47 protein-coding genes and 1 tRNA gene (1 of these 48 running past the window's edge) are annotated in these 57,519 nt (G+C 73.8%); 18 read left to right on the forward strand and 30 right to left on the reverse strand.

Annotated elements, in window-relative coordinates:
* Positions 1-9: 9 nt before the first annotated feature.
* A complete protein-coding gene (locus tag ACIPWA_RS03360) occupies positions 10-1,056 on the reverse strand; it encodes a WxL protein peptidoglycan domain-containing protein (RefSeq protein ID WP_400288102.1) in 1,047 nt (348 codons plus the stop codon).
* Positions 1,057-1,061: 5 nt separating this feature from the next.
* The gene (locus ACIPWA_RS03365; protein ID WP_400288104.1) at positions 1,062-3,359 is read right to left on the reverse strand and encodes a choice-of-anchor I family protein; all 2,298 of its coding nucleotides are present in this window, start codon (positions 3,357-3,359) and stop codon (positions 1,062-1,064) included.
* 360 nt (positions 3,360-3,719) lie between these two features.
* On the opposite strand from ACIPWA_RS03365, the gene ACIPWA_RS03370 reads away from it, so the two are divergent.
* A complete protein-coding gene (locus ACIPWA_RS03370; protein WP_068707070.1) occupies positions 3,720-4,655 on the forward strand; it encodes a phosphotransferase in 936 nt (311 codons plus the stop codon).
* Positions 4,656-4,678: 23 nt separating this feature from the next.
* Here the strand turns inward: ACIPWA_RS03370 and ACIPWA_RS03375 are convergent, their stop codons facing one another.
* The gene (locus ACIPWA_RS03375) at positions 4,679-5,101 is read right to left on the reverse strand and encodes a VOC family protein (RefSeq protein ID WP_400288106.1); all 423 of its coding nucleotides are present in this window, start codon (positions 5,099-5,101) and stop codon (positions 4,679-4,681) included.
* Between the two features lie 104 nt (positions 5,102-5,205).
* Between ACIPWA_RS03375 and ACIPWA_RS03380 the strand changes: the two genes are divergently transcribed.
* The gene (locus tag ACIPWA_RS03380; RefSeq protein ID WP_400288108.1) at positions 5,206-6,204 is read left to right on the forward strand and encodes a helix-turn-helix transcriptional regulator; all 999 of its coding nucleotides are present in this window, start codon (positions 5,206-5,208) and stop codon (positions 6,202-6,204) included.
* Between the two features lie 16 nt (positions 6,205-6,220).
* Here ACIPWA_RS03380 and ACIPWA_RS03385 read toward each other — a convergent pair whose 3' ends face one another.
* The 18 genes from ACIPWA_RS03385 to ACIPWA_RS03470 all read right to left on the reverse strand — a co-directional run bounded on the left by ACIPWA_RS03385 (position 6,221) and on the right by ACIPWA_RS03470 (position 27,881).
* Entirely contained in the window at positions 6,221-6,910 is a 690-nt protein-coding gene (locus ACIPWA_RS03385; RefSeq protein ID WP_400288110.1) for an energy-coupling factor transporter transmembrane component T family protein, read from the reverse strand.
* Complete coding sequence (locus ACIPWA_RS03390) at positions 6,907-7,599, reverse strand: energy-coupling factor ABC transporter ATP-binding protein (RefSeq protein WP_400288472.1); 693 nt, start codon at positions 7,597-7,599, stop codon at positions 6,907-6,909. The genes ACIPWA_RS03385 and ACIPWA_RS03390 overlap by 4 nt, the downstream gene beginning before the upstream one ends.
* Before the next feature lie 65 nt (positions 7,600-7,664).
* On the reverse strand, positions 7,665-8,852 hold the full coding sequence (locus ACIPWA_RS03395; RefSeq protein WP_400288112.1) for a thiolase family protein: 1,188 nt from the start codon (positions 8,850-8,852) through the stop codon (positions 7,665-7,667).
* On the reverse strand, positions 8,849-10,282 hold the full coding sequence (locus ACIPWA_RS03400) for an AMP-binding protein (protein WP_400288114.1): 1,434 nt from the start codon (positions 10,280-10,282) through the stop codon (positions 8,849-8,851). The genes ACIPWA_RS03395 and ACIPWA_RS03400 overlap by 4 nt, the downstream gene beginning before the upstream one ends.
* Before the next feature lie 18 nt (positions 10,283-10,300).
* The gene (locus tag ACIPWA_RS03405) at positions 10,301-11,026 is read right to left on the reverse strand and encodes a biotin transporter BioY (protein WP_400288115.1); all 726 of its coding nucleotides are present in this window, start codon (positions 11,024-11,026) and stop codon (positions 10,301-10,303) included.
* 207 nt (positions 11,027-11,233) lie between these two features.
* Positions 11,234-11,755: a hypothetical protein gene (locus tag ACIPWA_RS03410; RefSeq protein WP_400288117.1), complete on the reverse strand. Its 522-nt coding sequence runs from the start codon at positions 11,753-11,755 to the stop codon at positions 11,234-11,236.
* A gap of 226 nt (positions 11,756-11,981) precedes the next feature.
* Positions 11,982-13,751, reverse strand: coding sequence for an oleate hydratase (locus ACIPWA_RS03415; RefSeq protein ID WP_400288119.1), 1,770 nt, complete (start codon positions 13,749-13,751; stop codon positions 11,982-11,984).
* Positions 13,752-13,831: 80 nt separating this feature from the next.
* The gene (locus ACIPWA_RS03420) at positions 13,832-14,545 is read right to left on the reverse strand and encodes a TetR/AcrR family transcriptional regulator (protein ID WP_400288120.1); all 714 of its coding nucleotides are present in this window, start codon (positions 14,543-14,545) and stop codon (positions 13,832-13,834) included.
* A 306-nt stretch (positions 14,546-14,851) separates the two neighbouring features.
* Positions 14,852-15,895, reverse strand: a complete 1,044-nt coding sequence (locus ACIPWA_RS03425; protein ID WP_400288122.1) for an FHA domain-containing protein — start codon at positions 15,893-15,895, stop codon at positions 14,852-14,854.
* Entirely contained in the window at positions 15,892-17,175 is a 1,284-nt protein-coding gene (locus ACIPWA_RS03430; protein WP_056648528.1) for a VWA domain-containing protein, read from the reverse strand. The genes ACIPWA_RS03425 and ACIPWA_RS03430 overlap by 4 nt, the downstream gene beginning before the upstream one ends.
* 22 nt (positions 17,176-17,197) lie before the next feature.
* Entirely contained in the window at positions 17,198-18,436 is a 1,239-nt protein-coding gene (locus ACIPWA_RS03435; RefSeq protein WP_400288124.1) for a protein phosphatase 2C domain-containing protein, read from the reverse strand.
* Positions 18,433-20,787 carry a serine/threonine-protein kinase gene (locus ACIPWA_RS03440; protein WP_354511249.1) on the reverse strand — a complete coding sequence of 785 codons (2,355 nt, stop codon included), beginning with the start codon at positions 20,785-20,787 and terminating at the stop codon, positions 18,433-18,435. Before ACIPWA_RS03440 ends, ACIPWA_RS03435 begins: the two co-directional genes overlap by 4 nt.
* Positions 20,787-21,980 carry a hypothetical protein gene (locus tag ACIPWA_RS03445; RefSeq protein ID WP_248948756.1) on the reverse strand — a complete coding sequence of 398 codons (1,194 nt, stop codon included), beginning with the start codon at positions 21,978-21,980 and terminating at the stop codon, positions 20,787-20,789. Before ACIPWA_RS03445 ends, ACIPWA_RS03440 begins: the two co-directional genes overlap by 1 nt.
* Positions 21,977-22,987 (reverse strand): glutamate ABC transporter substrate-binding protein, encoded by a 1,011-nt coding sequence (locus tag ACIPWA_RS03450; RefSeq protein ID WP_139107945.1) that lies wholly within the window; start codon positions 22,985-22,987, stop codon positions 21,977-21,979. Before ACIPWA_RS03450 ends, ACIPWA_RS03445 begins: the two co-directional genes overlap by 4 nt.
* A complete protein-coding gene (locus tag ACIPWA_RS03455; RefSeq protein ID WP_400288127.1) occupies positions 22,984-24,351 on the reverse strand; it encodes a hypothetical protein in 1,368 nt (455 codons plus the stop codon). Before ACIPWA_RS03455 ends, ACIPWA_RS03450 begins: the two co-directional genes overlap by 4 nt.
* On the reverse strand, positions 24,348-26,099 hold the full coding sequence (locus ACIPWA_RS03460; protein WP_400288129.1) for an AAA family ATPase: 1,752 nt from the start codon (positions 26,097-26,099) through the stop codon (positions 24,348-24,350). The genes ACIPWA_RS03455 and ACIPWA_RS03460 overlap by 4 nt, the downstream gene beginning before the upstream one ends.
* On the reverse strand, positions 26,096-26,653 hold the full coding sequence (locus tag ACIPWA_RS03465; protein WP_400288131.1) for a hypothetical protein: 558 nt from the start codon (positions 26,651-26,653) through the stop codon (positions 26,096-26,098). The genes ACIPWA_RS03460 and ACIPWA_RS03465 overlap by 4 nt, the downstream gene beginning before the upstream one ends.
* 10 nt (positions 26,654-26,663) lie before the next feature.
* Positions 26,664-27,881, reverse strand: coding sequence for a toxic anion resistance protein (locus ACIPWA_RS03470; protein WP_400288133.1), 1,218 nt, complete (start codon positions 27,879-27,881; stop codon positions 26,664-26,666).
* 217 nt (positions 27,882-28,098) lie between these two features.
* Here ACIPWA_RS03470 and ACIPWA_RS03475 point away from each other — a divergent pair, with 217 nt between their 5' ends.
* Together ACIPWA_RS03475 and ACIPWA_RS03480 are read left to right on the forward strand one after the other, a co-directional pair.
* Positions 28,099-28,737, forward strand: a complete 639-nt coding sequence (locus ACIPWA_RS03475) for an alpha/beta hydrolase (RefSeq protein ID WP_400288135.1) — start codon at positions 28,099-28,101, stop codon at positions 28,735-28,737.
* A 293-nt stretch (positions 28,738-29,030) separates the two neighbouring features.
* Complete coding sequence (locus tag ACIPWA_RS03480; protein ID WP_400288137.1) at positions 29,031-29,231, forward strand: hypothetical protein; 201 nt, start codon at positions 29,031-29,033, stop codon at positions 29,229-29,231.
* 3 nt (positions 29,232-29,234) lie between these two features.
* Here the strand turns inward: ACIPWA_RS03480 and ACIPWA_RS03485 are convergent.
* Positions 29,235-29,307, reverse strand: a tRNA-Arg gene (locus ACIPWA_RS03485).
* 178 nt (positions 29,308-29,485) lie between these two features.
* On the opposite strand from ACIPWA_RS03485, the gene ACIPWA_RS03490 reads away from it, so the two are divergent.
* The 8 genes from ACIPWA_RS03490 (at position 29,486) to ACIPWA_RS03525 (ending at position 40,734) form a co-directional block, all read left to right on the forward strand.
* Positions 29,486-31,192, forward strand: coding sequence for a GTPase (locus ACIPWA_RS03490; RefSeq protein ID WP_354511242.1), 1,707 nt, complete (start codon positions 29,486-29,488; stop codon positions 31,190-31,192).
* A complete protein-coding gene (locus ACIPWA_RS03495) occupies positions 31,189-32,775 on the forward strand; it encodes a GTPase (RefSeq protein ID WP_068706649.1) in 1,587 nt (528 codons plus the stop codon). The genes ACIPWA_RS03490 and ACIPWA_RS03495 overlap by 4 nt, the downstream gene beginning before the upstream one ends.
* Positions 32,776-32,818: 43 nt before the next feature.
* The gene (locus tag ACIPWA_RS03500) at positions 32,819-33,463 is read left to right on the forward strand and encodes a single-stranded DNA-binding protein (RefSeq protein ID WP_068625769.1); all 645 of its coding nucleotides are present in this window, start codon (positions 32,819-32,821) and stop codon (positions 33,461-33,463) included.
* A 111-nt stretch (positions 33,464-33,574) separates the two neighbouring features.
* Complete coding sequence (gene ettA, locus ACIPWA_RS03505) at positions 33,575-35,257, forward strand: energy-dependent translational throttle protein EttA (protein ID WP_056648551.1); 1,683 nt, start codon at positions 33,575-33,577, stop codon at positions 35,255-35,257.
* Positions 35,258-35,495: 238 nt separating this feature from the next.
* Positions 35,496-37,658 carry a dynamin family protein gene (locus ACIPWA_RS03510; RefSeq protein ID WP_400288141.1) on the forward strand — a complete coding sequence of 721 codons (2,163 nt, stop codon included), beginning with the start codon at positions 35,496-35,498 and terminating at the stop codon, positions 37,656-37,658.
* On the forward strand, positions 37,658-39,244 hold the full coding sequence (locus ACIPWA_RS03515; RefSeq protein WP_400288142.1) for a GTPase family protein: 1,587 nt from the start codon (positions 37,658-37,660) through the stop codon (positions 39,242-39,244). The genes ACIPWA_RS03510 and ACIPWA_RS03515 overlap by 1 nt, the downstream gene beginning before the upstream one ends.
* A gap of 91 nt (positions 39,245-39,335) precedes the next feature.
* Positions 39,336-39,842, forward strand: coding sequence for an acyl-CoA thioesterase (locus ACIPWA_RS03520; protein ID WP_400288144.1), 507 nt, complete (start codon positions 39,336-39,338; stop codon positions 39,840-39,842).
* A 70-nt stretch (positions 39,843-39,912) separates the two neighbouring features.
* Complete coding sequence (locus ACIPWA_RS03525; protein ID WP_400288146.1) at positions 39,913-40,734, forward strand: hypothetical protein; 822 nt, start codon at positions 39,913-39,915, stop codon at positions 40,732-40,734.
* Here the strand turns inward: ACIPWA_RS03525 and ACIPWA_RS03530 are convergent.
* From ACIPWA_RS03530 to ptsP, 5 genes are all read right to left on the reverse strand, one after another.
* Positions 40,718-42,364 (reverse strand): SDR family oxidoreductase, encoded by a 1,647-nt coding sequence (locus ACIPWA_RS03530; protein ID WP_400288148.1) that lies wholly within the window; start codon positions 42,362-42,364, stop codon positions 40,718-40,720. The genes ACIPWA_RS03525 and ACIPWA_RS03530 overlap by 17 nt on opposite strands.
* 47 nt (positions 42,365-42,411) lie before the next feature.
* Positions 42,412-43,410, reverse strand: a complete 999-nt coding sequence (locus ACIPWA_RS03535) for a DNA topoisomerase IB (RefSeq protein WP_400288151.1) — start codon at positions 43,408-43,410, stop codon at positions 42,412-42,414.
* A 36-nt stretch (positions 43,411-43,446) separates the two neighbouring features.
* A complete protein-coding gene (locus ACIPWA_RS03540; protein ID WP_056648976.1) occupies positions 43,447-44,355 on the reverse strand; it encodes an acyl-CoA thioesterase in 909 nt (302 codons plus the stop codon).
* A 61-nt stretch (positions 44,356-44,416) separates the two neighbouring features.
* Positions 44,417-44,836, reverse strand: coding sequence for a globin (locus ACIPWA_RS03545; protein ID WP_400288474.1), 420 nt, complete (start codon positions 44,834-44,836; stop codon positions 44,417-44,419).
* Positions 44,837-44,959: 123 nt separating this feature from the next.
* Positions 44,960-46,651 carry a phosphoenolpyruvate--protein phosphotransferase gene (gene ptsP, locus ACIPWA_RS03550; protein ID WP_068625776.1) on the reverse strand — a complete coding sequence of 564 codons (1,692 nt, stop codon included), beginning with the start codon at positions 46,649-46,651 and terminating at the stop codon, positions 44,960-44,962.
* A gap of 266 nt (positions 46,652-46,917) precedes the next feature.
* Between ptsP and ACIPWA_RS03555 the strand changes: the two genes are divergently transcribed.
* Both ACIPWA_RS03555 and ACIPWA_RS03560 read left to right on the forward strand, forming a co-directional pair.
* Entirely contained in the window at positions 46,918-47,148 is a 231-nt protein-coding gene (locus ACIPWA_RS03555; RefSeq protein WP_056648565.1) for a PTS sugar transporter subunit IIB, read from the forward strand.
* Between the two features lie 9 nt (positions 47,149-47,157).
* Entirely contained in the window at positions 47,158-47,679 is a 522-nt protein-coding gene (locus ACIPWA_RS03560; RefSeq protein ID WP_400288154.1) for a PTS sugar transporter subunit IIA, read from the forward strand.
* 28 nt (positions 47,680-47,707) lie between these two features.
* Here the strand turns inward: ACIPWA_RS03560 and ACIPWA_RS03565 are convergent, their stop codons facing one another.
* On the reverse strand, positions 47,708-48,811 hold the full coding sequence (locus ACIPWA_RS03565; RefSeq protein ID WP_400288156.1) for a mechanosensitive ion channel family protein: 1,104 nt from the start codon (positions 48,809-48,811) through the stop codon (positions 47,708-47,710).
* A 217-nt stretch (positions 48,812-49,028) separates the two neighbouring features.
* Here ACIPWA_RS03565 and malQ point away from each other — a divergent pair, with 217 nt between their 5' ends.
* Positions 49,029-51,209, forward strand: coding sequence for a 4-alpha-glucanotransferase (gene malQ, locus ACIPWA_RS03570; protein ID WP_056762652.1), 2,181 nt, complete (start codon positions 49,029-49,031; stop codon positions 51,207-51,209).
* 160 nt (positions 51,210-51,369) lie between these two features.
* On the opposite strand, the gene pepN is transcribed toward malQ, so the two are convergent.
* Complete coding sequence (gene pepN, locus ACIPWA_RS03575) at positions 51,370-53,922, reverse strand: aminopeptidase N (protein WP_400288159.1); 2,553 nt, start codon at positions 53,920-53,922, stop codon at positions 51,370-51,372.
* 194 nt (positions 53,923-54,116) lie between these two features.
* Here pepN and ACIPWA_RS03580 point away from each other — a divergent pair, with 194 nt between their 5' ends.
* From ACIPWA_RS03580 to ACIPWA_RS03590, 3 genes are all read left to right on the forward strand, one after another.
* Positions 54,117-54,773, forward strand: a complete 657-nt coding sequence (locus ACIPWA_RS03580) for a mycothiol-dependent nitroreductase Rv2466c family protein (RefSeq protein WP_400288161.1) — start codon at positions 54,117-54,119, stop codon at positions 54,771-54,773.
* 101 nt (positions 54,774-54,874) lie between these two features.
* A complete protein-coding gene (locus ACIPWA_RS03585; protein ID WP_056648571.1) occupies positions 54,875-55,345 on the forward strand; it encodes a pyridoxamine 5'-phosphate oxidase family protein in 471 nt (156 codons plus the stop codon).
* 160 nt (positions 55,346-55,505) lie between these two features.
* Entirely contained in the window at positions 55,506-56,765 is a 1,260-nt protein-coding gene (locus ACIPWA_RS03590; RefSeq protein ID WP_400288162.1) for a hypothetical protein, read from the forward strand.
* Positions 56,766-56,904: 139 nt separating this feature from the next.
* Here ACIPWA_RS03590 and ACIPWA_RS03595 read toward each other — a convergent pair whose 3' ends face one another.
* Positions 56,905-57,519: the 3' portion of a M13 family metallopeptidase gene (locus ACIPWA_RS03595; protein ID WP_400288164.1), read on the reverse strand. The gene runs 1,440 nt beyond the window's last position; the window shows 615 of its 2,055 coding nt (coding positions 1,441-2,055); its start codon lies off the right edge, out of view — the gene reads right to left on this strand; its stop codon occupies positions 56,905-56,907.

The raw sequence follows: 57,519 nt of genomic DNA on the forward strand, positions 1-57,519 counted from the left end.
GTGGCGCGGTCAGGCGGCCGCGAGCGCGTCCTGGACCGCAGCCTCGAAGCGCACGCGTGCCCGACGGCGCAGCGTCCGCCACGCGAGCACCGCACCCACGAGGAGGGTCGCCACCGCGAGCACCGACCACGGGACCGCCCACAGGTGAGCCTCGCCCGTGGCGGGGTCGAGGGCGTGGGAGGTGGCGTCGTCGGGCAGGGTGGTGGTCGCCGTCGTGGCGACCACGGGCGCGAGCGCGACCGACGCCGACAGGCGCCCGAGCGGCGCGACCCCCGTCGCGGTGCCCGTGAGGGTGATCGCGTCGCCCGGCAGGAGCTCGGGGAGGTCGCCCAGCGGGACCGAGACGGCCCCGACGCCCATGGGGCCGGCGATCGTCGCCGCGAGCGGGCCCGTGAGGCGCACGTTGCCCGTGTTGGTCACCGTGAACGTGAGGTGCGCGTCGCCCGTGCCGGCGGGGTTCCACGACCCGGCGTAGTCGGCGTCGACGTCCGTGACGGTCGCGGACGGGGCGAGGTCGCCCGCGACGCGGACCAGGACTCGCGTGCCGAGGCGCCGGTCGACCGCGACCCCACCCGCTCCCGCGCCCGTCACGAGAGAGGTCACGACCGCGGCCGTGTGGTCGCCGGGCGTGGCGTCGGCCGGGACCGTGAGGGTGAAGGGGACCGTCGCGCGCTCACCGGGGGCGACCGCGACCTGCGGGACGTCGGTCGAGATCCAGGCGCCCAGGTCCTCGGACGGTGTGCCGGCGGGCAGGACGTCGAGCGCTCCCGTAGGTGAGGTGAAGGCGTCCGCGGCGTAGACCGCGAGGTCGAGCGGGACCTCGCCGTGGTTGGTCACGACGAGCTGGTCCGTGAGGGTCGCGCCGGGTTCCAGGGCGAAGTCGAAGGTCGGGGCCGAGGCAGGGGCGACGCCCCAGGTCACCGGCAGAGCGAGGGGCTGAGCCGTGGCGCCGGCCGGGGCGGCGGACAGCAGCGCTGCCACCGCCCCGACCAGGAGCGCCGCCGCGACGCGAGACCGGGTGGACCGGCTGCCACCGTTCACGTGGCGACGGGTCATGTCGGTCAGCCGATCGCCGTGAGGGTCAGCGTGGCCGTGTACGTCCCGGCCGCCGCGTCGACCGGGAAGCGCAGGTCCAGGTCGGCCCCGAGGACCGCGCTGCCCGGCTCGTGCCCGGCCGCTGCGGACCCGAGCAGGGCGGAGTCGGCCAGGCCGTTGCCGCTCACCAGGCCCGAGGCCACCGGAGCGCCGGCGAGCGTCCCGCCGCCCGCCGTGACCAGTGCGGGCGTCCACCCGAGGTGCTTGCCGGGGAGCGTGCGCGCCCCGGCGGTCGTGGTGAAGTCTCCGACCTGCGCCGAGACGGACCAGGCGGGGGCGGTCGCTCGGGTGTCCGTCACCGTCACGGCGCCCAGGCGGCCGGTCGCTGCGAGGTGGTCGCCCGCGAGCCGGGCCGTGCCGAGGTCGACCACGCGGGCGCCACCGTCGATCGTCCAGACGAACTCGCCCGGCTCGACGGGCGCGGCCGGGATGGTGACCGTGAGGTCGATCTGGCCGTCTCCCGGCTCGGCGCCGGGCACGTCGACGCCGTAGAACGTCGTGGTGCCCGAGACCTCGTTCCCGACGGCGAGGAGCGGCGCGCCCGTGGGCGAGTCGCTCGCCGGGACGAACGTGAGGCCCTCGGGGCCCAGGTCGCCGGCCTCGGCGAGCTTCTCGGGCGTCGCCTCGGCGCTCACCGAGAAGTTGCGGTTGTTGACGTAGGAGACGTAGGTCGCGTGCGCGGGGTCCGTGACGTCGAAGACCGCGATCCCGCCCACGCGCTCGAGGCCGATGAACGCGTACGTGCGTCCGCCGACCTCGCCCAGGGTGAGCCCCTCGGGCTCGGGCCCCTTGTCGTCGCTGCGCCCGTCGAACCCGGACTCGGTGTGGTTCGAGTTGAAGAAGCCGGGCTCGACCGAGGCCACGAGCTGCTCGAACGCGTCGCCCGAGTCGAAGACCTGGCGGCCGTCGGTCGACCAGATCGAGAACGAGCGCGACCCGTACGAGTACAGCTCCTCGTAGCACGAGCCGTCGGCGCGCAGGCCGCTCGCGGTGCTGATGTTGAGCCGGCCCAGGTGGGCGTCCGCGGTGAGGTCGGCGAGCGTCGCGGGGTTGCCGGGCGCGCCGACGAACGACGAGAGCGCGTCGGCGCACAGGCCGGGCACGCCCTTCTTGCCGAGGTCCTTGACGCGCGCGACCTCGGACCAGCCCTTCCAGTCGCGCGAGTCGCCCTCGTTCGCGGTCACGAGGTAGGTCGCGCCGCCCGCCTGGTACGAGGCGATCGTGTCGGGCTGGTAGAGGCCCTTGACGGGCCAGGAGCGGATGTCGATCTTTCCGTCCTTGTCGGACGCGTCGAGACCCTTGCCCGCGGCGAGGTGGTCCTGCGTCCCGAGCGGCAGCAGGTCGGTCACGCTCGCGCTCGCGACGTCGACGACCGCGAGCGCGTTCGCCTCCTGGACGCTCGCGTAGGCGACCGTGCCGGTCGCGTCCCAGGCGATGTACTCGGGCTCGAGGTTCTCCGAGACGGGCCGCTGGGGGACGCCCGTGCCCGCGGCCTCGCGGCCGCCGAACACCCGGACACCGGCCGGCAGCGTCCTGGAGCCGCCGGCCTCGAACGCGTGGAACGTCGCGGTGCGGACGTCGCCCTGGGCGGCGCTCGCGAGGCTCGCGGGGGCCGTGACGATCGAGATCGAGCCCTCGGGGTCGACGCTGTAGTCGTCCGCGGGCTCGCCCTCGTTCGCGACCGCGATGCGCGTGCCGTCGGGCGAGAACGTCACCATGTCGGGCAGCGCGCCCACGCGCACGGCGCCGAGGATCGCGGACGCGGGTGCGGCTCCCGGCGTGGTCACGGGCGCGGCGGCGTCGAAGAACACGAGCCACCCGTCGTCGGTCTTGGTGCCGGACTCGACCGCGGCGACGGCGAGGCCGTCGGGACGGATCGCGACGGAGTTCACGACGGCGTCGGCCGCGACGACCGAGCCGTCCGCGGAGGCCGTGCCGCCGACCGCGAGCTCGAACAGGCGGCTCGGGGCCGTGGGGTCCTGGGCGTCGAGGACGTCGACCTTCCCGGACTGGGCGTTGACGACGAACAGGCGCCGGGAGGCCGCGTGGAACGCGACGATCTCCGCGGCGGACTCGTCGAGCTGGCCCGTGGAGTACGTGCCGAGCGGCGAGAGGGTGACAGCAGGGGGGACGGACGGGTCGGGGGCGGCGACGGCGGTGCCGACGACCCCGAACGTCCCGGCAGCGACGGCGACCGTGAGGCCGGCAGCCACGATCCCGGCCGACCTCGGGTGACGCAGGCGGGACTGGTGAACCACGCGCATTCCGTGCTCCTCGTTCCGATGGCCCCGCAGGGTGCAGGGCAGACGCTCGGAACCTAGGCGGGGCGGGTGTCACGCCGGTGAACGGCGCCCGACGTGACGGGGGCGGCCGGGTGACGAGTGGGGCGGAGAGGACGAACCGGCTGTCTCGCCCCGTGCTGCGGCGAGTTGTCAGAACGTGGCCGGGCTCTGCCCCGACCACGTTCTGACAACGGGTCCGCGGCCTCGGTGGCGGCGTGGGGGCTCAGGGGCGCGGCCGATGCCGGCTCGTCGTCCTGCCGGCCGGCCGATGCCAGAGATGTCCCGCCGACTCGCGGGCGCGCGCCTCCACCGTCGCCCCGGCCCGACCACTAGTCTCACCGGGTGGACTCGACGCGGCGCACGACCTGGCAGGAGCTCGCACCGCAGGTGCGCACGGACGTCGAGGAGATCCTGGGGAGCCCGGTGGTCTTCGCCACGAGCCAGGTCCAGGGCTACTCGCCCGGCAGCGCCGACCGCGTGCGCACCGCCTCGGGCGCGCGCGCCTTCGTCAAGGCCGTGAGCCGTTCGCGCAACGCCGACGCGTACGACATCCATCGGCGCGAGCTCGACGTGCTGCGCCGCCTGCCCGGCGCGGCCCCCGCGCCCCGGCTCCTGGGGGCGCACGAGAGCGACGAGTGGGTCGCCCTCGTCGTCGAGGACGTCGAGGGCCGGCACCCCGACCTGCCGCCCGAGCGTCGCGAGCTCATCGCGGTGCTCGGCGCCCTGCTCGAGCTCCCCGTGGTCCGCGACGGGTCCGGTGCCTCACCGTTCCCCGACGCGACGACCGAGCTCGCCCCCACGTTCGAGGGCTGGTCACGGCTGCGCGCAGACGACCACCTGGCGGGGCTGCCCGCCTGGGCGCTCGAGCACCTCGACGAGCTCGAGGCGCTCGCGGCGACGGCCGCGCAGGCCGCGCACGGCGACCGGCTCGTCCACCTCGACCTCCGCTTCGACAACGTGCTGGTCGACCAGTCCTCACGCGTGTGGGTCGTCGACTGGCCGTGGGCCGGGACGGGCGCCCGCTGGGTCGACGCCCTGACCCTGCTGCTCGACGCGCGCGTCAACGACAGCACGGTCGACGTCGACGCGATCGCGTCCTCGCACCCGCTCTTCCGCGGGGCGACACGCGACCACGTCGACGCCTTCCTCGCGGGGCTCGCGGGCTACTTCTTCGACGCCGCACGGCACCCCGCACCGCAGAACATGCCGACCTTGCGCGCGTTCCAACGGCGGCAGGGGTTCGTCGCGATCGACTGGTTGGCGCAGCGCCGGGCCTGAGGCACGGGGCGGTCGGCGGCGGCTCAGGCGTTCCAGGCGACCTCGACGTCGAGCACCCACGTCACGCCGAAGCGGTCCGTGAGCATGCCGTACAGCGGGGACCATCGGGCCTCCGCGAGCGGGACCTGGACCGTGGCCCCCTCGGCGAGCCGGTCCCAGTGGCCCCGCAGCTCGTCGGCGTCCGTGCCACGGACGGACACGAAGACCGGGAGGACGCCGGGCTCGTGGCGCGTGCGCGAGGGGACGTCGTAGGCCATGACGCGGAACCCGGCGTCGGAGGTGACCTGGCCCCACATGATCTGGTCCGCCTCGGCGGGGTCGATCACGGCGTGCGCGTCGGCGTAGGTCACGGTGGCGAGGTCCCCGCCGAAGACCGACCGGTAGAAGGCCAGGGCCTCTCGGGCGTCGCCGCGGAAGTTCAGGTGCGTCGTGGTGGTGATGGTCATGTCGGCTCCTCGGGTGGTTCGTGCTCGGGGCTCGTACCCCGACGAGGACCACTGTGCCGATCCATGAGGTCAGCCTCTGTCCTCATGGTTCGTAGCATGGGGGCATGAACCAGCCCGCCGCGACCGCCTCGCGGCTGCTCGCGCTGCTGTCGCTGCTCCAGGCGCGCCGCGAGTGGCCCGGACCGGTGCTCGCCGAGCGGCTGGGCGTCGGTCTCCGGACGGTGCGCAGGGACGTGGAGCGGCTGCGCGGCATGGGGTACCGGATCACCGCCGGACGCGGCTCGATCGGCGGGTACCGCCTGGACTCCGGCGCCGAGCTGCCGCCGCTGCTGCTCGACGACGACCAGGTCACAGCGATCGCCGTGGCGCTGCGTGCGGCGCCCCTCGCGGGCGCCGGTGTCGAGGAGGCGGCAGCGCGGGCGCTCGCCACGATCCGCCGCGTCATGCCCTCCCGGCTGCGTCACCGCGTGGACGCGCTGCAGTTCACGACGCTCGCCACCGATGCTCCGGTGAGCACGGTCGGGACGGACGACCTCGTCCTGCTGTCCGGTGCGATCCGCGCGCGCGAGGTCGTGCGCTTCGACTACGACGCGCCGGGCGCACGCGCCGGCGGCGACGTGCCGCGACCTCCCCGGCGAGCCGAGCCGCACCACCTCGTGGCCTCGCGCGGTCGCTGGTACCTCGTGGCCTGGGACCTGGGGGTCGCGGACTGGCGGATCTTCCGGGTCGACCGCATGGCGACCCGCCTGCACACGGGCCCGCGGTTCACGCCGCGCGAGGTCCCCGGGGGCGACGTCCAGGAGTTCGTCGCTGCGCGGTTCACCGGCCGGCACACGAACGACTGGCCGTGCCGCGGGAAGGTCGTCGTCGACCTGCCGGCCCGGGACGTGGCGCCGTTCGTCGAGGACGGCGTGGTCGAGGACCTGGGGCCCGACAAGTGCAGCGTCGAGGTGGGGTCGTGGTCGTGGACCGCGCTGGCCTCGCTCCTCGGACGTCTCGAAGCCGATGTGCACGTCCTGCACCCGGAGGAGCTCCGGCTGGCCTTCGGTGAGCTCGCCCAGCGGTTCCAGCGGGCCTCGGACCCCGGCGACCGGCCCGACTGATCCGCCGGTGGCGACCTCAGTCGTCGAACCCGCGAGCGCGCAGGGCCTCGCCCAGCGCGTCGGCCTGCCGCATCGCGCCCACGACGAGCGGCACGGCGAACGCGCGGACGTCGCGCTCGTGCCCGCGCGCCCGCTGCGCGTCGCGGACCCGCGCTGCGAGGTCGGCGATCACGGGCACGCTGCGCAGCGCGAGGGCGAGCACCAGCGCGATGCGCTCGACGTCCACGCCCACGCGCCCCAGGGGAGCGAGCCCGCGCTCGATCGCCCCGAGCAGGTCGCCGACCCGCGTGGTGCACGTGACGAGTCCCGCGAGCGCCACGAGGACCACGAGCCGCGCGCTGAGCACGGCCGCGGAGGTGAGATCCATGAGCCACCACTGGAGCGCGAAGAGCACGGGCACGAACACACGCAGGGGCCGCACCTGCCCCCACGCGGCGCGCCGGCCGACGCCGGAGAGCGCGTAGAGGCCTGCGACCGCGAGCGCGGCGAGACCCACGCCCAGCGGGGAGCGGACCAGCAGCAGGGCGAGCGAGCAGAGCATGAGGGCCGCGAGCGTGGGTCCGGCGGGGGCGCGGTGCAGCAGCGAGCGCCCGACGACGTAGGCCCCGGCCGCGTGGCCCGTCGCGCCCCGTGCTGTGCTCGGCGGGGCGGAGCGGGGCCCGTCTCGCGGGACGTCCGTGACGGCGGCCGGGCTCGACCCGCTCACGGCCGGTCGTCCAGGAGCCGGCGGTAGTACGCGATCGCGGGAGCGGGTTCGTCGTCGGCCACGACCTGACCCTCGTCGACCACGAGGACGCGGTCGTAGCCCGCCATGAGGTCGAGGTCGTGCGAGACGAGCACGACCTGCTGCGGGATCTCGGCGAGCAGCGCCGCGACGCGGCGCGTGTTGCGCAGGTCGAGCAGCGTCGTGGGCTCGTCGGCCACCACGAGGCGCGGCTCGCTGACGAGCACCGACGTGAGGGCGAGGAGCTGCTTCTGGCCGCCCGAGAGCAGGTGTGCGGGGTGGTCGGCGTGCCCGTCGAGGCCGTGACGCGCGAGCCAGTCGGCGACGAGCCGGTCGCGCGCGGGACGGTCGTGCTCGCTGCGGCGCAGCGAGTAGGCGACGTCCTCGGCCACGGTCGGCATGACGATCTGGGCGTCGGGGTCGGAGAACACGAAGCCCACGCGCCGGCGCACCTGGGCGCCCGAGCGGCGGGTGTCCAGGCCGTCGACCCGGACGCTGCCGCGCGTGGGCAGGACGAGCCCGTTGAGCAGCCGGGCCAGGGTGCTCTTGCCCGAGCCGTTGGCCCCCACGATCCCGATGCGTCGCTCGCGCAGCTCCGTGGTGACCCCGCGCAGGACGTCGCGCTCGCCCAGGCGCACGTGCACGTCCTCGAGCCCGACGACGCAGCCCACCTCGGGTGGAGCGGTCGCCCGGCCCTGTGCTCCTGCCGCAGCGGACCGCCGCACGCGCAGGCCCCTCACCGGACCACCTCGAACAGCCCTGCCACACCCAGGCCCCCGCCGACGGCCGCGGCAGCGAGCCCCAGCGAGCCCGCGGGCGCCTCCGCGCGCACGAGGCGGCTGAAGAGCCGGACGACCGAGACGGCGCCGCTCGCGCCCCACGGGTGCCCCAGGGCCAGGGCGCCGCCGTCCGCGCAGAGGCGCGCGTCGTCGTCGGGCAGGCGGAGCGCGTCGGTGAACGCCAGGACCTGCGCCGCGAAGGCCTCGACGAGCTCGACCGCCGCGAGGTCGCCCGTGGTGCGGCCCGTGCGGGCGAGCAGCTCGCGCACCGCCGGGACCGGGCCCCACCCGGGCAGGCGTGGGTCGCAGCCGCGCGTCAGGCCGCCCACGAGCCGCAGACCCGGCAGGCCCAGCCGTGCCCGCACGTGCTCGGGGACGATCGCGACGGCCGCGGCCCCGTCGCTGACCGGGCTCGCTGTGCCTGCGGTCACGGAGCCGCCGGGCGTGAAGGCGGACGGGAGGCGCGCGAGCAGCGCGGGATCGAGCCTGCGGGCGCGCTCGTCGCGGGCGAGGCCGCCGACCGGGACGACCTCCGCGTCGAAGCGGCCCTCGGCGTGCGCGGCCAGGGCGCGGGCGTGCGAGCGGACGGCGTAGGCGTCCTGGCGCTCGCGGCCGAGGCCGCGCTCGCGGGCCAGGACGTCGGCCGCGGCGCCCATGTCGGGGTCGCCGAGCGCGGCCGGGGTGAACGCGGCGCGGTCGTAGGGCACGGGCTGGGCCTTCGATCCGCGGGGCGGTCGGTGAGCGCGCAGCGGGGCGGTCGAGGCGCTCTCCACGCCTCCGGCCAGGACCAGGTCGCCGTCGCCGGCGCGGACGCTCTGGGCCGCGAGCAGGATCGCTGCCAGGCCGCTGCCGCACTGCCGGTCGATCGTGAGGCCGGGCACGCGGTCGGTCAGCGGGCCTGCGGGGTCGCGCAGGGCGGCGGCGAGGACCGCGACGCGCGCGAGGTTCCCGCCGGGGCCCGTGCAGTTCCCGAGCACGACGTCCTCGACGCCCAGCCCGTGGCCCGCCGGGAGGTCGGCGAGCACCGCGCCGAGGACGGGGGCGGCGAGGTCGGTCGCCGAGAGGTGGGCGTGCCCGTGGTTCGCCGTGCCGATCCAGGTCCGCCGCGCGGCGACGACCACGGGGGAGTCGGGGGACGCGCTCACCGCAGCGCCTCGTACGCGGGGCCGCCGGACAGCAGAGCCTCGCTGATCGCGCCGCGCGCAGCTTTGCCCGACGGCGTCCGCGGCAGCTCGCGCACGCCGTACCAGCGCCGCGGGCGCTGGGCCGCGGAGAGCGAGGCCCGGGCCACCCGTTCGAGGTGGGCGCGCAGGCCTGGGCGGTCGGCGCACTGCACCACGGCCGTCACGACCGCGCCCAGGCGGCGGTGCGGGGTGCCGACGACCACGACGTCCTCGACTCCCGGGATCGCGCGCAGCACGACCTCGACGTCCTCGGGGACCACGGTCGCGCCGCCCGTGAGGATCGCGCCGTCGCCGCGCCCGCGCAGGACCAGGGGGGTGTCCGGGTGGCTGGGGGTGGGGAGCTCCGCGAGGTCGCCCACGGTCGACCACTCGCCCTCGCGGCGGAACGGGCCGGTCGCCCGGGCGAGGTACCCCTGCGCCACCCACGGCGACCGCACCCAGACTTCTCCGAGCGTCGCGCCGGGCAGCTCGCGCACCTCGACCTCGACGCCCGGGAACGGGCGCAGACCCGTGCCGTCGGTGTCGATCGCGACGAACGACAGCTCGACGGCCCCGTAGTAGGTCACGACGCCGACCCCGGCGCGCGCCGCGCGCTCGCGCACGTCCGCGGGGAGCGAGGCGCCGCCGACCACGGCGGTCCGCAGGCGGCTCGGAGCACCTGCCTCGATCGCGTCGAGGATCGGTTCGAGCGCCGAGGGGACGAGGTGCACGACGTCGGAGGTCGCCAGGGCCGTCGTGATCGCGGCGGCCCCCGTGGCGAGCTGGACGCACGCCCCCGTCGAGAGCGCGTGCACGGCCGCGAAGCAGTAGAGCGAGGACGCGAGCGGGCCGGGCACCAGCACGGTGTCCTCGGGTCGGGTGCCCGTGAGGCGCGCGGCCGCAGGGAAGGACCTTGCCCAGGAGTCGCGGGTGCGGACGACCGCGCGCGGGCGACCCGTGCTCCCCGACGAGAACCCGGCCCACGCGAGGGCCGATGCCGAGGGCTCGGGGGGAGCGACGTCGTCGGGCAGGCTGCTCGCGGCCGGGCCGCTGAGCGGGGCGAGCGCGTCCCCGGCGCTGCCACGCGGGAGCGGGACCTCGACGAAGCCCGCCGGGGCGATCGTCCGCAGGACCTCGGCGCGCTGGGCGCGCGACCACGTGTGGTCGCAGACCAGGGGAGTCGCGCCCGCGAGGTCGATCGCGAGGAGGGCCGTGAGGAGGTCGACCGGGTCGGGCAGCGAGATCGCGACGACGTCGCCCACGACCGTCCCGGTCGCCCGCAGGAACTCCGCTCCCGCCGCGACGTCGGCGGCGAGGGCTCGGTAGGTGCGGGAGCGCTCCGGTGAACGCAGCGCGCAGCGACCCCCTGCGGAGCTGCGGGCGTGCGCGATGACGGCGTGGGCGACGGGCATGAGGGGATCGTAGGTCGATCAGGCCGCGGGGCTCGCGGCGGGCCGCTGCCCGGTGGCGCGCTCGGCGCGGCGCAGGGGCGACGCGGCGGGGTAGGCGCGGACCACGCCGACCGTGACCGAGGCCGCGATCACGGCCTTGAGGACGTCGCCCGGGAGGTACATGAGCGATCCGGTCGCGACGGTCTGGAGGGGGAAGCCCGTGACGAGCGCCTGGAGCGGGATGCCCAGGGCGTACATGACGAGCATGCCGCCCACGACGCTCGCGGCCAGGACCCGCCAGAACGTCAGGGTGCGGAACCGCTCGACGATCAGGCCGACGACCGCTGCTCCCACCACGAAACCGACCAGGTAGCCGACCGACGGGCCCACGAAGACCGCGGGGCCGCCGCGGCCGCCCGACAGGAGCGGGAGGCCCCCCGCGACCAGGGCGAGGAACGTGAGCATCGCGAGCGCGCCGCGCCATGCGCCCAGGAGGGCTCCGGCGAGCATGACGCCCAGGGTCTGGAGCGTGATCGGGACGGCGTTGCCGAACAGGGCCAGCGAGCCGGGCATGCCGAGGACCGCGGTGAGCGCGGCGAAGGTCGCGATGCGGGCGGCGTCGGCGGCGGTGAGGCGCCAGCGGGAGGAGGCAGGGTCCAGGGCCGCGGCCGGCTGGTGCGGCACGTCCGGCACGTCGGGGTGCTCGCTGCCGGGCACGTCGGTGGGGACGTCTGCGGGCAGGTCGGTGCGCACTGGGCGGGCCACGGGGTCTCCTCGGGAAGGGCGTGAGGTGCCGGGTGGCACGAGTCCACTCTTGTCGGAGACGGGATGCCGGTGCGTCGGCGCCACGAATCAGGGAGAGCAGGGTGCGTTGGCGGAAGTCGACAACCGGTTGGAGGAAACCTCCAACCGGTGTGGCCTCGCAGGGCCCTGGCTTGAGGAATCGTCTCGGCATGGTCGCCGGGCGTAGGCCTACGGGCGCTGGCGGCGACGCCCCACGACCTGCTGGTCGAACAGCGCGATCGCCGCACCGACCCGCCTGCGAAGGTAACGCTCCTCGGTCACGGTCCAACGGGGTGAGCAGTCGTCCTGCCCGACGAGCCACGGGACGCACGCCACGGTGAGCTTGCGGTGGCAGGCGTCCGCGACGCGCCCACGGTCTCCCCAGGGCGTTCCCGTGCTGCGCGCCATGTCGCCAGCCAGGTTCCATGCGTCGAGAGCCGCCTCGGCGTCGAGGGCTCGCCGGCGAGCGAGCCACTCGAGGGCAGGAGTCAGGTCCGTCCGCGTCGTCTCGTCGTGAGCCACGTCCCAGCCCTCGACGGCTGCCGCGGCGAAGCAGTCCTCGGGGCTCGCCCACGTGAGCACCCTGCCGCTCCGGGTCGCGACGACGTCGCCGCCGTCGGCGCCCTCACCCCACCACAGGGTGGTGGACCTGTCGTAGCGCACCACCTCGAGAGCGTAGCCGGATCGAGGGCCTGCTGATGCTGTGCTCACACCGGCATCTTGCCCCCTCGAGGGGGAGGATCCGCTCCTCGATGTGCCTGGACGTCCGGGCACACCCCGTCCCGGTGGGGACGGCCCCGGGGATGGGATGTGTCGTTCGCGCAGCCACCACCATTGTTGCGACTACGCGAACGACACATCCCACCCCCGGGGAGCCGGGCCCGGGGCGATGCCCTTCGTCGTCGGACCGCTCGCTCCTCGCAGCCGACGACCCGTCCTACTTCTTCTCGTGCAGCAGCCCGAACTCGCTGAGCAGCTCCCCGATCTCGGTCGCGTCGATCCTGCGTAGCAGGCGGTTACGCAGGATGCCGGGGCCGGGGATGTGCAGCTCCTCACCGTCGCGCAGGCGCGTGGTCGCGGCGAGCAGCTTGCGCACGTCGTAGGTCGAGTTGAAGACCTCGGGCACGCCGCGCTCGATCCCGAGGAGCTGGTAGGCGGCCTCCATGCCGGTGCGCACCGAGTACTCGGTCGTGAAGATCGTGTCGCGCGTGGTCTCGGCGAACTGGCCGATGAAAGCGAAGTTCACGGCCCCCTCGGGGACGACGTCGGGGCGGTCGCCCGCCCGACGGGGCAGGAAGAACGAGGTCACGTACGGCATCATGACGGGCACCGTCATGGCACCCTTCGCCGCGAGCTCGGGGATCTCCTCGACGGGGACGCCCAGGTGGTACAGCCACTCCTGGGTGATCTCCTCGCCCGTGCACTCCTGCATGGGCTTCTTGACGAAGTCCCCGGGGGTGTCGACGAACAGCGAGTAGACCCAGGCCACGATCTGGTCCTCGGGCTGCTGCTTGAAGTGGGGCTGCCGGTTGACCGTCCAGCTCATGAGCCAGGCAGAGTCGCGCACGGTCACGATCCCGCCCGTCACGACGCCGCCGCTGAACGGGTCGCGCTTGGCGATCTTCTGGATGTACTCCGGGATGCGGGCGTCGAGCGTGGTGACGGTCGCCGACTCCCACTTGCTCTCGGGGATGTTGGTGCAGAACACCTCGGGGCGCCCGAACGACGGGTCGCGCCGGGCGATGTTCTTCCACAGGTCCCAGGCCGGAGCCGGACCCTCGTCGAGCCTCGCCGCGGTGTGGTGGTCGCCGTCGTCGGAGTTCTCGGTGAGCGAGCCGATCGTGGTGAGCACCAGGTCGTCCTCGCCCAGGTCGACGCCGCCCTCCTCGCCGTCCTTGATCCAGTGGATCCGCGTCGCGAGCTTGCGCTCGGGCGTGATGTCGAAGTCGATGTCCGTGACCTCGGTCTGGAAGTGGAACGTCACGCCCTGGTCGATGAGCCAGCGGGTGAGCGGCAGCACGAGCGACTCGTACTGGTTGTACTTCGTGAACTTCAGGGCGCTGAAGTCCGGCAGTCCGCCGACGTGGTGCACGAACCGGTGCAGGTAGAGCTTCATCTCCAGGGCGCTGTGCCACTCCTCGAACGCGAACATGGTGCGCCAGTAGAGCCAGAAGTTGCTCGCGAGGAAGTCCTTGCCGAGCACCTCGTCGATACGCTTGCCCTCCATCTCCTCGCGGGTCGCGAGGAAGAGCTTGACGAGGTCCTTCTGGGCCTTGTCGTTGAGGGTGAACAGGCCGTCGGTGTGCGCGTCCTGCCCCTGCTTCTCGGTCACGCGCTGCAGGGAGAAGTTCGGGTCGTCCTTGTTGAGCCAGTAGAACTCGTCGAGGACCGACGCCCCGTCGATCTCGATCGACGGCACCGAGCGGAACAGGTCCCACAGACACTCCATGTGGTCCTCCATCTCGCGTCCGCCGCGCACGACGAAGCCCTTCCTGGGCTCTCGGATGCCGTCGAGGGCGCCGCCCGGCAGCTTGAGGCGTTCGAGGATCGTGATCCGGTTTCCGGGTACCTGCCCGTCGCGGATCATGAACGCCGCCCCGGACAGGGACGCGAGGCCGGCGCCGACGAACCAGGCCGACTTCCTCTCCGCTCCTTCGGGCTTGCGCGGTCGCGCGAACGCCTCGTAGTTGCCGCTGCTGTAGAACATGTGCCATTCCCTTCATCGACGGATCTTCTGAAGTGGGTGCAGCACGGGCCGGGGCGGGGTCTCCGCCCTCGGCCCGGACGTCAGGGGGTGGGTGCGGGGGCGATGCTGGCGAGGAATCCGCGGACGATCTGCCGCACCTGCGCGTCGAGCTCCACAGAGACGTCGCGGCTCGCGTGCGCGCCGGTCGAGGCCTGGGCGAGCAGCAGGTGGAGCACCGCGAAGACGCTGCGTGCGGCACGGGAGGCGTCCTGCCCGACGGCGTCGGGCTCCTCCACCGCTGGGCCGGGACCTGTCTCCGGCGCACCCTGGGCGGGGCTCGCGGCCACGGCCAGCCGCTCGGCGATCCGTGCCTCGAGGCCTTCGACGAGGGCCAGGCCCTCGGCCCGGTACTTCTCCTCGGGGGAACCGAACAGCAGCTCGCGCTGGTACGCCGCCGCGTTCTGCGCGTGCCTCGAGCCCTCGACGAGGATCGGTGCGACGAGCGCGACCACGGCGTCGGCTGGATCGACGATCCCGACCGACGCCTTCTCGCCGGCCGCGACAGCCTCGCGGAGGCGCTCGTTGTAGACCATGAGCAGCAGCTCGCCCTTGGACGCCGCGTACCGGAACAGGGTCCCGACCGCGACATCGGCACGTTCGGAGATCTCCTGGGTCACGACGTGCTGGAAGTCGCGCTGGTCGAACAGCGTCGAGGCCGCCTCGAAGATGCGCTTCTCCTTCTCGCGCATCGCGCGCTGGCGGCGCCCAGCCGGGGGAGTCGTGCGGAGCTCGTTCGCGGCTGCCGTGGCGATCACGACCCCACCTCCTGGTGAATGTGCTCATTTTTGAGCCTACTCCGCGAGGAGGCGCGTGCAACTGGGGAGCGAGCCTGCGTCCGGGGAGGGGATGTCGTTCGCGCAGCCACCACTATTGTTGCGATTGCGCGAACAACGCATCCCACCCCCAGGGAGAGTGGAAGGGCGCGCCGACCGTGGCAGCCGTGCCCGACGTGGCAGCCGTGCCCGACCTGATCGCACGCGCCCGAAGCGACACGCCCACGACGACCTGTGGCGCGGCCCCGGCCTCAGCCGGTGACCGCGCCACCCGTCACACCACGAGGGTCAGACCTCGCCAGGCATCGCCTTGCGGATCACGAGCCGCGTCCACCCACCGAGGTAGATGCGGTCGCCGTCGGCGACCTCGCGGCGCTGACCGGCCGGGATCGGGTCGATCGGCAGCTCGCCGCCCGCAGGGCTCAGGTACGTCCCGTTGGACGACTGGAGGTCCTCGACCCACCAGCGCTGCCCGTCGGTGTTGAGCTGGCAGTGCCGACGCGAGACGCCCGAGTCGGCGCCGCAGTCGATCTGGGGGTGGATGTTGCGCGAGGCCGACGGACGTCCCACGAGCACGCTGCGCTCGCGCAGCACCACGAGCCCCGGCAGCCCGGCCGAGGGCAACGGGTCCTCGGCCTTCTGCGCCTGGTACCAGTCGGGGTCGATCCACACCTCGACGACCCACTGGTCCTCGCCCGGCACGGGCGGGGTGGGCAGGTGCGTCCCCGTGCCCGACGGCGTCGCGCCCGTCCGTGCGGACGTCGCCTCGCCCTCGGCCGGGTCTGCCGGGTCGGCAGGAGCACCGGGAGCGACGAGCGGACCCGTCCCCGGGTCACCGGCGGCGACCGCAGCAGTCGACGGGCCACCCGCCCCGGGATCGCCCCCGGGCGGCGTCAGGGCTGCCGGGGCCGACAACGGGTCGGCGGACGGCGCGGCCGCGGGCGACCCCGCGGGAGGAGCGACCGGGTCCAGGTCGAGCGACGACGCCGGGGGAGCGAGCGGCCCGGACGCCCCGGAGGGCGCTCCTGCCGGGACCGGGGTCGCCGCCGACGGTGCCTCGGCGGGCTCGGGCAGCGAGCCCGTCGTGAAGTCGTAGCCGCAGTTCTCGCAGAACAGCGCACCGGCTGCGGCCGGGAACGAGCAGTGCGGGCACGTGATCGGTTCGCCGCTTCCGGCACCCTCACCCGCACCAGCGGCGGTCGCGCCGGGTCCCGCAGAGCCGGAGGACACGGCCCCCGACGCGCCGCTCGACGCAGCCGCCATGGGCTCGCCGCACACGTCGCAGTAGTCGGTCGACTCGGACGCATGCCCGTTGGGGCAGATCGCGCTCATCGCTTGACCCGCGTGGTCTTGGTCGAGGCGGTGTCGAGGGCCATCTCGTCGAGCTTGTCGGTGTTGCGCTTGAGGCGCACCGTGCCCTGCTCCTCGCTCTCGATCTCCACGACCTTGCGCAGGCGCGAGGTCGCCTCGTCGTTGCCCGTCTCGGCCGCGAGCTGGACCGCGCGGCCGAGCTTGACCGTGGCCGTCGCCTCGTCGCCCGCGGCCTTGGCCGCGAGGCCCTCCTGGATCGCGGACGCGAGCTCGGCCTGACCCGTGTAGTGCGCGACCTCGGGGTTGATGCGCGTGGTGAGCGCGCCGTCGTCGGACCACTTGGCCTTGACGAGACCCGACGAGACCACCTCGCCGTTCACGGCGAGCTGCACGCGCGCCGCGAGCTGCTCGGAGCCCACGGGCTTCGAGGCCACGCGCACGGCCACGTGGTAGTCGCGCGTCTCGTCGCCCCACGACCCCGTGGGGTAGGAGCCCGTGAGCGGGTTGACCACGGCGCGGCGGGTCGTGAGGTCCTCGACCGTCGGGGCGACCTGGCGGACGAACAGCACCTGGGCGCCCTGCGGGGCCCACACGCGCAGGTCCGCGGAGGCCACGCCGCGCGACATGGACTTCTGGATGAGCGACGAGAAGTCGGCCGCGATCTCGCTCGGGTCGGCGATCAGGTCGACCGTCCCGAGCAGGGCCGTCGAGATCTCGCGCAGCTCGTCGACCTGCCAGCGCGACCCGACGCCTCGCGCGTCGCACTGGAACTTCCCGGTCACGTTGCGCACGACCTGCGAGAGGTTCTCGCGCGGCTCGGACTCGTTCTTGCCGTCCGTCAGCAGGATCGCGTGGCGCTGGGCGGCCTGGGGCACGGTGTCGAAGAGCTGGGCCGCGAGCTGGAGCCACGTGCTCATCGCGGTGCCGCCCGACGGGCTCATCATCGCGATCGCCCGCTTGGCCTCCTCGCGCGCCGCAGGCTCCATCTGGACCATCGCGACGCGCGCGTTGGGGTAGGGGAACGCGCGCTGCGCGACGTGGCTGCCGCCGACGATCGCGAACCAGGTCCCGTCGAGGATCTGGTCGACCGCGACCTGCGCCGCGTACTTGGCGGACTCCATGTTGCGCCCCGACATCGAGCCGGACGTGTCGACCATGATGATCTCGGCGACGCCGCCCCCGGAGGTCGCGGCGCCTGCCTGACCTGCCCCTCGGGCGGTCACCGTCACGATGGCGTGCACATCCGTGGCGCCCTCGGACAGGAACTCGTTCTGGAAGACCTCGGCGGAGAACTCGGCCATGGGTTCTGGGCTCCTTCGTGGATCAGAGGGCGCGCGTCGCGGGCTCGTCGCCCGTGACAGCGTCTGTGTGCAGGTTATCGGAGGTGGCCGAGGCGGGGAGCGCCTCGAACCGGGCGAGGGTCGCCGTGATGTTGTCGCGGCCGCCCTGGGCGTTGGCCCAGCGCACGAGCTCGGCCGCCAGCGTCCGGGGCTCGCGCCCCGTCGTGGCCTCGGTCGAGCGCACGAGGTCCGCGAGGTCGTCGGCCGCCGAGCAGTAGTTCCACAGGCCGTCCGAGCAGACCAGCAGCCAGCCCGACGAGTCCGGGACCGTCGGGGCGCACCGCGCGGCCGGGTCGGTCGAGTCGGGCCCGAGCCAGCGCGTGATCGCGTGCGCCTGGGGAGAGTTCTCGGCCACGTGGCGCGGGGTGCCCATGGCCATCAGCTCGTGCGCCCACGAGTCGTCGACGCTGAGCTGGCGGGCCGTGCCGGCGTCGGGGATCCAGTAGGCGCGCGAGTCGCCGACCCATCCCGCGACGATCAGCGGGCCGTCCACGACGGCCGCGACGAACGTGCACGACGGCGGCTCGGCCCGCTCGGCCTTGTCACCCACCGCGACCAGCACGGCGTCGTTCGCGGTCGTCGAGGCCGCGACCATGAGGGCCTGCCAGGCCTGGATGCGCTCGGTGACGTCCCCCGTGACGGGGGTGGCGCCGTCGGGCCCGCCGGACGCGAGCACGTCCCGGGCGGCACGCGCGGCCGCGAGGCTCGCGACGTCCGAGTCGGGCGCGGCCGAGACTCCGTCGCACACCACGAGCGCTGCGAAGCGTCCGGCCGTGGCCGGGTCGCCCGACGCGGCGAGCGCCATGGCGTCCTCGTTGCGCGCGTGGCGGATGCCGCGGTCGCACACGCCCGCGACCCACGGTGCGGGCCGCTCGGCCCAGTGGTCGCGCTCGACCTGGGCCTTCTCGCCGCACTGCTCGCAGTAGCCGTCGTCCGCGACCGTCCCGCCGCAGCTCGTGCAGGGGCGGTGCGTGGCGATGGGCGGCGGAGGCACCGGGTCGGACGCGGGGTCGCCCGGGGGGTCGGTCGGCTTGAGGTCGGCGGGGGGCTCGGGCAGCGCCGGCACCGGAGGGCGCGCCAGCACGGGCGGTCCGCCCGCAGCGACCGTCGCGGGCCCGACGTCGGAGCCGCAGTTCTCGCAGAACCTCGCCCCGGGAGCGGGGAGCTCACCGCACGTGGAGCACGGTGCGAGCACGCCGGTCGGCGTGTCCTCCGCGCTCACGTCGTGGTCCAGCGGCGCACGGCGTTGGCCTGGTCGACCAGGTCGATGCGCGCGATCTTGTCCTCGGTCAGGGTCGCCATCTCGCGGTAGGCCCCCTCGAGAGCGTCGCGCAGCGGCGGCTCCTTGGGCTCGACCCCGCCGATGCGCACGGTGCCGACCTGCTTGGTGGGCGCGGCCGTGACCTCCTCGAGCGCCGAGCGGAGCACGTCGATCGAGAGCGAGACCCGCTCGCGCGGGGGGATCGCGACCGACTCGACGCTCGCGAGCGCCTCGGCCAGGGCCGGGAGCCCGCGGCCCGAGCCCGCGAGCAGGCGTGCGCGGCGCATGCGGGCGTCGGTGTAGGAGCTGCGGGTCGGGGTGACGAGATCCAGGGCGTGCAGCGCCCCGTCGAGGTCGCCGCGGGCCTGGCGGATGCGGGCGAGCCCGAACGCCGCGGGGGCCGTGTAGTTGGCGTCCGAGCGGGCGCAGATCACGTAGAGCGACTCGGCGATGTCCGGCTCGCCGCTGACCTCGCACGAGACGGCGAGCGCGAGCTTGGGCGCGAGCTCGCCGGGCACCTGGCCGTAGACCGCGTTGAACGAGGCGCGGGCCGCTGCGGCCTCGCCGCGCGCGAGCTCTGCCAGCCCGCCGATCCACGCCGCGCGCCACTCCCACGGGTCGTCGGTGAGGATCGAGGCGATGGTCTTGTCGACCTCGGCGAAGCGGCGGTGCTCGATCGCCGCACGGGCGTAGGCGAGGCGGACCTCGACCGTGCCCTCGGGGGCGGCGGCGAGCGCGGCCATGCGGGCAGCCGGGTCGGCGATGTTGACGCCCGCGAGCCAGCTGGCCATGGGGTCGGACTCGTCGACCTTGAGCGCGGGCAGCGCGTCCCAGGTCAGGGGCGCGTCGGCGTCGTCGGACACGGGGGCCTCGAAGAGCATCGACGCGGCCGAGTGGAGCGCCCCGCTGCCCGGTCCGCGGTCGGTCGCGACGACCTCGCGCAGGACCCCGATGAGCTGGGCGCGCATCTCGTCGATCGTGGCGAAGCGGTCGGACGGATCGAGCGCGCAAGCCTTGGCGAGCAGCCGGTAGAACGAGTCGTACTTCTGGAAGACGGGTGTCTCGGCGACGGGCGGCAGGGAGGCGACGTACGTCGTCTGGTTGCCGCGGAAGTCGAGCACGAGCGTCGCGAGCGTGCGCCCGATCGTGTAGATGTCGGACGCGACCGAGGTCCCGACCTCGGCGACCTCGGGGGCCTGGTAGCCCACGGTCCCGAAGATCGCCGACGTCATGTCGTCGAGGCGTCGCACGCCGCCCAGGTCGATGAGCTTGACCCCGTCGCCCTGCTGGATCATGTTGTCGGGCTTGAAGTCGCAGAAGATCAGGCCCAGGTCGTGCAGGTAGGCGAACGCGGGCAGGATCTCGAGCACGAACGCGAGCGCCTGGTCCACGGGCAGCGGGTCCACCACGCCGTTGTTCTCGTCGCGGCGGTCCTTGAGGATCTCCTTGAGCGACTTGCCGCCCACGTACTCCATGACGGTGTAGCCCGCGCCGTCGTGCATGACGAAGTTGTAGATCTCGACGATGAGCGGGTGCTCGACCTCCGCCAGGAACTGGCGCTCGGAGATCGCGGCCGCGAACGCGTCGGGGTCCCCCGAGTTGAGCAGGCCCTTGAGCACGACCCAGCGGCCCGAGACGTTCTGGTCGCGCGCGAGGTAGATCCAGCCCAGTCCGCCGTGCGCGAGGCAGCCCACGACCTCGTACTGCCCGCCGACGACGTCGCCGGGCGAGAGCTGCGGGTCGAAGGAGAACGCGGTGCGGCACTGGGGGCAGAAGCCCGAGGTGCGGCCCGGTACGCCGTCGCGCGAGCGGCCCACCTTGGCGCCGCACGTGGGGCAGAAGCGCTTGGACTCGGCGAGCTCGGGCACGGCCATGATGGCCTGGAGCGGGTCGCGGACCGGGGCGCTCGGGACGGTCGTCAGTCCCGCGCCGAGCCGGTGGCCGCGCAGGCGGGTCGAGGACGTGCCCACCCGGCGCGTGGACTTGGTCCCCGTCACGGCCGAACGGGCCGAGCCGAGCGCAGCGCTCGCGAGCTGGGTCGAGCTGGTCCGGCCCGTGCGCGTGGACACGGCCTCGCCCTCGGGGCCGGGGCCGGCCGCATAGTTGGGAGCGGCCTGGGCGATGCCCGTGCCGAGCATGGCGGACGGCGACGCTGCCGCGCCGGGCGTCGTCGTGCCCGTGGTGCCGCCCGTGGAGGGCGCGGGCGACGCGGACGATCCGCCCGGGGAGCCGCAGACGTTGCAGTAGCCGTCCTCGATGAAGCCGTCGCAGCCCGGCTGGGCGCACGGCTCCTGCGTGGTCGATGTGGTCATCAGGACGATCCTTCCTGGCCCGGGACGGGCGACGATCCAGGGGCGGGAGACGAGAGGTGAGCAGGCAGGTCGCGGGTCAGGAACTGGTACTGCTCGACGAGGAAGCGCAGGAGGACGACGTCGCACGGCACGGCCTCGCCGGCCGCGCGGGCCTCGGCGAGTCCCGAGCGGACCGTCGGGGACACGCTGCGCCCGTTCGTGTCGGCCCGCACCCGGTAGGCGTCGAGCCGGTAGCGGAGCTCGGCGCGCTCGCGCAGCGGCGCGGAGTAGGAGGCCTCGACCGTGTCGAAGGCACGCGCGACGGTCGCGAGGCGCGTGAGGAACCCGTCGAGCCCGGCCCGGTCCGCGGGGACCTCGCCGAGCCGAGAGACGTCGGGCACCGCGAGGCGCGGGGGAGCGGCGATCTCGCGCCGGCACCGGGCCGCGAGCTCGCGCAGCGAGGGCTCGCGCGCCTCGAGGGCCGCGTAGCGCTCGACGGCCTGCCTGCGGTCGCGGGCGAGCTCGCGGCGCTCGGAGGCGCCCACGATGAGGTCGCGCTCGGTGCGCGCGACCTCGGCCTCGAGCTCGGTGAGGGGGCCCGTGACGTCGGCGCCGTTCGACGCCTTGTCGCGCAGCCTCGTCCACCGCTCGCGCAGCTTCTCGACGCGCCCGCGAGCCGTGGTGTCGGAGCCCGCGAGCTCGTCGCAGCGTGCCAGCTCGGCACGCAGGCCACGGAAGCGCGCGACCTCGTCGGCCGCGTTCGGGTCGAACGAGAGCCGCGTGCGCAGGGCGGACACGATCGCGTCGCACAGCCGCGTGGCCTCGACGAGCGAGACGAGCGACGAGCCGTCGGGCGAGCTGAGCCGGCCCCAGACGAGCTGGGAGATCTTCTCGCGACCCACCGCGTCGGCGCGCCCCGAGTCCCACACGACACCCATCTCGTCGGCGCGCGTGCGGGCTGCCTGCCAGAGCGTCATGGCCAGCAGCATGTCGGCCGTGTATGTCTCGGGCGACGCGGCGGCCTGGGCGGCAGCGTCCAGGCGGTCGAGCTCGGTCCGCCGGGCACGCAGCCACTCCTCGAGGCGCGAGAGGTAGTCGTACAGCTCCGCCGCGGGGATCGCCTCGCCGAGACGTCCGGGCGCGCTCGGAGCCTGCTGGGTCCGGGGGGCGACGGGCGGACCGGCAGCAGGGGAGGCGGACGAGGCAGGGGTCACGGCGTGCGGCCGTAGACGGCGACGGGCGGCGCGGGGGCCGGGCCGAGCACGCCGAGCCACTCGTCGTACAGCGCCGTCCACGTGCCGTCGGTGCGCATCTGCTCCAGGACGCCGTTGACGAACTTGACCATGTCGACGTTCTGGGCCGGGATGCCCAGGCCGTAGGGCTCGTCGGAGATCGCCTGGCCCACGACCTTGGCGTACGGGTCCTGGGCCGCGAAGCCCGCGAGGATCGTGTCGTCGCCCGTGATCGCGTCGACCTTGCCCTGCTGGAACAGCGCGAGGCAGCCCGTGTGCGTGGTCGCGGGGACCGCGGTGATGTCGGGGTACTCCTGGAGGCGCTCGAGCGTCGTGGTGCCGTCCGGTGCGCACACCCGCTGGCCCGCGAGGTCTGCGATGCCCTGCGCCTCGGAGTCGCGCGTCACGAGGACCTTCTGGCCCGCGTGGTAGTACTCCGAGGAGAACGCGATGGTCTCCCAGCGCTCGCAGTTGATCGTGAAGGCGCGGGCGACCACGTCGACCTCGCCGTTCTCGAGGACCTCGAGGCGCTGGCCCGAGGTGATGACACGGAACTGCAGCCGGTCCGGGTCGCCGAAGATCGCGTTCGACACCTGGTGCAGCACGTCGATGTCGAAGCCCTCGATCTGGCCGCTGAGCGGGTTGCGGGCTCCGAGCTGGAGGGTGTCGGCCGAGACGCCCACGACCAGCGAGCCGCGGTCGCGGATCGCGGCCATGGTGCTGCCCGCGGGCAGGGCGCCCGGTCCGGGCAGGGGGCCGTCGGGGGCGTAGGACGCGACGGGGTTCTCGCACGTCGCCGCGGCGGCGACCGAGGAACCGGCCGCGCCGGCGGCCGCGCTGCCCGAGGTCCCCACGACCGAGGTGACCGGTGCTCCCGCCGCCGGTCCGGCGTCGGGCGTGGCGCAGCCGGCCAGGACCAGGGCACCCGAGAGCCCCAGCGCCACCAGGGCGCCCAGGCGCCCGCTCTTGCGGAAGGTCGAGGTGATCACCGGTACTCCTCCAGTCGGACGTTCAGGCCGCGCCAGGCGAGGACCGCCGCAGCGAGGCCCGCGGCCAGCAGGAGCCAGCCCGCGAGGGCCGAGCGGTTGCCGGCCGAGGCGAGGTCGGCCTGCGTGGCCTTGATGTTCTCGGCGATGTCGGACGTGACCGTCTGCGAGAACGCGGCGAACGCGGCGTTCGGGCCGCCCTCGTCGGCGCTCGTGGCGAGCGCGACCGCTCCGTCCCAGTCTCCCGCGTCGTCGAGCGCGCGGATCGCCTGGTGCTGGACGACCCAGTCGTCGAGGTACCCCGCGGAGGTCCCGTCGAGGTTCCCGTCGGCTGCTGCTTGGTCGAGGCGCTGCGCGGCGTCCGCGGTCAGCTCGACGAACGACTCCTCGTAGGTCTGGCCCGACCCGCGCTTGATGAGCGTGAAGCTCTCCATGGCCTTGGCGTCGTTGGCCTCGGAGTACGCGGTCGACGCCGCGAGCGTCGCGGCGTAGGGGCCGTCGCGGACCGCGGCGGCGGCGCTGTTGGTCTGGCTCAGCAGGACGGCCCCGCCCACACCCACGACCAGGAGCACGATGCTCGCGACCAGGAGCCCCACGTTGAGGACGCGGTGCGTGCGCTTGGCGAGCCACACCTGCGTGACGATCAGCAGCGCGAGGCACAGCAGGCCCGCCGCGAGGATCCACATCGCGTTGCGCACCATCGACAGGTCGGACGCGACGCGCTCGGCGTTGTCGTCGACGAGCGTCGTGAGCGTCGGCAGGATCTCGTCGCGCAGCAGGGTCGAGGCCTGGTCCAGGTAGGCCGAGCCCACCGGGAAGCCCTGCCGGTTGTTCGCACGCGCCTGCTCGATCAGGCCCGTGTAGACCGTGACCTGCGAGGCGACCACGCCCAGCTCGGTCGCGTCGGCGCTGTTGGAGCCCGCGAGCTCGGCGAGCCGGATCGAGGCGTTGGCGATCGCGTCGTCGTAGCGCTCACGCTGGTCCGCGGGCTCGAGGCCGCCGACCAGGAACGCGTTCGTCGCCGAGGCGTCCGCGACGACCAGGTTGTTGCGCACGTCCTGGATGCCCACGAGCTGGCTCGTGTCCGAGCGCGCGTCCTCGAGCGCGATCCCCTGGACGCGCGCGGCCTGGAAGCCGAGCGCGCCGAAGACGATCGAGGCGAGCACGCACACCGCGAGGGCGATCCGCAGCTTGCCCGGGGTGCGGCGCAGCGCGCTGCGGACCCCGGCCCGGCGTTCCGCACGCTCCTGGGCCTGCGTCAGGGAGGCTGTCCCGGTCTGCCCGCCCGGCTGGCCGGGGTGGGCGGGCTGGACGGCCCGACCGGGCGCGGGGGCGGACCCGGGCGGCGGCGTCAGGGTCTGGCTCATGCAGGCTCCTCCTGAGGGGAGACGGTCGCGTCGGTGGGCTGGTCGTCGTCGGGCTGGTCGTCGTCGAGGGGGTCGGCGAGGTCGAGGGCGTCGTCCGCCGCGGTGGGCTCGTCGAGCACGTCCGCGGGCGGCGCGTCCTCGGTGGGGTGCGCCTGCAGGATGCTCTCGGGGGCCTCGCCCGCGGGGAGCAGGTCCTCGGGCAGGAGCCGGCGCAGCTCGTCGAGCGTGGGCTCGGGCGTGTCCTTGAGGCGCCACGCGTGCCGGGCGATGGCCGCGTCCAGGACGTTGCGCGCGTGGCGGCCGTTGCCGAACCCCTCGGTGCGCGGGACGAGCGAGACCATCTCCTCGAACCGGTCGAGGGTCGTGGGCAGCGGCTCGAAGTCGGCCGAGGTGGCCATGCGCTCGAAGATCCCGCGCAGCTCGGCGTCCGAGTAGTCGTCGAACGTGATGGTCGTCGAGAAGCGCGACTCGAGGCCGGGGTTGGTCGCGATGAACCCGGCCATGGGGCCGGGGTACCCGGCGACGATCACCACGAGGTCGTCGCGGTGGTCCTCCATGTCCTTGACGAGCGTGTTGATGGCCTCGGCGCCGTACTGGTCCTCCGCGAGGCCGTAGGCCTCGTCGATGAACAGCACGCCGCCGATCGCGGTCGCCACGACCTCCGAGGTCTTGACGGCCGTCTGGCCCAGGTAGCCCGCGACGAGCTCGGAACGGTCGACCTCGACCAGGTGCCCCTTGCTCAGCAGCCCGAGCGCGCGGTAGATCCCGGCGACCAGGCGCGCGACGGTCGTCTTGCCCGTCCCGGGGTTGCCGAGGAACACGAGGTGGCGCGTGAGCGTGGGCCGGGTCAGTCCGGCGGCCGTGCGGAGCTGCTCGATGCGCAGGAGCTCGGTCTGCTGTCGGATCTCGTGCTTGACCCGGTCGAGCCCGATCAGCGCGTCGAGCTCGGCCAGGAGCTCCTCGAGCGACCGGGGCGGCTCGGCCTCGGTCTCCTCCTCGGCGGGGGCGTCGCCCGTGGTCGCGTTCTGCGCGCCGCCTGAGGCCGGGTTGACCGGGGTGCCCGACGGCGCCGCGTGCGTCGCGGGGTCCGGGGCGCCCGGGGTGCGCGCACCCAGGGCGTCGAGGATCGCGTCGACCGTCGGGAGGACGTCCTGCGCCGGGGGGCGCAGCCCGCCCGCGCCGACGAGAGAACCCAGGTCGAACGGGTTCGAGCCGCTCGGGAGGGTCGGGTCGAACGTGGGCGTGGGGAAGCGGGCGGGCGCGCCGTGCGGCCTGGGGAGCGGGCCGGCCGCCGACGGCACCGCAGGATGCGGCCCTGCGGGCGGCGGCGCGGCGGTGTGCGGCTGGGCCGCGGCCCGCTGCACGGCCGTCGTGGACGCGGCGTTGGCGGACGCCGCGAGCCCGGGGGAGCCCAGGGCGCCGGCCGCGTCGATCACGGTCGCGAGAGCCTCCGCGTAGGCGGCCGCGTGCTCCGAGCCGGCCAGCACGAGCGTCGTGAGCTGGTCGGTCGGGGCCGAGCGCCACCGGCGACCGCGCTGGGCGGCCTCGAAGAACGCGGTGAAGTCGTCGGGGGCGCGGCCCACGGCCTCGAGCCACGCGGGGGCCGCGCCCGTGGACGACTCGGCCACCGCGGCGGCGAGACGCTCGCCCTCGCGCGTGACGTCGTCGGGCACGAGGCCCCCCTGGCGGCCCACCTCGGTCAGTGCCGCGATGCTGCGGGCGAGCGCCCCCTGGCGCGCGGCGCTCATGGTCGTTCCAGCCCGCCCGGGGTGCCCGGCGCCTGCGGCTGGGCGGATCCGAGCCCGGCCTCGGGGGCCAGGGCGATCGAGGACGTCTGGAACTTCTCCGCGAGGAACTGCCCGTGCGCCACGAGCGCCACGGCGTCGGCGCGCGAGACCGCGTCCGAGATCTTGTCGAGCGTCACGCCCAGCAGGTCGAGCTGGTCGCACAGGATCATGAGCGAGGTCTTGCCGCGGTTGATGACGCGCGTGTCCGCGAAGTCGCGCGGCAGGCGCAGGTAGCCGCCCACGGCCTCCGGGAGGTAGCTCGTCGCGGTCGCCACGACCGTGTGCGCCTGGGCCGTGCCGCCGCCCAGGCGGTCGAGGCGCGGCGCCATGTCGTCGACGGTCTTCGCGATGCGGTTCACGCGTGCGGTCACCGCGGGCGGGACCCTGCCCTCGATCTGCGCCTGGACGGCGTCGACCGAGGCGAGGATGTCCGCGCTCGTGGGCGCCGGAGGCAGCGCAGGGATCTCCGACGGGCGGTTGCGCCCGCCGCCGAACAGGTTCTGGAACCAGCCCATGGTGTCCGGATCAGACCTTTCCGAGGTCGAGCGCGCCCGTGGCGGCACCGGTCTGGTCGCCCTGGGCCACGCGGTCCAGGTACTCGCGGGCCTTGGTCGTCTCGGTCTCCAGGACGCCGATGGTCTGCGCCATCGAGTCCAGGGCCTGGACCTTGAACGTCGAGATCGAGTCCATGGTCGCGTAGATGTTCTGGAACGCGGCCTGGAGCTGGGGGAGCCCGACGGTCGCGCTCGCGGCCTGCGACTGGATGGACGCCGACTGGTCCGCGAGCATCTTGGACGTCGAGGCGATCATGTTCGACGTCGTGGTGTTGAGCGCCGTGATCTGGTCCAGGACGAGCTTCTGGTTGGCGAGGGCCTGGGCCACGATGACGGCCGTGCGCAGCGCGGAGACGGTCGTGGTGGTCGCGCGGTCGACGCCCTTGATGAGCTCGACGTTGTTCTTGATGACGATGTCGATCGCGAGGTAGCCCTGGATGGACACCGCGAGCTGGGTCAGGAGGTCCTGGTGCTTCTGGCGGACGTAGAACAGGACGTCCTCGCGCAGGGCCTTGGCCTTCTCCGGGTCCGTCGCGTCGAGCTCGGCCGTCTTGGCGGACAGCTGCGCGTCGAGGCGCTCGGCCACGTAGATGTACTGGTTGAGGCGCGCCATGGTGTCCCACAGGTGCTGCTTCTCGAGGTTGAGGGCCGCGTTGTCCTTGCGGAGCTCGTCCTGGCCGTCGTAGAGCGCGCGGATGATCGCGTTGAGGTGGCCCTGTGCCGACTCGTAGCGGCGGAAGTAGTACGTCAGCTTGTCGCCGAACGGGATGAACCCGAGGATCTTGCGGCCCATGCTGGCCTCGGACGGGTCGAGGTTCTCGACCGTGCGGCGCAGCTCGAGGAGCGTGCTGCCCACCTTGGAGCCCTCGGACAGCCCACCCTCCTTGAGCGCGCGCACGGGCGTGGCCAGCAGGCGGTTCGAGGAGTCGGCCGCGGTGCGGATGTCCTGGTCGCCCATGGTGCGCACGTCGTTGGCCTTGGCGGCGAACTCGGGAGAGCGGGCGTCGGAGGCCATGAGCGCGTCCAGGTAGGACGTGACCTTCTGGTCCAGGCCGGGGATCGCTGCCTCGTCGACGCGCGGGGCCATCGCGGGAGCCTGCGTGGTCGCGACGGGCTTCACGGGCTCGGGCGCGGAGAGCACGAGGTGCTCGGTCGCGGCGGGGGGCTGGAGCGGTGCTGCCTCGGTCATCGTGATCCTTCGCTCGTGTCTGCCGGTCGCCGGCCGGGGCGCTGACCGGTCGCCGATCCTGGAGCAGGGGTCGGCGCGAGACCCACCCCTGGAACCCGGCGAACCGGGCAAGCCGGTCCATCGACCGGTCCCGGGAGTATATCTGCGACGGGTGGCCGGTTCTTTACTCTTTCACGCCCTGAGGGGGGTGAGAACTCCCCATGGAAGGATTCTCGGCATGAGCGCTGAGATCACGGTCCACGTCCGCGGCAGCAACCGGGCAGGACGCCCCCTCCTGCTGCTGCTCCACGGGTTCGGCTCGCACGAGCACGACCTGCCCGCGATCGCCGGGCACCTGCCGCCGGTGTGGGACTGGGCGTCGTTGCGGGCACCCCTGGCAGCGGGCAACGGCGGGTTCTCGTGGGTACCGATCGAGGTGCCCGGGCGCCCCGACCCGCAGGTCGTGGCCGACTCGACCGCCGCGGTCCTCGCATGGCTCGACGTGAACGTCGAGCCGGGGACCGTCGTCGTGCCCGTGGGGTTCTCGCAGGGTGGGCTCATGGTGTCCCAGCTCCTGCGGGCCGCGCCCGAGCGGTTCGCGGCGGGCGTCGTGCTGTCGGGCTTCGTGCTCGACGCGGTGCTGCCCGGTGACGAGGCGCTCGCGGCCCGTCGGCCGCCCGTGTTCTTCGGGCACGGTGACGCGGACCAGGTCATCTCGCCCGACGCGACGGCGCGGACGTCGGCCTGGCTCCCGCAGCACGCCGACGCGACCGAGGTCGTGTACCCGGGGCTGCCGCACTCGATCAGCGCCGAGGAGCTCACCGACGTCTCGACGTTCCTGGAGAAGGTGCTGCCGGACGGTGCGACCGGCCGGTGAGGGCCGTACGGCGTGAGCCGACGGCGGAGCGCGCGTCCGCAGGGGCGTCTTGCCTGGGGCTGGGGCCGGGTGCTTCGGGGGCTGCGCCCGGGGCTGGGGGCCTTCCGGGGGCGGGTGGTGTTTCTGCGGAGCCACCACAATGGTGGTGGCTCCGCAGAGACACGACCCTGAGGTCCCGGTTGGTTCGTCGGCCGTTGGTCTCACGACGATAGCTGGAGGCGGGATTCGTCGAGCTCTCGTTCCGCGACGGTCAGGCGGAGATGTACGGAGCTCGTGACCTGAGCAGCGGCTTCATGCTCACCCATGTGGGGGGCGAGGCCGCGTGGGACTTCCTCGTGAACGTGGCGAGCGCTTGCGGGCTGACGATCATGCTGGCCGGGCTCGTCGTCGTGACGGATGCGCAGGCGCTGCGGGATCTTCCCGAGGAACTCCTTCAGGACGCCCGGGTGGCCACGAGCGGAGCCATGCTGCGGATGCTCCTGAAGGACGCGTAGCGGTGCCCCGAGCAGGACTCGAACCTGCAACCTACGGATTAGAAGGCCGTTGCTCTATCCATTGAGCTATCGGGGCGCGGGGACCATCGTAGTGGGATCCGGCCGTGACCTGCGCGCACGCGCGCGAGACGGTCGTGTCGCGGACGGTCCCGCACGGACCCGCCCGCCCACCTCACCCGGCTCCTCGGCAGTCCGCGGCCCCGTGACCGGCGCGCGCGTTTGGCATCGCCTCGGGAACCACAGAAGATGAACGGGTGACGACCCGACATGCTGCCGACCGTGCCCCGCGGGCCACCCCCGCCTCGGGCAGGACGCCCGGCAACACCCCTGAGGAGATCGGGACGACGGTCTTCGACGTGGGCCGTGACCTGCGCCGCGACGTGGCCGAGGTCGAGCTTCCGCTGGTCCTCGACGGGGTCGAGGAGGCGGAGGCCGCCCGCCGGCGCCTGCTGAACCAGCTCGACGAGCACCTGCTCCCGCGCCTCAAGGAGCTGTCCTCCCCGGCGGTCGTGGTGATCGCCGGGTCGACGGGCGCGGGCAAGTCGACGCTGTACAACTCGTTGCTGGGCGAGGAGGTCTCGCAGGCGGGCGTGCTGCGCCCCACGACGCGCGAGCCGGTGTTCGCCTACAACCCGCTCGACGTCGACGTCCTGGTCCACAGCCCCACGACCGCGATGTCGCGCGTCGTCGAGCACGACGGCGTCCCGCGCGGCACCGCGCTCCTGGACGCCCCGGACCTCGACTCGCTCCTCGCGGAGAACCGCTCGACCGCAGCCCAGCTCCTCGAGGCCGCGGACCTGTGGCTCTTCGTGACCACGGCGGCGCGCTACGGCGACGCCCTGCCCTGGGTCGCGCTCGGACAGGCCATGGAGCGTGGCGCGAGCGTCGCGATGGTCCTCAACCGCGTCCCGCAGCACAACCTCACGACCATCCGCGGCGACCTCCTGGCCCGCCTGCGCGAGCACGGCATGGAGGGTGTGCCGCTCTTCGTGATCCCCGACGTCGGGCCGCACGAGGGCATGCTCGACCGCGCGACCGTGACCCCCATCGCCCGGTGGCTGACCATGCTCGCGGGGCCGGACAGGTCGCGCGCCGTGATCGTGCGCACGCTCAAGGGCTCGCTCGCCGCGCTCCCGGCGTGGGTCACGGGCATCGCGGACGCGGTCCAGCAGCAGGTCGAGGCCGCGGAGGTGCTGCGCGGCACGATCGAGAAGGCCCTGCCCGACGCCGAGGCCTCGGCCCGCGCGTCCGTCGCCGCGGGCGTCGTCGCGGAGGGCTCGGTCGCCTCGCGCTGGGCCCAGCTCGCGAGCGCCGAGAAGATCGACCGCCTCAAGGTGCGCCACGGGCTGGCGCGCTCGACCAAGCGCCGGGGGCGTGCACGGGAGGCAGCGCTCGAACCGCTCCTCGACGAGGTCCGCGCCGCGGCGACGCGCACGCTGGTCGCTGCCGGCTCGAGCGCCGACGACGCGCTGCGCGCTGCGCTCACCGGCCCCGACGCACCTCCCGGGGGCCCTGCGTTCGCGCCCGAGCACGGCGACCCGGCCCGTGAGGCGGCGCGCGAGAAGGCCGCCGCGACCCAGGTCCACGAGTGGGTCTCGGTCGCCGAGCGCGCGGTCGAGGCCCTGCGCGGCATCGACGAGCCGGGCGTCACCCCGCAGGACAGCGCCGAGAACCGCCGGGCAGAGGCCGCGGTCAAGGCTCTCGGGCCCACGGGGCTCGTCGCGCTGCTCCTCACGTCCGCCGCAGGGGTCGACGACGCCACGCGCCTCGTGCAGGCGCTGCTCGGCGAGCCGGGGGTCGCCTCCGCGCAGACCCTGACCTCGGACCTCGCCGACCGCGCCGCCGCGTTGGTGGCCCGCGAACCCGTCGACCTGCTGGAACGCCTCGACATCCCCGCCCTCGCGCCGGATGCCGCCGTCGGGCTGCGCCTGCGCCTCGCTGAGCTCAGGAGGCTCTCATGACGTCCCACGACTCTCAGCTCAGGTCCCGCGCGGACGACCTCGGCAAGGCCCTCGACCTCGCGGGCGACCGGCTCGACCCCGAGGTCGCGGACCGGATCCGGACCGCGATCGGCGGGGTGCGCGAGCGCCTCGCCCTGGGCGTCGACCACACGGTCGTGGCGCTCGCGGGCGGCACGGGCTCGGGCAAGTCGAGCCTGTTCAACCGCATCTCGCGCCTGAACTTCGCCGACGTCGGTGCCAAGCGGCCCACGACGGCCCGCATCACGGCGTGCTCGTGGAGCGACCAGGCCACGGCGCTCCTGGACTGGCTCGAGGTCGACCCGGAGCGGCGCATCACGCGGGGCAGCGAGCTCGACGGGGACGCCGAGGAGGGCCTCGACGGGCTGGTCCTGCTCGACCTGCCGGACCACGACTCGATCGAGCCCGCGCACCAGGCGGTCGTCGACCGCGTCCTGCCGCTCGTGGACCTGCTCGTGTGGGTCGTGGACCCCCAGAAGTACGCCGACGACGCGCTGCACTCGGGATACCTGCAGAAGTCGGTCGGGCTCGAGGCGTCGATGGTCGTGGCGCTCAACCAGATCGACACCGTGCCGACCACCCAGCGCGGCAACCTCGTCGCGGACATGGGTCGCCTCCTCGAGGAGGACGGGCTGTCCGGGGTGTACGTGACCATGGTCTCGGCCCGCACGGGCGAGGGGCTCGGCCAGGTGCGTGAGCTGCTGCAGCAGGCCGTGGCCCGACGCAGCGTGGCTGCGAGCCGGGTCGCGGGCGAGCTCGACCGCGCGGGGGCTCTGCTGCTCGAGCAGACCCCGGGCGAGGTGCCGTGGACCATGAGCACCGCGGTCGACGAGGAGGTCTCCGCGATCGGCGAGGCGACCGGGCTCTCGGCCGTGGCAGGTCAGGTCGCCGCGGCCGTGCGCAACGGGTACGGCCGCCCCGAGTTCGCGCCGCCGCAGACCGACGCGGTCGCGCTCTCGCGCAGCCGGTGGCTCGCGCGCGCCGGCAAGTCCTTGCGCCCGGGCTGGAAGCAGGCGCTCGACGAGGTCGTCGCCCCGGCGGACCGCCTGGTCGAGGACACCCAGCGGGCGCTGTCCAAGGTCTCGCTCGACACGCGCGGGCCGTCCTCGGCCCGTGCCACGCGCACGACCGCGCTCGTGGCCATCGGCGTGGCCGTCGTCACGGGGGCGCTCGCGATCCTCAGCTCGTCGGGCGTGCTGGACCTCGACCGGACGATCGTCGCTGCGTCCGCGATCGTGGCGGGCGCGGCGGTCCTGGTGGCGCTCGGCTTCTTCCTCGCGGGGATCCAGATCCGTCGGACCCTGGCCCGTCGGCGCGAGGCGACCGTGCTGGCCTCGGGCCGCGGAGCGGTCGAGCGAGTGGTCCAGGAGACCATGGGCAAGCCCACGCAGAAGCTGCTCGACGAGCACCGGCGCGTGCGCGAGCTCGCCCAGTCCGCACGCGACACGGGCAGGACCGCACCGCTCACCGGGGCGTTGAGCTTGCCCACAGCCCACGATCTGGTCGCTCCGTCCACAGACGGGCCGACGACCCCGGACACCGCAGCGCGCGAACCGTCAGCCTGAGGTCGCGGTCGGCACCAGGCCGGCCCCGCACCCAGGAGGAACGATGGGCAACGACGTCACGGTCACGCTGGCAGGCTTCATGGGCACGAGCCCCAGGCTGTTCGCGTCCCCGACCGGCAACGACTTCACGAGCTTCCGCATCGCGAGCACCACGCGCTACCTCGACCGCACGCGCGGCGAGTGGGTCGACGGACGGACCATCTGGTTCACCGTCAAGGCGTGGAGGGGCATGGCCCAGAACGTCGTGGCCTCGCTGCGCAAGGGTGACGCGGTCGTCGTCACGGGGCGTCTCGCTGTCGACGAGTGGACCAGCCCCGAGGGGCCTCGCACCAACCTCGTGATCGAGGCGAGCGCCCTGGGCCCGGACCTCACGCGGGGACAGGCGCGCTTCTCGCCCACGGTCCACCGCCCCACCACGCCCGACGGCGCCGCGCACGGCCAGGCGGCCGCCGCCCCCGAGCCGGGGGCCGGCAGCGAGAACACCTTGGGCCTCCTCGCCGTCGCGGGCGGCGACACGGAGTGGGACCTGGGGGCGCTGGGGGAGCCCGTCCCGGAGGACGACGACGCCGAGCACGGCCTGGTCGACGACGCGCTCGGGCTGCTCGCCGCGGACGACGGTCACGCGGACGACGAGGACGGAGCCGTCGACCAGGAAGCCGTGACCCACGAGCTCCTGGCGACGCGCTGAACCCCGACCGCGTAGGCTGAGGGGTCGAAGACGCCCGCCCCACCTGGGGCACCCCGGGTCCGGGGCGGGCGCACAGCATCCCGCGAGCGATCGAACGGTGGAACAGAGCCAGTGGCTGAGTTCATCTACTCCATGTACAAGGCGCGCAAGGCGCACGGTGACAAGGTCATCCTCGACGACGTCACCCTGAACTTCCTTCCCGGTGCCAAGATCGGTGTGGTCGGCCCCAACGGTGCCGGTAAGTCCACGATCCTGAAGATCATGGCCGGGCTGGAGCAACCCTCGAACGGCGACGCCCGGCTCTCGCCCGGGTACTCGGTCGGCATCCTGCTGCAGGAGCCGCCGCTGAACGAGGAGAAGACGGTCCTCGGCAACGTCGAGGAGGGCGTGGCCGAGATCAAGGGCAAGCTCGACCGCTTCAACGAGATCTCGGCGCTCATGGCAGAGCCGGACGCCGACTTCGACGCGCTGCTCGCCGAGATGGGCACCCTCCAGGAGGCCATCGACGCAGCCGACGCGTGGGACCTCGACTCGCAGCTCGAGCAGGCCATGGACGCGCTGCGCTGCCCGCCGCCGGACGCCGACGTGTCGGTGCTCTCGGGTGGTGAGCGTCGCCGTGTCGCCCTGTGCAAGCTCCTCCTCGAGAAGCCCGACCTGCTGCTCCTCGACGAGCCCACCAACCACCTGGACGCCGAGTCGGTCCTGTGGCTCGAGCAGCACCTCGCGTCGTACCCCGGCGCGATCCTCGCCGTGACCCACGACCGCTACTTCCTCGACCACGTCGCGGAGTGGATCTGCGAGGTCGACCGCGGGCGCCTGTACCCCTACGAGGGCAACTACTCCACCTACCTGGAGAAGAAGCAGGAGCGCCTGGCGATCCAGGGCAAGAAGGACCAGAAGCTCGCGAAGCGTCTGAAGGACGAGCTCGAGTGGGTCCGCTCCAACGCGAAGGGCCGCCAGACCAAGTCGAAGGCGCGTCTGGCGCGCTACGAGGAGATGGCTGCCGAGGCGGACCGCACCAGGAAGCTGGACTTCGAGGAGATCCAGATCCCGCCGGGCCCGCGCCTGGGGTCGGTCGTCCTGGAGGCCTCGAACCTGCAGAAGGGCTTCGACGGGCGCAAGCTCATCGACGGGCTCAGCTTCACGCTGCCGCGCAACGGCATCGTCGGCGTGATCGGTCCGAACGGTGTCGGCAAGACGACGCTGTTCAAGACGATCGTGGGCCTCGAGCCCCTCGACGGCGGCGACCTCAAGGTCGGCGAGACCGTCTCGATCTCCTACGTCGACCAGTCGCGTGGCGGGATCGACCCCAAGAAGACGCTGTTCGAGGTCGTCTCGGACGGGCTCGACTTCATCAAGGTCGGCAACGTCGAGATGCCCTCCCGGGCATACGTGGCGGCGTTCGGCTTCAAGGGGCCGGACCAGCAGAAGCCGGCCGGCGTGCTCTCGGGTGGTGAGCGCAACCGTCTGAACCTCGCGCTGACCCTCAAGCAGGGTGGAAACCTCCTGCTGCTCGACGAGCCCACCAACGACCTGGACGTCGAGACCCTCGGCTCGCTCGAGAACGCCCTGCTCGAGTTCCCTGGCTGCGCCGTCGTGGTCTCGCACGACCGGTGGTTCCTCGACCGCGTCGCGACGCACATCCTCGCGTACGAGGGCACCGAGGAGGACCCGGCGAACTGGTACTGGTTCGAGGGCAACTTCGCCTCGTACGAGGAGAACAAGATCAGCCGCCTCGGTGCGGACGCCGCGCGCCCGCACCGCGTCACGTACCGCAAGCTGACGCGCGACTGACCCGTCGCTGACGCGTGCCGCCCTGCCGGCGGCGGAGAGGGCCCCGACGAGGATTCGTCGGGGCCCTCTCGCGTGGACCGTGCCGCCCCGCGGGCTGGACCGGCCGCCCTCGTCGCTCCTCCCTGCCCGGCCGATCAAGCCTGTCCCGTCCGGCCCCACGCGCTCCGGCCCGACGTCACCCGGCGCCCGCGGCGCGCTCACCGGTCGCTCGGCTGCCGGGTCCGGCAGACTGAGGCCCATGACCATCCCGAGCGACGACGCAGGCCGGACCGTCGGTGGCGACCCCGACGGCGGTGCCGCGCGCACGAGCGGCGACGGGCCGGGCGCGCCCGGCACCGGCGCGGGTCCCGGCGCAACCGGTCAGGACCTCGGCGCCCCGGCGCCCGGCACCTCGCTCGACGAGAGCGGTCACGGTCGGCACGTCGCCGACGCAGACCCCGTGGTCGAGCGGTCGCTCGTGCGCGCTCCGCAGGCCGGCACGGACGAGCTCGTCGCGGCCCTCGACGTCCTGCGCGGCGAGCTCACCGCGCAGCGCCTGCCGCTGACGACGCCCGGGGTCGAGGAGGACCGTCGGACCCTCGCGCTCGCGGTCGACCAGCTCGACGACTACCTGCTGCCGCGCCTGCGAGCCCGCAGCGCCCCGCTGCTCGTGGTCGTGGGCGGCTCGACGGGAGCGGGCAAGTCCACGCTCGTGAACTCGGTCCTGGGGGAGAAGGTCACGACGCCCGGGGTGCTGCGTCCCACGACGCGCTCGCCCGTGCTGGTGCACCATCCCCTGGACGGGCGCTGGTTCAGCACCGACCGCATCCTGCCCGGGCTCGCGCGCGTGACCGGTGCGGTCGACCACACCGACGGCGCGTCGTCGCACCGCGCGGTGCGCCTGGTCGCGTCCGAGGTCCTGCCGCAGGGCCTCGCGCTCCTCGATGCACCGGACGTCGACTCGGTCGTGGTCGAGAACCGCGAGCTCGCGGCACAGCTCCTCGGTGCGGCGGACCTCTGGCTCTTCGTCACGACGGCCGCGCGCTACGCCGACGCCGTGCCGTGGGACCTGCTCCACGAGGCCGCCCGCCGCCGCGCCCAGGTGGCCCTCGTGCTCGACCGGGTCGACCCCGGCGCCGAGGCCGTGGGTGCGGACCTGCACCGCCTGGCCTCCGAGAACGGGCTCGGGCACGCGCCGATCTTCCTGGTGCCCGAGGCGCAGCTCGTCGACGGGCTCCTCCCCGAGACCGCGGTGGGGGAGATCTCGCGCTGGCTCACGGCCCTCGGTGGTGACGCGGGCGCGCGCTCGGCCGTGATCGACGCGACGCGCGACGGCGTGGTCGACGACCTGGTGCGCCGCGCGACCGACCTCGCGGGCGCGGTCGATGCGCAGCACGAGGCCGACGGACACCTGCGCGCGGCCGTCGGCGCCGCGTACGAGGACGCACGTCGGACGATCCTCGCCGCGACGAGCGACGGCACCATGCTGCGCGGCGAGGTGCTCTCTCGCTGGCAGGACTTCGTCGGGACGGGCGAGTTCTTCCGCGCCGTCGAGCAGAAGGTCGGCTCGGTCCGTGACGCGGTCAGCGGCTTCTTCCGCGGCAAGGGGCGCAAGGTCCCCGAGGTCGAGGAGGCCATCACGCACGGGCTGGAGTCGGTCGTGCTCGACGCCGCCGAGGAGGCCGCCGAGCGCAGCTACCGCGCATGGCGTGCCGACCCCTCGGGGGCCGCGCTGCTCGACGGGCTGGACCTGTCCCGCGCGTCGGGCACGCTGCGCACGCGGGTCGCCGAGGAGATCCGGGGCTGGCAGGCGGACGTCCTCGCGCTCGTGAGCGAGCAGGCCGCGGCCAAGCGGGGCACGGCCCGCGCCCTGTCGTTCGGGCTCAACGGGCTGGGCGTCTCGCTCATGGTCCTGGTCTTCGCGTCGACGGGCGGGATCACCGGGGCCGAGCTCGGCATCGCGGGGGGCACGGCGGTGCTCGCCCAGAAGCTCCTCGAGGCCGTGTTCGGCGACGACGCCGTGCGCCGGCTCACGCGCACGGCCCAGGACCGTCTCTCGGCCCGCGTCGGGGCCGTGCTCGACGGCGAGGCCCGACGCTTCACGTCCCAGCTCGACGCGCTCGGCACGGGGGACGCGACCGGTACCCCGCTGCGAGCCGCGGCCGAGGAGGTGCGCCGGGCCGCGCGGCGCGAGCAGAAGGCCCGTGCCGCGGACGTGACCGGCGCGCAGGACCCCGGCTCCGTCGTCGGGCAGGCGGGGGCCCTGCGCGGGGCGCACGCGCGCGACCCGCAGACCCCCGACGCCCCCGCGGACGAGGCGCCGGGCACCGAGCGCCCCGGCTTCTGGCGACGCCTGTTCGGCGCGCGCCCGGCCGACGCGACCGAGGAGCCCTCGACCGACGAGCCCGGGGACGGGCGCTGATGGCCCGCCTCGACGTCGCCGACCGGGTCGCCGCGCTCGAGACCGCGGTCTCCGCGGGCGAGGGGCGCCTGCCCGCCCCGCTCCTCGACGACGCCCGGGCGGTCCTGGAGCGCACGGCCACGCGCAGCGCGCTGTCGGCCGAGCACACGGTCGTGGCGCTCGCGGGCTCGACCGGTTCGGGCAAGTCGTCGCTGTTCAACGCGATCGCCCGGGCGCCGCTCGCGCGCCCGGGCATCACGCGCCCGACGACGTCGCGCCCCATGGCGGTCGTCTGGGGCCCGGGCGCGGACCCGCTCCTGAGCTGGCTCGAGGTCGGGGACCGGCACCACGCCGCCGACCGTGCGACCGTGGCCACCCGGGGCCTCGTGCTGCTCGACCTGCCCGACCACGACTCGGTCGAGACCGAGCACCGTGCGATCGCCGAGCGGCTCGTCGAGCGCGTCGACCTGCTGGTGTGGGTCGTGGACCCGCAGAAGTACGCCGACGCGGCGCTGCACGAGCGCTACCTGCGCCCGCTCGCGGGGCACGGCGACGTCGTCGTGGTCGTGCTCAACCAGATCGACCGACTGACCCCCGAGGAGGCGACCGCGTGCCTCGCGGACCTGCGTCGCCTCGTGGCCGAGGACGGGCTCGCGGCGGCCCGCGTGCTGGGCGTCTCGGCGACCACGGGCCAGGGGATCGACGAGCTCGACGCCCTCCTGGACCAGGCTGCGGCGCGGCGCGAGGCGGCCGTCGCTCGCATGGTCGCGGACCTGCGCACGGTCGCGGCACGGATCGCGGACGCGTGCGGCGACAAGGTCCCCGACCGTTCGCAGAAGGCCGCGCGCGAGCGGCTCGTCGACGCGCTCGAGGCCGCGGCCGGGGTGCCCACGGTCGTGGACGCCGTGCGGGGGTCGGCGAACCGGCGCGCCCGGGCCGCGACAGGCTGGCCCCCCACGCGCTGGATCGGGCGGCTGTGCGTGGACCCGCTGCGCAGGCTCGGCCTGACGCGCGGCACGGACCGGCCCGAGCTCGCGCGCACCTCGCTCCCGCCCGCCTCGCCCACGCTCGCTGCCCGCGCCCACGTCGCGGTCCGCGAGTACGTCGGCACCATGACGACGGGCGCGCCCGAGGACTGGGTGCTCGCCGCGCGGGCCCGGGTCACGGCGAGCACCGACGGTCTGGACGACGCGCTCGACCTCGCCGTGGCCGGCACCGAGCTCGAGGCCACGCGGCGCCCCCTCTGGTGGGGCGTGGTGAGCTTCGTCCAGTGGGTCGTGCTGGGCGTGCTGGTGGCGGGGCTGGTGTGGCTCGGTGTGCTCGCGGTCCTGGCGTACCTCCAGCTGCCTGCCCCCGAGACGCCGACCTGGCGCGGCTTCCCGTGGCCCACGCTCATGGTCGTGGGCGGGGCGCTGGTCGGGCTGGTCGTGGCGCTCGTCTCGCGCCTGGCGGGGGCGCTGGGTGCCCGACGGCGGGCCGCGCGCGCCCGGCGCAGGCTGCGGGAGAGCATCGGACGGGTCGCGGACGGCCAGGTGCGCCTGCCCGTGGCCGAGGAGCTGTCGGCCCTGACCACGTGCCGCGTGGCTGCCCATATCGCGGCGGGGTGAGGCGGGCGTAGGGTGGCCCGGGTGCCCCCACGTCCCGAGCCATCGGCCGCGACGTGGTGCGAGGCCCTGCGGAATCGAAGAAAGGACTTCCATGACCCGCCTGCACGTCCCCGTCGCCCTGCGTTGGTCCGACCTCGACGCCTACCAGCACGTCAACAACGTCGAGATGCTCCGGCTCCTCGAGGACGCCCGCATCACGGCTTTCTGGCGTCATCCCGAGGCCACGGTCGAGGAGAGCTGGCCCACGGCCGTGCTCGACACGGGCCCGCACGCGACCTCGCACACGCTCGTCGCCCGCCAGGAGATCGAGTACCTGCGGCCGCTGGGCTTCACGCGCAGCCCCGTGCGCGTCGAGATGTGGCTCGGGCACCTGGGCGGGGCGAGCCTCGAGGTCTGCTACGAGGTGCACACCGAGTGGCCCGACCCCTCGGGGCGCACCGGCCCCTCGATCGGGAGCCGCCCTTATGCCAAGGCCGCGACGACGATCGTGGTCGTCGACGCGTCGACGGGGGCCCCGCGGCGCATCACCGACGACGAGCGCGCGGCCTGGCAGCCGTTCGTCGAGGACCCGCTGGAGTTCCGGCGCAGGGGACGTTGACGAGATGCTGAGAGGGGTGGTGACGAACCCGACGGTGACGGATGTCCCCGGTAGATGTCATGATGCGCGCGTGGACACCGTAGAGGTCGTCGGCGAGGCCGAGGCCGTCACCGCCGAACGCGAGACCGTCGAACCCGAGATCGCCGCGCCCGCAGTGCCTGCCGACCAGCGGGTGATCCCTCCCGTCTCCGAGGTCGAGGCGGAGCTCGACGCCGTGGACTGGCAGGGGCTCCAGGGGGCGTTCGGCCCGGCCGACGCGTTCCCTGCCCTGGTGCGCGCCGTCGTCGGGCCCGAGGGACCCGAGCGCGACGAGGCGCTCGACCTGCTGTGGCAGGTCGTCAACCACGACGGTGCCCTCTACGAGGCGTCGCTGCCCGCGCTGCGTGTTCTCGCCGCGGTCGTGCGCGACGAGGGGCTGGCCGAGGAGGTCCGCAGCGGCGTCGCGCTCCTGCTGCTGACCATGGGGGCCGCGCACCTGCCCGGCGAGCCCGCCGAGCAGGTCGACCTCCAGCTCGAGGTCCTGCTCGCCGCGCAGGAGCTGCTGCCCGGCTTGGACGCCGCGTTCCTCGGTGGGCCGCGCACGCTGCAGGTCGCGCTGCTCGCGGTCCAGGCCGTCACGGGCGAGGCGACCTCGTTCGCCGGACGGGCCGCGATCGCCCGGCTCATCGCCTCGGACGACCCCCTGCTCGCGGCGATCGCCTCGCTCGCGTTCGACCTCGTCTCGGGGGCCGTCCCGGCGCGCGGAGCGGTCCACCGGCCCGGCGTGCTCGACGAGGACATCCGCGAGCTCATCGAGGACTATGCGGACCTCACGGACGTGACCCTCGCGGGCATGGTCGTGAGCGAGACCGCGTTCGCGCTCGTGGACCGGATGCTCACCGCGGAGGAGTGACGACCCGGTCGGCCGTGCGCGTCGCGGCGGCTGCCCGTTCGGCGGCTTCGGCGATGTTCTTCTGCATGCCTCCGAACACCACGCCGTGGAACGGCTTGACGGACCACCAGTAGGCCTGGCCCGCGAGCCCGTGCGGGTGGAAGAGCGCGCGCTGCGCGAAGTACGTCCGGCCCGGGCCGGACGCGTCCTCGGGGGCGGGGCCGACGTCGTCGGGCCCCGTGACCTCCTCGGCCGCCTCGTCCACGCGCAGCTCGAGCCATGCCAGGCCGGGGAGCCGCATCTCGGCGCGCAGCAGCAGACGGCGCCCCGGCTCGATCGCCTCGACGCGCCAGAAGTCCAGGACGTCGTCGACCACGAGCGTGTTCTCGTCCCGGCGCCCTCGGCGCAGGCCCGGCCCTCCGGACAACCGGTCCATGAGCCCGCGGACCCGCCACGCGAGCGACCACGAGTACCAGCCGCCCTGCCCCCCGATCGACTCGACGACCTTCCAGAGGACGTCGGGCGGGGCGTCGACCACGCGGCGCCGCTCGTCGACGTAGAGCGAGCCGCCCGCCCAGTCGGGGTCCGAGGGCAGCGGGTCGCTCGGCGCGCCCTCGACCGCGGCCGACGACCAGCGCGTGGTCACCTCGCCGTCGTGGATGCGCTCGAGCGCGAGCTCGACCGCGCGCCGGAAGCCGATCAGCCCGCCGGGAGGGTCCGGGACGTACCGCGCGATGTCGTGCTCGTCGCACACGACCTCGTGGACGAGCGACTCGACGAGCGGTCGTGCGATGCTCGCGGGGACGGGGGTCACGAGGCCCACCCAGTGGCTCGACAGCCGCGGGGTCAGGACCGGGACGCTCACGATCAGCCGACGGGGGAGCCCGGCGACCTGGGCGTAGCCCTGCATCATCTGCCGGTAGGTCAGGACGTCCGGACCGCCGATGTCGAACGCACGCGAGACGGCCGCGGGCATCGTGGCGCTGCCGACCAGGTAGCGCAGCACGTCACGGATCGCGATCGGCTGGATGCGGTTGTCGACCCAGCGCGGCGTCGTCATCGCGGGCAGCCGTTCGGTCAGGTAGCGCATCATCTCGAACGAGGCCGAGCCCGAGCCGAGGATCACCGCGGCCTGGAGCACCGTCGTCGGGACCCCGGAGGCGAGGAGGATCTCCCCGACCTCCTTGCGCGAGGCCAGGTGCGGGGACAGCTCGGCGTCGTCGACGTCGGGGAACAGGCCGCCCAGGTAGACGATCCGGCCCACGCCCGCCTCACGGGCGGCCTGCGCGAAGGTCAGCGCGGTGCGCCGGTCGCGGGCCGCGAACGAGCTGCCCGTGCCGAGGGAGTGGATGAGGTAGTACGCGACGTCGGCCCCTCGGAGCGCGTCGCGGATCTGGTCGAGGTCCGACGCGTCGGCCTGCACGAGGTCGACGTGCTGCGCCCAGTCGCGTCCGGACAGCCGCTCGGGCCGCCGGGCGAGCGCCCGGACGTGATGCCCGGCATCCAGGAGCTCGGGGACCAGGCGGCCACCGACGTACCCCGTGACGCCCGTGACGGCGACGGTCAGGGGGGCCGGAGCGGAGCCCTCGGTCGGCAGGCCGGCAGGGGCGGTCGCGGTCGGCGGGGGAGCGGCGTCGTCGGCTGGAGTCATGATGCTCCCCATGGTGACCCGGGGCGCGGCCGCTCGCGACCCGCGGGTCAGCCCAGCAGGTCCAGCACCGCACGCTCCACCGCGGCCTGGCTCCGGTGCTTGCCCAGGAGCGGCGCGATGGTCCGCCCGGCCTCCCAGAGGTCGATCAGGCGCGGGTCGACGTACGACGACCGTGCGACGGCCGGGGTGTTGCCGAGCTCGTCGGCGACGTCCCGGACCACGCTCGCGACCACGGCCCGTCGAGCGCGGGCCGAGCGGGGTGGGTCGCCTGCCTCTGCCAGTGCGCGGGCCGCGAGGACGCTCGCGTGCCAGGTCCGGAAGTCCTTCGCGGTCGCGTCCTCGCCCAGGCGGTCCTTGAGGTACCCGGTCACGTCGGTGCTCGTGACGTCGTGCCAGACCACGCCGTCGGGCGACTCCTCGCGCCAGGCGAGCAGCTCGTCGGCCCCGCGGCGCCGCACGAGCGTCGTGACGACCTCGCGGACGCGCTCGTCCTCGACGACGACGTCGCGCACCTGGCCCGACTTCGCGGGGTAGTGGAAGTGGACCGAGCCGTCGCGCCGCACGCGCACGTGCTCGGCGAGCAGCGTCGCGAGCCCGTAGCTGCCGTTCTGCTTCGCGTACGCCTCGCTGCCGGCCCGGAAGTACGCGAGGTCCAGGAGCCGGAACGCGAGCGCGAGGACCTTGTCCCGCGGTATCCCGTCGAGCGCGAGGTCCTTGGCGACCCGCCGGCGTGCGGCGGGAAGCCGGGCACCGACCGCGAGGACGTGGTCGAACTTGCGGCGGGCCCTGCGCTCGCGCCACTGGTCGTGGTACAGGTACTGGCCACGCCCCGCGTCGTCGTACCCGAACGCCTGGACGTGCCCGTTCGCGTAGCGGCAGATCCAGACGTCGGTCCACGCGGGCGGGACGACCAGGCGCGTGCAGCGCGCGACCTCGTCCCGGTCGGTCAGCCGGGAGCCGTCGACGTCGAGGTACGAGAAGCCCTTCCCGTGGCGGCGTCGGCCGTACCCGGGCGAGGAGACCGAGACACGGCGCAGGCGGACCATCCGGTCATCCTGCACCGCGTCCCGGCGGCTCGCCCGTCAGACCGGCAGCCGCAGCATGCCCTCCTGCGCGATGCTCGCCACGAGCGTCCCGTCGCGCGTGAAGACCCGGGCGGCGCCGAGGCCGCGCCCGCCCTGCGCGCTGGGCGAGGACTGGACGTAGAGCAGCCACTCGTCGACGCGTGCGTCACGGTGCCACCACATCGCATGGTCGAGGCTCGCGATCGACGCCCCGGGCGTGACCCAGCTCGACCCCGTCTTGCGCAGCACGGGCTCGAGCATGATCTGGTCGCACGCGTACGCCATGAGGGCGCGGTGCAGGAGCTGGTCGCCCTCGACGGGGCCGCGCGCCTTCATCCACACCATCTGCTGGTCGGTGCGCTCGGCGCCGGGCCCCAGGTAGAGCGAGCCGCCCACGTGCCGCAGGTCGAACGCGGCCTCGTGCGAGCGCGAACGTGCCGCGGGGTGCGGGATCTTGCCGAGCTCGTCGAACGCCGACGGGAGCGTCTCGGGGTCCGGGGCCTCAGGCATGGGCGAGGTGTGCTCGACGCCGTCCTGCTCCTCCTGGAACGAGGCGATCATCGACAGGATCGGCTTGCCGTGCTGCACCGCGTGGGTGCGGCGCGCGCTGAACGAGCGGCCGTCGCGCAGCTTCTCGACCGCGAACTCGATGGGGGCGTCGAGGTCGCCCGCGCGCAGGAAGTAGCCGTGCATCGAGTGGGGACGGCGGTCGCCCTCGACGGTCAGGCCTGCGGCCATGAGCGCCTGGGCGAGCACCTGGCCGCCGTAGATCCGGGCGTTGGGCTGGTCGACGCTCAGCCCGCCGAAGCGCACGTCGGCGCCGTCCGAGCGCGAGTCGTCGGCCGGCTTCTCCTCGAGCTGGAGAGCGCGCAGCAGGTTGCCCAGCGGGTCACGGGCGAGCTCGTCGGCCGTGACCTTGGTACGCAGGGGCTGGGTCTGGTCGCGTTGCTCGGACTGGTCGGCGCGGGGGGTCGTCACGTCGGTCACGTCACTCCTCGAAGGTGTTGATCAGCGAGTGGGCGGCACGCTCCAGGTAGTCCCAGAGCGTGGCCTCGTGCAGCGGCGCGAGGTCCAGGGAGTCGACGCCGGCGCGCATGTGGGCGAGCCAGCGGTCCCTCGCGTCGGGGTTCACCTTGTACGGCGCGTGGCGCATGCGCAGGCGCGGGTGCCCGCGCTGCTCGGAGTACGTGGTGGGCCCGCCCCAGTACTGCTCGAGGAACGTCGTCAGCCGGACCTTGGCCGGGCCGAGGTCCTCCTCGGGGTACATGGGCTTGAGCACCGGGTCCGCCGCGACGCCCGCGTAGAAGACGTCGACGAGCTGCACGAAGGTCTCGTGCCCGCCGATCTCGTCGTAGAACGAGCCGGTCGAGGCGAGCGACTCGCGCAGCCGCGGGGCGGCGGCGCTCACGGGGAGCGGCGCGGGCGAGGCGCCGGGGTGGGGAACAGGATCGCTGGTCACGCCGCCATCATCCCACCCGGCGTCACGCCCGGGGGTGCCGTCACGACGTGACGCTCGCCGCTCCCGTGCACCTCACAGCCCCAGCTCGTCGAGCTGGGGCAGGGCAGCCCGCACGACGGCGCGCGCCTCGGCCGCGCTCTCGGCGGCGAGCGCGAGCTGGGCGACCTCACGGCACCGGCCGATCGTGACCGCGCCGAGCAGCGCGGCGACGTCCGGGATCGCCCGCGCGGTCATGGACAACGAGGACACCCCGAGCCCGACGAGCACGGCCGCGAGCACGGGGTTCGAGGCCGCCTCGCCGCACACGCCGACGGGCCGTCCCTGCAGGTCCCCACCGCGACAGGTGGCGGCGACGAGCTGGAGCACCGCGGGCTGCCACGGGTCGGAGAGCTCGGCGAGCGACCCCAGGAGACGGTCGGCCGCCATGGTGTACTGCGTCAGGTCGTTGGTGCCGATCGATGCGAAGTGCGCTCGCGCGAGGATGGGGCCGGCCAGCAGGGCCGCGCTCGGGACCTCGATCATGACGCCCGCGGTCTCGAGGCCGTGCGCCGCGCAGCGCGCGACGAACCACTCGGTCTCGGCGACGGTCGAGACCATGGGGGCCATGACCCAGACCTCGGCCTCCTCGGCCGCGGCGGCGATCGCGATGGCCTCGAGCTGCTGCTCGAGGAGCTCGGGCCACTTCTCGGCCGTGCGCAGGCCGCGCACACCGAGCGCGGGGTTCTCCTCGTCGTCGACCGACAGGAAGTGCAACGGCTTGTCGGCCCCCGAGTCGAGCGTGCGGATCACGACCTTGCGCCCGGCGAACGCGTGGAAGACCGTGCGGTACGCCGAGACCTGCTCCTCGGTCGTGGGCGGCTGCTCGCGGTCGAGGAAGCAGAACTCGGAGCGGAACAGTCCCACTCCCTCGGCTCCGGCCGCCGCGGCGGGCTCGGCTCCCGCAGGGTCGCCGATGTTGGCCAGGAGCTGGACGCGGTGGCCGTCGGCCGTGCGCCCCTCGCCCGAGAACGTGCGGACGGTCGCCGCCAGAGCCCGGGCCGTGGCGACCTGCTGGTCGGTGGGGTGCACGAGCACCGTGCCCGCGGACCCGTCCACGAGGACCGTGTCGCCGGCGGCGAGCGCCTCGCTCGCGCCCGTCGCGGCGACGACCGCGGGGATACCCATGGCGTTCGCGACGATCGCGGTGTGCGAGGTCGGTCCGGCGCCGTCGGTCACGATCGCGAGGACCCGGGCGGGGTCGAGGCTCGCGGTCACCGAGGGGGCCAGGTCGAGCGCGACCAGCACGAACGGCTCGGGGTGGTCGGGTACGCCGGGGGCAGGCCTGCCCGAGAGCGCCGCGACGATCCGGTCGCGGACGTCGGCGATGTCGCGCGCGCGCTCGGCGAAGTATCCGCCCAGGGCCTCGAACTGCTGGGCGACGGACTCGGCGGCCTCCCAGACGGCTCGTTCGGCGATCAGGTGCTCGTCGATGACGCGGCGCGCGGCGTCGGCCGCGAGCGTCGGGTCGGCCGCCATGGCAGCCGTGGCCTCGAGGACGTCGCGCGTGTCGCCCGTCGCGCTCGCCGCGGCCCGCTCGAGGTCCGCCTGGACCTGAGCGGCGGCCACCGGGATGCGGTCGGCCTCGGCCTGCAGGTCCGCGGTGGGGCGCAACCGGAGCCCGGGCGAGGGCTCCGCGAGCGGTTCGGGCAGGAAGACGACCGGTCCCACGACCTTGCCGGGGCACACCCCGATACCGGTGATGGTCCGCTGTACCTCGCTGGCCACGTCGTCCTCCAGGGTCTTGGTCGGGTCCGGCGGTCGGCCGGTGTCCTCTCCCGCAGTGTTCCCCAGCCGCACACGGACCGCCAAGCGGGCGGTGACCGCCGCGCACGAGGCGAGCGGCGCCGTCGGGCGTGCGAGGACGCCGAGAAATCGCCCGCACGCCTCACGCCCCCCGGGCACGGACTGAGACTAGGGTGGAGGAAAGAGGCCTGTTCGCAGTCCTTCGCACAGGCAACGGCGCCCGCAGCACAGGAGTCAGGAGTTCGTACATGAGCAAGGCACAGCAGATCCTCGAGGCGCTCGGCGGACAGCAGAACGTCGTCGACCTCGAACCCTGCATCACCCGGCTGCGTGTCGAGGTGACCAACCCGACGCTCGTGGACGAGGCGCGGCTCAAGGCCACCGGGGCGTTCGGTGTGGTGCGGTCGGGGCGGATCATCCAGGTGATCGTCGGCCCGGAGGCCGACAACCTCGCCGCCGAGCTCGACACCCTGCGCTGACGCGAGCAGATGCCCCGCAGCGGACAGGACGCACGGCCCACGGGGCCCGGCTCGCCGGACGACGGGCCGGGCCTCGTGGTCGCCGCGCCGCTGTCCGGGAGGGTCGTCGCGCTGGCGGACGTCCCTGACCCGGTCTTCTCCCAGGAGTTCGTGGGCCCCGGGCTGGCGATCGAACCCCGCGCGGACGAGACCGGGGTCTCGACGGTCGTGGCCCCGGCCGCGGGGGTCGTCGGGTCCCTGTTCCCGCACGCGTTCGCGCTCGAGACCGGTGAGGGCCGCACGGTCCTCGTGCACCTCGGCATCGACACCGTCCGGCTCGGCGGCGAGGGCTTCCGGCTCCACGTCGAGGCGGGCGACCGGGTCGTCGCGGGCGCGACGCTCATCACCTGGGAGCCCGGGCGGGTGGCCTCGCTCGGGCTGTCCACGGTGTGCCCGGTGGTCGCGCTCCAGGGGGATCCCGGGCTGCTCACGCTGCTCGTCGCGCCCGGGACGCAGGTCGCGGCGGGCGAACCCGTCCTGACCTGGTCCTGAGGCTCGCAGCCCGAGGACCGGCTTCCGGCTACCGCTCGGCCATCGGCGAGTCCTGGGGCGCCTCGCGCGGGGCGTCCGCACGCGCCGCATCGTGGGGCGTGGCCGCGGGAGCCGACACCTGGGCGGGCGGCGTCCCGTGGACAGGGACGATCTGCTGGTCCGCGGGGGCCGCCTCGGTCGTCGAGGGGTCCTCGGCGCCGGCCATCGGGACGTGCGCCGCGGCGAGGCGCTCGCGGACCGCCTTGCGCAGCGCCCGGGAGATCTCGCCCTGCATCGAGGCCTGCGTCTTGACGCTGACCTTGAGCACGAGCTCCTCGGGGCTCATGGACTCGATGCCGGACACGGTCGGCTGCTCCAGGAGATAGGTCCCCAGGACGGGGTCGGCGGCGACCTCCGCGCCCGCCTCGCGCAGGCACCGCTGGACCTCGTCGAGGTCCGCGAAGTACGCGACGTGCACCTCGGCAGAGGCCCGGCCCCACTCCTGCGACTTGTTGCCCGTGCGCAGGATCTCGCCGTTGCGGATGTACCAGAGGGTGCCGTCGCCGTCACGGACCTTGGTCACGCGCAGCGCGACCTCCTCGACCGTCCCGGACACGACCCCGAAGTCGACCGAGTCGCCCACGCCGTACTGGTCCTCGAGCAGCATGAACGTGCCGGACAGGAAGTCCTTGACGAGGCTCTGGGCGCCGAACCCGAGCGCGACGCCCACGATCCCCGCCGAGGCGAGGAACGGCGCGATGTTCATGCCGAGCTCGGTGAGGACCATGAGCACGATGGTCGTCCCGACCAGGATGTTGGCGGTCGAGCGCAGGACCGACCCGATCGTCCGGGCCCGCTGAGCGCGGCGGGCGCTCGCGAGCGGGTTGGCGCGCACCAGGATGGTGCCCATGGGCGACTCGGAGAGGCCCTTGAGGCCCTTCATGCCGCGCCGCTCGGTGATCGGGGTGCCGTCCGCGATGTGCTCGGTGACGTTGCCGATGATGCGCCGGACCACGGCGAGCGCGATCGAGCCGATCGCGATGATGAGGATGATCCGGAGGGGAGCACCGAGGAACCACTCGAGCCAGACGTTGGCCTGCTCTTGGAACTTGTCAGTGACGTCGTCGAGGGGGGTCGGGGTCGGTGATGCCATCCCGGCAGGCTACCGGTCCTGGCAGGGCGCCCGACGGCGTCGCGCACCCCGCGTGACGAGCCTCACCAGGAGAGCATGGGCGGGGTCTGCGCAGACGCCGTGAGGGACCTGCGACGGGACGCCACGAGTGCGGGTGGGGGCGTGGCCCGGCGGCCGGCGCGGCGCCGCGCCGGGCCGAAGGTCTGCCGAGCGGGTCGTGCTCTGGCAGGATCGCCTCGTGAGCGCTCTCCAACATGTCACGGCCGACGTGCCCGAACCGCTGGTCCAGCTGGCCGCGGTCCACGGAGTGGCGCCCGACTTCTGGGGGTTCGACGGGGAACGTCGCCCCGTGAGCGCACAGACGCTCGTCGCGGTGCTCGAGGCGCTCGGGGTGCCCGCCTCGTCCCCCGAGAAGGTCGCCGTGAGCCTCGAGCACTCCGAGGACGACACGTGGCGCCAGATGCTGCCGCCCACGGTCGTCGTCCGGCAGGGCGTCGGCGCGCGCTTTCCCGTGCACGTCACGGACGGCGCGCAGGTCGAGGTGTGGGTCGAGCTCGAGCCTCCCGAGGCGCCGGGCTACCGGTCGACGGCCCCCGCGGTGCGCGAACGGCGCGACCTGCCGCAGGTCGACGACTACGTCGAGCCCCGCACGGTCGACGGGCGCGCCGTGGGCCGAGCGACCTTCGCCGTCCCCGAGGACCTGCCCCTGGGGTGGCACGAGATCCACGCGACGAGCGACGGCACGCAGTCCCGCGCGACGCTCGTCGTGACGCCGCAGCGCCTGGAGCTCCCTGATCCCCTGCGCTCGGGAGGCCGCGCCTGGGGCCTCATGACGCAGCTCTACTCGGTGCGCTCACGCGCCTCGTGGGGGGTCGGGGACCTGGCGGACCTCGCCGACCTCGCATGGCTCGGCGCGCACCGGGCCGGTGCGGACTTCGTGCTCGTGAACCCCCTGGCCGCGGCCGAGCCACGAACCCCCATGACGCCCTCGCCCTACCTGCCGACGAGCAGGCGCTTCGTCAACCCGCTGTACATCCGTGTCGAGGACGTGCGCGAGACGGGCTACCTCACGGCGGCCGACAGGTCGCTCGTCGAGTGGGCCTTCGACCCCGTCCGCGACCTCAGCTCCGACCCCGGGCCGATCGACCGCGACGCCGCGTGGGAGGCCAAGAAGGCTGCGCTCGAGGTCGTGTTCGCCGCGCCGCGCTCGACGGCCCGGCAGGCGGCGCTCGACGCGTTCCGCACCGAGCAGGGCAAGGGGCTCGAGGACTTCGCGACGTGGTGCGCGCTCGCCGACCACTTCGGTGACCAGGACTGGCCGCCGTACGCGCTCGACCCGTCCTCTCCCGGGGTGGCGGCGCTGCGCGAGCAGCTCGACGACCAGGTCGACTTCTACTGCTGGCTCCAGTGGGTCGCGGACGAGCAGCTCGAGGTCGCGCAGCGCACGGCCCGCGAGGCAGGCATGTCGATCGGCGTCATGCACGACCTCGCGGTGGGCGTGCACCCGCACGGCGCGGACGCGTGGGCGCACCGCGGCGTGCTCGCCGGGGGCGTGACGGTCGGCGCGCCGCCCGACATGTACAACCAGCAGGGCCAGAACTGGTCGCAGCCGCCGTGGCACCCGCAGGCGCTCGCCAAGGCCGGCTACGCGCCGTACCGCGACCTGCTGCGCACCGTGCTGCGGCACGCGGGCGCGATCCGGGTCGACCACATCATCGGGCTGTTCCGGCTCTGGTGGATCCCGGGAGCGGCGCGCGCCGACGCGGGAGCCTACGTCCGCTACGACCACGAGGCGCTGATCGGGATCCTGTGCCTCGAGGCGCAGCGCGCCGGGGCGGTCGTGATCGGCGAGGACCTCGGGGTGTTCGAGCCCTGGGTCCGTGACTACCTGACCGAGCGCGGCATCCTCGGCACCTCGGTGCTGTGGTTCGAGAAGGGGGAGGGCGGGCGCCCGCTGCCTCCCGAGGCGTACCGTCGGCTCGCGCTCGCCACGATCACGACCCACGACCTGCCGCCGACCGCCGGATACCTCGCGGGCGAGCACGTGGACCTGCGCGAACGGCTCGGCCTGCTGACCGAGCCCGCGTACGTGGTCCGCCGTGAGGCGCGCGAGGAGCGCGACACGATGGTCGGCCTGCTCGTCGAGCGCGGGCTCGTGGGCGAGGACCCGTCGGAGCGGGAGCTCGTCGAGGCCCTGCACGTGCTGGTCACCCAGTCGCCCGCGGTACTCCTCGGGGTCTCGCTCGCGGACGCCGTGGGGGAGCGACGCACGCAGAACCAGCCCGGCACGGACCAGGAGTACCCCAACTGGAAGGTGCCGCTGGGCGATCCGTCCGGCAACGTGGTGCTGCTCGAGGACCTGTTCGACAACGCCCGGCTGCTCTCGCTCGCGAAGGTCATGCGCGAGGCGCTGTCCTGATCCTGTCGCCGGGGTAGAGGCCTGCCGTCGAGACAGAGGGTTCCGGCCCTCTACGTCGACGTGATCCCGCTACCTCGCGCAGGCGCCGGGAACGACGGACGCCGGGGTGGAGGGACCTTCCCCTCCACCCCGGCGTCCTGTCGTCAGCGGTGCGTCAGCCTCAGACGTCCGCAGCCTGCGCTGCGAGCGCCCGCTCGACGCCTGCGAGGTTCTCGACGACGAGGCGGCGCAGCGCTGGGGCCGCGTCGGTGTGGGAGTCGAGCCAGGCCTGGGTCGCGTCGCGCAGCTCGGCGTTCGCGAGCGGCGCGGGGTAGAGCCCCACGACGAGCGTCTCGGCGATGTGGTAGCTCCGCTCGGCCCACAGCGTGGTGAGCGAGGCGAAGTACTTCTCGACGAGCGGGGCCAGCACGGCCGGGTCGTTGACGTGCTGGAACCCCTGCGTCGTGGCGCGCACGATCGCGTTGGGCGCCTCGTCCGAGTCCACGAGCGACGCGAACGCGGCGAGCTTGGCGTCGGTCGTCGGGGCCGTCGCGGTCGCACGTGCTGCCGACTGCTGGCCCGTGGCCGTGTGGTCCTGGGCGAGCGCGGCGTCGACCTCGGCCTGGTCCGCACGGCCCAGGAGGACGAGGCCCTCGAGGATCTCCCAGCGCAGGTCGGTGTCGATCTCGAGGCCCTCGAGCGTCACGGCCCCGTCGAGCAGCCCGCGCAGCGCGTCGGCGTGGGCCGGCGTCGAGGCCAGGTGCGCGAAGAACTTCACGAACTGGAACTGCGCGTCGGTGCCGGCCTGGGCCGACTGGGCCAGGCGCCACAGCTCGTCGCCGACGACCGCGAGCGTCGCGGCCTGCTTGCCCGGCGTCACGTAGGACTTCGCCGCGAGCGCGAGCTGGTTGAGCGTGGTGCGGATCGTCGTGGACTCGGTCTCGCGGGCGATGTTGCCGAGGACCAGGCGCACGTACTCGCCTGCCGGGGTCTCGCCGTCGCGCGTCGCGTCCCAGACCGAGCCCCACACGAGCGAGCGGGCGAGCGGGTCCGTGATGTCCGCGAGGTGCTCGATCGCGACCTCGAGCGAGGACTCGTCGAGACGGATCTTGGCGTACGCCAGGTCGTCGTCGTTGAGCAGCACGAGCTGCGGACGGTCGAGCCCTGCGAGCTCGGGGACCTCGGTGCGGACGCCGTCGACGTCGATCTCGACGCGGTGCTCGCGCACCAGGTTGCCGCCGACCACGTTGTAGAAGCCGATCGCGAGGCGGTGCGGGCGGATCGTCGGGTAGTCGGCCGGGGCCTCCTGGAGCACCGAGAACGACACGATGCGGTGGTGCGCGTCGAGCTCGATCTCAGGGCGCAGGGTGTTGACACCCGCGGTCTCGAGCCACAGCCGCGACCACGAGCCGAGCTCGCGCCCGCTCGTGGCCTCGAGCTCGGTGAGCAGGTCGCTCAGCTCGGTGTTCTTGTACTCGTGCTTCTTGAAGTACTGGGCCACGCCGGCCATGAACGCGTCGATGCCGACCCAGGCGACGAGCTGCTTGAGGACCGAGCCGCCCTTGGCGTAGGTGATGCCGTCGAAGTTGACCTGCACGTCCTCGAGGTCGTTGATCGTCGCGACGATCGGGTGCGTCGAGGGCAGCTGGTCCTGGCGGTACGCCCAGGACTTCTCCATGGCCGCGAACGTCGTCCAGGCCTCGTGCCACTCGGTGGCCTCGGCGGTCGCGAGCGTCGAGGCCCACTCGGCGAAGGACTCGTTGAGCCACAGGTCGTTCCACCACTTCATGGTGACCAGGTCGCCGAACCACATGTGCGCGAGCTCGTGCAGGATCGTCACGACGCGGCGTTCCTTGATCGCGTCGGTCACCTTGGAGCGGAAGACGTACGTCTCGGTGAACGTCACGGCGCCCGCGTTCTCCATGGCCCCGGCGTTGAACTCGGGCACGAAGAGCTGGTCGTACTTGGCGAACGGGTACGGGTAGTCGAACTTCTCCTCGAAGAACGCGAAGCCCTGGCGGGTCTTCTCGAAGATGTAGTCGGCGTCCAGGTGCGGCGCGAGGGACTTGCGTGCGAACACGCCGAGCGGGATCACGCGTCCGTCCGACGACGTGAGCTCGGAACGCTCGACCACGTAGGGGCCCGCCACGATCGCGGTGATGTAGGTCGAGATGACCTGCGTGGGCTCGAACGCCCAGGTCGAGGCCTCGACCGTGGGGTCGGTCGCGGGGACGGGCGCCGGCGTGGGGGAGTTCGACACGACCTGCCAGGCGGACGGCGCGGTGACCGTGAACTGGAACGTGGCCTTGAGGTCGGGCTGCTCGAACGCGGCGAACACGCGGCGCGAGTCGGGGACCTCGAACTGGCTGTACAGGTAGACCTCGCCGTCGACCGGGTCGACGAAGCGGTGCAGGCCCTCGCCCGAGTTGGTGTACGCGGCGTCCGCGACGACGCGGAGCTCGTTCTGGGCGGCAAGGCCCGACAGCTGGATGCGGGAGTCCGCGAAGACCTGCGCGACGTCGAGAGCCTCACCGTTGAGGGTGATCTCGTGGACCGTCGGTGCGATCAGGTCGATGAAGGTGCTCGCCCCGGGGGTCGCGGCGAACCGCACCACCGTGGTCGAGCCGAACGTCGTGGGTCCGGTCGTGAGGTCGAGCGCGACCTCGTAGGAACGGACGGTGACGACACCAGCGCGCTCGGCGGCTTCGGCGCGGGTGAGGTTCTCTCCGGGCACAACATCTCCTCAGTACGGATCGGGCTGGCCGGTAGGCCACGACGATTCTCCCACGCGGCGACCGGCCGGTCGCGGACTTTGCGCAGCATGCCTGGCCTGCAGGAATGACCGGGGCACGGGCGACGTTGAGTGCTCGGGGAGCAGGTCCGTCCTGCCCTCGCGAGACCTTCGACCCACCGAGGAGACCTGACCACGTGACTGCTGTGACGACGTCGGACATCGCTGACGACCTGCGCGAGACCGACGCCCCCGTGCGTACCGCCGACTTCTGGTTCGACCCCCTGTGTCCCTGGGCGTGGATGACGAGCCGGTGGATGGACGAGGTCTCCACGGTCCGCGACGTGAACGTGCGCTGGCACGTCATGAGCCTGTCGGTCCTCAACGAGGGCCGCGAGCTGCCCGAGAAGTACCGGGACCTCATGGAGAGTGGCTGGGGTCCGGTCCGTGTCGTGATCGCGGCGCAGCAGGAGCACGGCGACGAGGTCGTCAAGCCGCTCTACGACGCGATCGGCACGCGCCTGCACCCCGGTGGGCGCAGCGACTTCGACGCCGTGATCGCCGAGGCGCTCGCCGAGGTCGGCCTGCCCGCGTCGCTCGCCGAGCACGCGACGAGCGACCGCTACGACGCCGAGCTGCGCGCCTCGCACGCCGAGGGCATCTCGCGCGTGGGCGAGGACGTGGGGACGCCCGTCGTCGCGTTCGGCGACGTCGCGTTCTTCGGTCCGGTCGTGACGCCCGCGCCCAAGGGCGAGGACGCTGGACGGCTGTGGGACGGGGTCGTCCTGGTCGCCTCGACGCCCGGCTTCTTCGAGCTCAAGCGCACGCGCACACAGGGCCCGGTCTTCGACTGACGGACCCGCCCGCCCGACGGCGCGTCCCCGGCCCGGGCCGGAGGCGCGCCGTCGTCGTCCCTCCGGGTCGGGCGCCTCGGCCGACGTGGAAGGATCGCGGCATGGCCTCCTGGAAGCAGTTCGTCGATGACGCCCCCGATCTCGCCGCGCGGGTGCGCGCCCGCTTCGAGGCGACCTCGCAGCACGTCCTCGCGACGCGGACGCTCACCGGCTCGCCCCGGGTCAGCGGCACCGAGGTCGGTTTCGCCGGGGACGAGGCGTGGATCGGCTCGGCGTCGCGCTCGGGCAAGTCGATGGACCTGCGGCTCGACCCGCGGTTCGTGCTGCACTCCAACCCGGGCGACGGGTCGATGACCAGCGGGGACGTGAAGATCGACGGCACCGCCCGCGGTTCCTCGGCCGACGACGCGCTCCGCATCGGGGCGGCCGGGGCGGAGGGCCCAGGCGAGTCCTTCCGGCTGTTCTGGATCGACCTCGCACGCGTCGCGCTGACGACTGTCGATGGCGAGAGCGTCCGGACCGAGACCTGGCGCCCCGGGACCGGGGTTCACGTTCACGAGCAGGTGCGCTGACCCGCCCCGAGCAGGGGGCAGGCGGCCGGAACGCCGACCTCGCATGGGGTGCATAGGGGACTCATCGGACAGGGGCGCGGTTCGACCGACGCAGGATCGTCGTGCCATGCTGCGTACTTCTGCCCCGAAACTGCGGGGTCCAGTCCCCTGAGGAGCTGTGATGTCCGGCAACGCCCCCGTGCCTCCGCCGCCCCCGCACTCCGAGCCTGCTCAGCGCCCGCCGGCCTTCCAGCCAGCGGCGCAGCAGCCCGTGACGTACCCGAACCCTCCGTCGCCCGACCAGCAGGCGACGGCGTACCAGCCCGCGCAGCCGTCGTACGGCGACGGTCAGGCGACGGCCTACCAGGCGCCCGTGCCCGCTGCGCAGCCGCCGGCCTACCAGCAGCCGCCGGCCCAGCCGGGCTACGGTCAGGACCAGCAGGCGACGGCGTACCAGCCCGCGCAGCCGTCGTACGGCGACGGCCAGGCGACGGCCTACCAGGCGCCCGTGTCCGCGGCACAGCCGCCGGCCTACCAGCAGCCGCCGGCCCAGCCGAGCTACGGCCAGGACCTGCAGGCGACGGCGTACCAGCCCGCGCAGCCCGTCGCCCCCGCGGCCCAGCCGGTCTACGAGCAGCAGCCCGCGTACCAGCCGCCCCCGCCCGCGTTCGCGCCGGGCTCGGGCCAGGCCGCCCAGCAGGCGGCTGCCCAGCAGCCCGTCTACCAGGGCCAGGCTACCTATCCGCCGCAGGCCGCTCCCCAGCAGCCGGTCTACGCACCACAGCCGGCCGCGCAGCCCTACCAGCCCGCGTACGCCGAGCAGGCGCAGACGGGTGGGGGCGCGCAGCCCCCGGTGCGGCCGAGCGGCCCGGCGAAGGGCAGCGGGTCCGGCGGTGGCCGCCGGCTCAGCCCGGGCTGGATCGCGTTCATCGTCGTCGACGTCATCCTCGTCGCGATCGTCATCGCCTTCGCGATCAGCCTCGCGGGCGGCGGCACGGACGCGGAGTCGCCCGACGGTCAGGGCACGGTCGCGGAGGCCCCGGCGGCGACTCCCGAGGCACCCGCCGAGGCGGAGGACGCCCCGGTCGCGATCGCGGGCGAGACCGTCACGACGCCCAGCAAGAACATCACGTGCACGATCGGCGACCTGGGCATCTCGTGCGGGATCGCGGAGCTCGCCTCGCAGCCCGCACCCGTCGAGGGGTGCAAGGGCACCACGGGCTACCTCGTGACCCTCACCGCGGACGGTGTCGACATCCCGTGCGTCCCGGCCGCGGACCAGCCGCAGAAGGCAGGCGGCGACGTGGCCGTGCTCGAGTACGACCAGACCAAGACGGTCGGGACCTACACGTGCACTAGCTCCAAGACCGGGATGCGCTGCACGGACAGCGAGACCGGCAAGGGGTTCAACGTGGCCAAGGCCGGGCTCTCGTCCTTCTGACGTCGCACCGCCCGGGTGTGTGACGCACCCGGGCGAGCGGCGCCGTCGGGCCGGACCAGCCGCGGCGCACGCCCCGGCACCGCGACGCACGCTGCCCCGGTCCCCCGACGGGGACCGGGGCAGCGCCCGTCAGGGGAGGTCACCAGATGCGGACGCGCTCCTCCGGGGCGAGGTACAGCGCGTCGGACTCCGTCACGCCGTACGCCTCGTAGAACTCGTCCAGGTTGCGCACCACGCCGTTGCAGCGGAACTCGTTGGGGGAGTGCGGGTCCGTCGCGAGACGACGCACGACTTCCTCGTCACGACCCTTCGACTGCCACACCTGGGCCCAGCCGAGGAACACGCGCTCGATGCCCGTGAGGCCGTCGATCACGGGCGCCTCCGACAACGGCCGGCCCAGCGCGATGCGGTACGCCTTGAGCGCGATCGACAGCCCGCCCAGGTCGCCGATGTTCTCGCCGATCGTCAGTGCGCCGTTGACGTGCGGGCCGTCCGCGGGCAGCTGGACCGGGCGGAACGCGTCGTACTGCGCGATGAGCGCCTTGGTGCGGATCTCGAACTCGGCCCGGTCCTCGGGCGTCCACCAGTCCTCGAGGCGGCCGTCGCCGTCGTACTTGGAGCCCTGGTCGTCGAAACCGTGGCCGATCTCGTGGCCGATCACGGCCCCGATCCCGCCGTAGTTGACCGCGTCCTCGGCCTCGGGGTCGAAGAACGGAGGCTGGAGGATCGCGGCCGGGAAGACGATCTCGTTCAT

Source organism: Oerskovia enterophila (genome assembly GCF_044748475.1).
In the GTDB taxonomy this organism is placed as follows: domain Bacteria; phylum Actinomycetota; class Actinomycetes; order Actinomycetales; family Cellulomonadaceae; genus Oerskovia; species Oerskovia enterophila.

Excerpts from the sequence above, each read along its gene's own strand:
- ACIPWA_RS03470 (WP_400288133.1), bottom strand. The coding sequence starts at position 27,881 with ATGACCGAGGCAGCACCGCTCCAGCCCCCCGCCGCGACCGAGCACCTC.
- ACIPWA_RS03360 (WP_400288102.1), bottom strand. The coding sequence starts at position 1,056 with ATGACCCGTCGCCACGTGAACGGTGGCAGCCGGTCCACCCGGTCTCGC.
- ACIPWA_RS03530 (WP_400288148.1), bottom strand. The coding sequence starts at position 42,364 with ATGACTCCAGCCGACGACGCCGCTCCCCCGCCGACCGCGACCGCCCCT.
- ACIPWA_RS03500 (WP_068625769.1), top strand. The coding sequence starts at position 32,819 with ATGGGCAACGACGTCACGGTCACGCTGGCAGGCTTCATGGGCACGAGC.
- ACIPWA_RS03480 (WP_400288137.1), top strand. The coding sequence starts at position 29,031 with ATGCTCACCCATGTGGGGGGCGAGGCCGCGTGGGACTTCCTCGTGAAC.
- ACIPWA_RS03460 (WP_400288129.1), bottom strand. The coding sequence starts at position 26,099 with ATGAGCGCCGCGCGCCAGGGGGCGCTCGCCCGCAGCATCGCGGCACTG.
- ACIPWA_RS03560 (WP_400288154.1), top strand. The coding sequence starts at position 47,158 with ATGCCCCGCAGCGGACAGGACGCACGGCCCACGGGGCCCGGCTCGCCG.
- ACIPWA_RS03515 (WP_400288142.1), top strand. The coding sequence starts at position 37,658 with ATGGCCCGCCTCGACGTCGCCGACCGGGTCGCCGCGCTCGAGACCGCG.
- ACIPWA_RS03430 (WP_056648528.1), bottom strand. The coding sequence starts at position 17,175 with ATGGCCGAGTTCTCCGCCGAGGTCTTCCAGAACGAGTTCCTGTCCGAG.
- ACIPWA_RS03565 (WP_400288156.1), bottom strand. The coding sequence starts at position 48,811 with ATGGCATCACCGACCCCGACCCCCCTCGACGACGTCACTGACAAGTTC.
- ACIPWA_RS03475 (WP_400288135.1), top strand. The coding sequence starts at position 28,099 with ATGAGCGCTGAGATCACGGTCCACGTCCGCGGCAGCAACCGGGCAGGA.
- ACIPWA_RS03415 (WP_400288119.1), bottom strand. The coding sequence starts at position 13,751 with ATGTTCTACAGCAGCGGCAACTACGAGGCGTTCGCGCGACCGCGCAAG.
- ACIPWA_RS03380 (WP_400288108.1), top strand. The coding sequence starts at position 5,206 with ATGAACCAGCCCGCCGCGACCGCCTCGCGGCTGCTCGCGCTGCTGTCG.
- ACIPWA_RS03585 (WP_056648571.1), top strand. The coding sequence starts at position 54,875 with ATGGCCTCCTGGAAGCAGTTCGTCGATGACGCCCCCGATCTCGCCGCG.
- ACIPWA_RS03455 (WP_400288127.1), bottom strand. The coding sequence starts at position 24,351 with ATGAGCCAGACCCTGACGCCGCCGCCCGGGTCCGCCCCCGCGCCCGGT.
- ACIPWA_RS03535 (WP_400288151.1), bottom strand. The coding sequence starts at position 43,410 with ATGGTCCGCCTGCGCCGTGTCTCGGTCTCCTCGCCCGGGTACGGCCGA.
- ACIPWA_RS03510 (WP_400288141.1), top strand. The coding sequence starts at position 35,496 with ATGACCATCCCGAGCGACGACGCAGGCCGGACCGTCGGTGGCGACCCC.
- ACIPWA_RS03495 (WP_068706649.1), top strand. The coding sequence starts at position 31,189 with ATGACGTCCCACGACTCTCAGCTCAGGTCCCGCGCGGACGACCTCGGC.
- ACIPWA_RS03465 (WP_400288131.1), bottom strand. The coding sequence starts at position 26,653 with ATGGGCTGGTTCCAGAACCTGTTCGGCGGCGGGCGCAACCGCCCGTCG.
- ACIPWA_RS03400 (WP_400288114.1), bottom strand. The coding sequence starts at position 10,282 with ATGCCCGTCGCCCACGCCGTCATCGCGCACGCCCGCAGCTCCGCAGGG.
- ACIPWA_RS03520 (WP_400288144.1), top strand. The coding sequence starts at position 39,336 with ATGACCCGCCTGCACGTCCCCGTCGCCCTGCGTTGGTCCGACCTCGAC.
- ACIPWA_RS03440 (WP_354511249.1), bottom strand. The coding sequence starts at position 20,787 with ATGACCACATCGACCACGCAGGAGCCGTGCGCCCAGCCGGGCTGCGAC.
- ACIPWA_RS03425 (WP_400288122.1), bottom strand. The coding sequence starts at position 15,895 with ATGAGCGCGATCTGCCCCAACGGGCATGCGTCCGAGTCGACCGACTAC.
- ACIPWA_RS03555 (WP_056648565.1), top strand. The coding sequence starts at position 46,918 with ATGAGCAAGGCACAGCAGATCCTCGAGGCGCTCGGCGGACAGCAGAAC.
- ACIPWA_RS03590 (WP_400288162.1), top strand. The coding sequence starts at position 55,506 with ATGTCCGGCAACGCCCCCGTGCCTCCGCCGCCCCCGCACTCCGAGCCT.
- ACIPWA_RS03365 (WP_400288104.1), bottom strand. The coding sequence starts at position 3,359 with ATGCGCGTGGTTCACCAGTCCCGCCTGCGTCACCCGAGGTCGGCCGGG.
- ACIPWA_RS03375 (WP_400288106.1), bottom strand. The coding sequence starts at position 5,101 with ATGACCATCACCACCACGACGCACCTGAACTTCCGCGGCGACGCCCGA.